Origin of the sequence: Chelativorans sp. YIM 93263, from assembly GCF_028767125.1 — a bacterium.
Lineage (GTDB): Bacteria > Pseudomonadota > Alphaproteobacteria > Rhizobiales > Rhizobiaceae > Chelativorans.
The window spans coordinates 225276-281824 of record NZ_JAKCWP010000001.1 but is presented as its reverse complement, the minus strand read 5'-3'; the positions used below and the strand labels follow the sequence as shown (position 1 = coordinate 281824).

Sequence of the window (56549 nt, the reverse complement as noted above, 5' to 3'; positions counted from 1 at the left end):
ACCGCCGCCGAAAATGCGCGTGAGGCCTTGTGTTTCCAGGGTGGTTTCGCTCATTGCGCGGCCTCCGGCGTTTCGGCCTTAAGCGGCTTGATGCAGCGCACCGCGCGGCCTTGTGCCTGCTCTTCAAGTGCGACATCCCCCTCCCGGCAGGCCGGTTCCACGTAAGCACAGCGATCGGCGAAGGCACAGCCCTGCGGCAGCCGGTTAACCGCCGGGGGGAGGCCGGAGATGGCGTCGAGCCGCCGTTCAGGCTCGCCCAGCACCGGCACGCAGTCAATCAGCTTGCGCGTGTAAGGATGAGCCGGCGAATTGAGCACCTCGTCCGTCGGCCCGGTCTCCACGATCCGGCCGCCATACATCACCGCCACGCGGTCGCAGATCTCCGACACCACGCCGAAATCATGGGTGATGAAGAGGAGGGCAGCGCCCTTGTCGTCCTGCAGTGCATCCATAAGCTTGAGGATCTGCGCCTGCACGGTCACGTCGAGCGCGGTGGTCGGCTCGTCGGCGATGAGGATTTCGGCGTCATTGGCGAGCGCCATGGCGATTGCGATGCGCTGGCGCATGCCGCCGGAAAGCTCATGCGGATAGGCATTCGCCCGCTCTGCCGCGTTGGGGATGCGCACCATTTCCAGAAGCTCAACCGCCCGCTTCCACGCGTCTCTATAGGAAAGCGGCTGGTGCGCGCGTATGGCTTCGGTCACCTGGTCGCCCACGGTGAAGAGTGGATGCAACGTAGAAAGCGGATCCTGGAAAATATAGGCGAAAGCACCGCCGCGCATTTTGCGCAAGTCGGCCTCGGAAGACTCCAGAAGATCGCGGTTTTGATAAAGTACGCGCCCACCGGCGATACGCCCCGGCGGCGTCGGCACAAGACCGAGCAGCGACATGGCTGTGACGGACTTGCCGGAACCCGATTCGCCCACCAGCCCCAGGCACTCACGCTCCCTGAGCTGGAACGAGACGCCGCTGACAGCCTTGTAGACATCGCTGCCGACGCGGAACTCCGTTCTCAGGTCCTGCACGTCGAGTGCCGCCTCCGAAGGGGCCACTGGCATTGGCGGTACATTGTCTCGCTTCACCGCTGTGGCGGCGGCCGGGCGGCTGAGCGCGCCCGATTTGAGCCGCGGGTCCAGCACGTCGCGAATGCCGTCGCCCACCAGATTGATGCTCATCACCAGAGCGAAGATCATCAGGCCGGGGATGATCGAGACATGCGGCGCCGTGAAGAGGAGCTTGCGTCCCTCGCCGAGCATGGAGCCGAGATCGGCCTGCGGCGGCTGGGCGCCGAGGCCGAGGAAGGAGAGCCCCGCCGTCTCCAGGATCATCCAGCCGACCGTGGTCGACATGGTGATCACGATGACCGGCAGCACGTTGGGCAGCACCTCGGTCAGAAGAATGCGTAGGTGCCCCTTGCCCGAAAGCCTTGCTGCATCGACGAACTCGCGATGGGCGAGTGACAGCGTCACGCCGCGGATATTGCGGGCGAAGAACGGGATGTTGACCACGGCGATGGCGTAGAGCGCGTTCATCAGGCCGGGGCCGAGCACGGCGACGATGGCGAGCGCCAGCAGGATGTAAGGGAAGGCCATGAGCATATCGATGCCGCGCATCATCACGTTGTCGGTGCGCCCGCCTGCATAACCGGCGACGAGCCCGATGGCCGAGCCGACAAAGGCCGCCACCAACGTGGCCGAGAGCCCCACAGCGATAGAAACGCGAGTGCCCCACATGAGCCGCGAGAAGAGATCGCGGCCAAGCTCGTCCGTCCCCAGAAGATGGCCATCGGTCAACGGGCGCAACAATCGGTTTGCCGGGTTGGTTATGTCGGGCGGCGCCAGCGGCAAGAACGGCGTAAGTAGCGCTGTCAATGCGAGCATTACCAGCACTGCGAGCCCGAACGCCGCCAGTCGGTTGGCGACGAGCAAGGTGAAAAAGCCAGGCCGGCCGCCCTTTTTCGCCCGCCCATCCGGTGCGGCTGTCTGCGTTGCCGTGGTCATGACTTCAGCCTCGGATCAAGCGCGTGCTGGGCCATGTCGGCCAGCAGGTTGAAGAGAACGTAGCTCGCCGCCACCACCAGCACGCCGCCCTGCACCAGAAGCAGGTCACGCGTGGAGATTGCCTGCACCAGCATCCGGCCGATGCCCGGCCACTGGAACACGGTCTCGATATAGACCGCCCCACCCAGCACGAAGCCGGCCTGGATGCCGATGACGGGAATAACGCCAACCAGCGCGGCCTTGAAGGCGTGGCGGTAGATCACCCGACGTTCGGAAAGCCCCTTGGCGCGTGCGGTCCGTATGTAATCCTGCCTGAGCACCTCCAGCATCGAGGCCCGTGTAAGGCGGGCAATCACGCCCGTGGCCACCACCGCGAGCGTGACCGCGGGCAGGAGGAGGTGGGTGAGAAGGTCGGCCAGGTCGCCACCACCATAGACGGCATACATGCCTGATGGCGGCAGCCACTGCAGGTTGACGGCGAAGACGAGGATCAGGAGCAGGCCCAGCCAGAAGGAGGGCATGGAGATGCCGATCAGCACGAAGAAGGTAACGATGCGGTCCGTCCAGCCGAACTGGCGCACGGCCGAGACGATGCCGGCGAGCAGTCCGAAAACCGTACACAGAAGAAGCGAGGCTCCGGCGAGAATCAACGTGGCGTTGAAGCGCTCCAGAACCTCGTTGAGAACCGGCCGGTTGAGCGAGTAGGAACGGCCGAAATCCCCCTGGAGCAGGTTGCCGAGCCAGATGAAATATTGCTCCGGCAGGGTCCGGTCGAGGCCGAGCTGCCGGTTCAACCGTTCCACGTTCTCCGGCGTGGCATACGAACCGAGAATAGCGGTGGCCGGATCGCCGGGGATCATCGCCATGATAAGAAAGACGATGACCGTCAGCCCCCATAGAACGGGCACTGCCAGCACGATTCGCTTGAGGAAGTAGGCGAGCATAACGCCTCCACTGCTTGGCCGCGGGCTGGCAAGAGCGCCCGCGGCCTTCGTGGTTACTGCTTGGCCACGTCTTTCAGGAGCAGGAAGAAGGACGGCTGGAGCTGAAAATTCTGCACCTCGGCCTTGGCCACCGCATTCTGCTTCCAGTTGGCAACGAAGGCCCAGGGCGCATCCTCGTGGACGATCTCCTGCATCTGGCGATAGAGCGCGGCACGCTCCTCCGGCTCGGTGGATTGCCGCGCCTGCTCGAGGATCGTGTCGACCTCGACATTGGAATAGTAGCCGGAATTGAAGCCGCCTTCGTCCGGCATGGCCTCCGTGCGCAGCGTGAGATAGGGCAGGGTGTCGGGATCATTGGTCATCCACGCCATCTCCGCCATATCAGCCTTGCCTTCCAGCCCCGGGTTCACCCGGTCGAGGAAGGTGTTCCACTCATAGGTCTCAATCGTCACGTCCATGCCGATGGCAGCGAGATCGGCCTGGATGGCGGTGCCCATGGCCACGGGATCGAGCATGCCCGAGCCGCCCTCCGTGACGTAGAAGACGATCTCCTCGCCATCATAGCCGGCTTCCTCAAGAAGCTCGCGCGCCCGGTCGGGATCATAGGGATAAGGCTCCAACTGCTCGTTATAGGCCCAGGCGAAGGCGGGCGGCGTTGGCCCGGCGGCGATCTCGGCCGTGCCCTGCAGCACGTTCTCCACGATCGCCTCCTTGTTAATTGCGTAGTTGACGGCTTGGCGCGCCGCCTTTTCCTGGAACGGCCCTTCCTTCATATTAAGGATCAGGAACCAAACATGAGGCCCCGCCTGCTCGTAGATCGTGAAGGCCGGATCCTCTGCGAATTGCGCCACGTTATCCGGCGGCACTTCCACCATTAGATCGATGCCGCCCGAAAGCATTTCGGCAATGCGCGTGTTGGCGTCGGTGATGGGGCGGAAGACCACGGCCTCAAGCGGCGGCGGGCCGTCCCAATAATCCGTGTTGCGCTCCACGACGACGCGCTGGTTGCTCACCCAGTCGGCAAACCGGAACGGTCCGGTGCCGGAGGGATTGCGGCCGAAATCCTCACCGTGCTCTTCGACCGCGGCCGGCGAGACGATCAGGCCGGTCGGATAGGCCAGATTGGACAGAAACGGCGCATAGGGCTCGTTGAGGGTAAAGGCGACCATGTGCTCGTCCTCCACCGTCACTTCCTCGACCGCGTCGAAATAGAAGGCGAGCGGGAAAGGACCGGTATCGTGATAGGGATTGTCTTCGTTCAGCATGCGATCGAAGTTGAACTTCACGGCGTCCGCATTGAAGGGCGAACCGTCGTGAAAGGTCACACCTTCACGCAGGGTGAAGGTGTACTCGGTCCCGTCATCGGAGACTTCCCAGCTTTCGGCCAGCGCCGGCTCCACCTCCAGCGTGCCGTCGCTATAGCGCACGAGGCCCTCATAGACGTTCATCAGGATGCGGAAATCGTTGACCGCGGTCACCGCATGCGGATCGAGCGACTTCGGTTCGGCGATCTGGCCGACGATCAACACGTTTGGCGGCGTTTGGGCGGCAGCGGGCTGCGCGCCCATCGTTGCCACTCCGACAACCGCGATTCCGGCGAGCGCACCTTTGAGCGCGCGCATGAACCCTCTCATGACGTCCTCCACTTTTTTGGCCATCTGCCCTGTCATCTATTGTGATCGTAATTTATCATGATAAATACGCAACCCTCTATTCCGCTTTTTTGTAGTCAAATTTCCGGCAGGCCGGCCATGACCCAGAACAATTCCGCCCCTCGGATCGATCTTCAACGCCTACGCCGCGACATGGAAGCACTGGGCGCGATCGGCCGCAACCCGGTGACCGGCGGCGTCGACCGCGTCAGCTTCTCCGACGCGGACATGGAGGGCCGCCGCTTCGTTGCCGGTCTGATGGAGGATGCGGGGCTGGCGGTTGCGATGGACGGTGCCGGCAATCTCTCCGGCCGCTGGGAGATCGGCGAAGGGGCGGCGGTCATGCTGGGCTCCCACCTCGACAGCGTGCCGGATGGCGGCATGTTCGACGGCGCATTGGGTGTGCTGGCCGCGCTCGAATGCGTGCGCGCCATGAGGGAGGCTGGGTGGGTCCCGGTCCGCCCGGTCGAGGTGATGGCGACGGCAGAAGAGGAAGGCCGCTTCGGCGGCATGTTCGGCGCCCAGGCGCTGGCCGGACAGGTCACGCGCGAATGGCTGGAGACGGCGCGCGACGACGGAGGCACGCGCCTCTTCGAGGCCATGCGCGCGCAGGGGCTGGAACCCTATAAGGCCCTTGAGGCGAAGCGGCCGGAAGGTTCGATCGCGGCTTTCCTGGAAATTCATGTGGAACAGGGGCCGGTGCTTGAGAGGGAGAAGAAGTCCGCCGGCATTGTCACCGGCATTTCGGGCGTCTTCAACTGGACGATCCGGCTCGAGGGGGAGGCCAACCACTCCGGCACCACGCCGATGGAGATGCGCCGCGACGCCTTCGCGGGACTCGCGGATTTCGCCCACGGAATCCCCGAACTCATAGCCGAAGATGGTAGCGAAACGAGCCGTGTGACCATCGGTAAAGTTTTGGTGGAGCCCGATTTTCCGCACACGGTGCCTGGGGCAGCCGAGTTCTCCCTCGTCGCGCGCGACATGGAAGAGGACGTAATGCGGCGCCTCGCGGCGGGCGCAAAGGCGCGCATAGCGGCGGCTGCAGAAAAGCATGGCCTCACAGTCTCGATCAATGAGACAAGCTGGCTTCCTCCCACTCCTTGCCACCCCGAAGTGATCGCCGTGTTCCAGCGGGCAGCAGAGCGCCTCGGCCTCGATGCGCCGCTGATGCCCAGTGGGGCCGGCCACGATGTACAGGTCATGGCCGGTATCACCCGCGCCGGCCTTATCTTCGTGCCCTCCGTCGGCGGCATCAGCCACGCGCCGCAGGAGAGGACGGAATGGGACGACATCGAGGCCGGCACCAACCTGCTGCTTTGCGCTGCGATGGAACTTTCCGGTGATGCTTCCCGTGAGTTATTGCGCTGAATCTGGCACGAGAGCGCTTCTGTCACGCGATCATGGAACCGAGTGCCACACGCGCTGGTTAGGGTGGCGAGAACTCAGGGGCTCTTCAGGAGATCGCCATGCATCATGGACGCCACCAAGACATACGTGAAGATGTGCAAGATCAGCTTGTGCGCCTCAGTCACGAAGTTGCTGGCTTGAAAAAGCAGATGGCAAGCCGTGGCCGAGCAGCCTATCGGGACACGCGCCATGTGGGCGAAGATTTCGCCGATGTGATGCGGGACTACATGCACAACATGCCGGACATGCGGCAGCAGGCTCACAGGTTGCAGAAATCCGCCCAGGCCCACCCGGCCACGACGGCAAGCATTGCAGCGGCGAGCGTCATCGTACTGGGACTTGCGGCCAGCCTTTTCATGCGTCGGTAGACCGAGGTTCGTCGACCTCAGCCGCGGGCGAGAGCAAGTTCGATCAGCGTGACGAATTTGCAGGAGTAATCACGCGCGTGAGTGCCGCACAAGCCGCGGAGCTTGAGCCCGTCCAGAATGCCGAACAGCATATCTGCCAGAAGCGGTGCCGAAAGGTTGCGGTCTTCCAGTTGAATGCCGCGCCTTCCGGCCTCCTCGGCGATTGCCTGGGTAAAGGCCTCTACTAGGTTTTCCCGCCATGCTGAAACGATATCGGCTGCGATCTGGTTTTCCACGTCAACGAGCTCGTCGCCGTGTGGTGAATCCTCGATGATATGAAAGAGTTGGAATAACCCGCGATCCAATGCCTTGATGAGCCGATTGCCGAGCGGCGCGTCCTCGCGCAGGGCTTCGAGCGCGCCGGCAAGTGACTCGTCCAGGAAGACTTGCCCCACAGCCCGGAATATATCCGCTTTATTGCGGAACTGAAGGTAAAGTGCAGGCCGGGAAATCTCAGTGGCACGTGCTATGTCGTCCATCGTCGTGCGTGAGTAACCGTAGGTCAAAAAGACCTGCTTCGCCCCTTCGAGAATACGCTCCCGTTTGGGGTCGCCTCGTGCTTTTTCCGTGGTTCTCAATATGCTCACGATTGTCACAATTCCGTTGTTGACAAAATGACGAATTTTGTCAATGTGTCGGCCGCCTGATCGCGCGTATTCTTTACGAATACACTCTGGGCTTTCTGCGCTTCATCAATGGTGACAGCCCGTTGTCAGGAGTGAGCGCAGCGTGGCTTTTTGCAGCGCAAAACGGCGATAGAAACAATCGGAGCACAAGCTCCCTTTGGCGAGATTGAATTCAACGCCCGCCGGTCCCATTTCGGCGGGGATTGTGCCGCCTGACGGCCGCCTTCAGCACATTGGGAATGTCATGGGAAAGCTTAAGTTCCATAAAGTTGCGGCCGTGTTTGTTCTCTTGGCGACAGCTGCGTGGATCGCCACAGGCGAGTTTTCATCCGTGGGCAGCGCGCGTCAGGAAGAGCCCGCAATGGCATCCGCGGCGACAACACCTGAGCCGGAAAGCGAACAGCCCGCTCTGAAAACCGTTCATGTTGCGGTGCCGCCGCGCCAGGAGCACGCGCGCAACATTCGCATTTCCGGCGCCATGGAAGCCGATAAGGATGCCATACTGGCCGCCCGGACAGATGGCATCGTCGAGGAGCTGCCTTTTGCTGAGGGCGATCAGGTGGAAGAAGGCGATGTTATTCTGCGGGTTGAGGCCGAAGGCAAGGAGGCGGCTGTCGAATCGGCGCGTCAGCAGCTTGCCCACCGCGAAGCCGAGGCTGCGGCTGCCGAACGGCTGGCCGAGAGCGGCAATATCTCGACTATCCAGCGGGAAGCCGCGCGTTCGGCCCTGGCCAGCGCGCGCTCCGCGCTTGAACAGGCGCAGGCGGAGCTTGACCGCATCACTGTCCGCGCGCCCTTTCCTGGCATCATTAACACCCTCGACGTGGAGCGGGGAAGCGCCATATCGGTGAACGGCCAGGTGGCGACGCTTTTGAAGCTCGATCCCATTATCGCCGTTGGCGAGGTGAGCGAGCGCTATCTCGACACGGTCGAAATCGGTGACGAGGCCGAAGTGCGCCTCGTCAACAATGACGTTCTGAAGGGCCGGATTCGATACATCAGCCGGCAGGCCTCGGCGCAGACGCGCACCTACCGTATCGAGGTCGCCATTGCCAACCCCGACAACAGTATCCCGGCCGGCATGACGGCCGAGATCGACATTCGTGCCCGTATGGTGGAGACCGCAGCGTTGCCGCGCTCGGTTGTAACGCTGAACAGCGAGGGGGAATTGGGCATCCGGGCGGTCGATGATGCCGACGTGGTGAACTTTTACCCCGTCGATATTGTCGACGATACGCCCGAAGCGCTTTTTCTGGCCGGGATTCCTGCCGACACCCGTGTGATTGTCGCCGGGCAAGACTTCGTCACTGAGGGAGAACGGGTCAACGTCGATACGATCGATCAAAGCACGTTGCGTGAGCTTGCTGCCGGAGCGGAATTCCCCACGGCGGAACCGCAAAGGTAGTAAGCCATGGATCTGGTCCAACTTGCCATCCGGAACGCACGGCTCACGCTGTCCATCCTTGTGTTCTTTGTGATCGCGGGGGCGCTGGCCTATATCAACATTCCCAAGGAAGCTGAACCCGACGTTCCCATTCCTTTTATCTACGTCAGTCTAAGCCTCCAGGGTATTTCACCGGAAGACTCGGAGCGCTTGCTCCTACGCCCGGTAGAAACGGAGCTGAAGGGGCTGGAAGGCGTCAAGGAAATGCGCTCGTCGGCATATGAGGGCGGCGGCTTCGTGCTGCTTGAGTTCCAGGCCGGCTATGATTTCTCCAACGCGATCGAGGACGCGCGCGCCAAGGTCGCCGATGCCGAGCGCCAGTTGCCCTCGAGCGCGGACGATCCCTCGGTGCACGAGGTCAATGTCTCGGAGTTTCCCATCCTCGTCGTGACGCTCTCCGGTAACCTGCCAGAGCGGATCCTTGCGAAAGCGGGGCGGGATCTACGCGACCGTATCGAGGAGATCCCCGGCGTTCTGGAAGGGGGGCTACAGGGTGCACGGGACGAACTTGCCGAGGTTATTATCGATCCGGTCAAGCTTTCCTCCTACGGGCTCGAGCTCGACCAACTCGCGGCAGCCGTGAATGCTTCGAACAGCCTGGTGGCGGCCGGTGCGCTGGAGGGATCAGAGGGGCGTTATTCCGTCAAGGTGCCCGCGCTGATCGAGACTCCCGAGGATATCGCCAACCTGCCGATTGTCGCCACGCCGGACGCCGTGGTGCGCGCGCAGGATATCGCCAGGGTGCGTTCCACCTTCACCGATGCCGAGACCATTACCCGCCTTGACGGCAAGAGCGCGATTGCCATCGAGGTGAAGAAGCGCGTCGGCGCCAACCTGGTTGACACGGTCGAAGCAGTCAAGGCCACCGCGGCCGCGTTCGTCGCCAACCTGCCCGAAGGCGTGACCGTCACCTACAGCCAGGACAAGTCGGTGATGATCCGCGATATGCTGAGCGACTTGCAGAACCACGTCCTGATCGCGGTCATCCTGGTCTTCATCGTCGTGCTTTACATGCTGTCGGGCCGCTCGTCGCTCCTGATCGGCCTGGCTATTCCCGCTTCCTTCCTGATGGGGATCTATTTCCTTTCGCTTGCTGGTTACACGGTCAATATGATCGTGCTGTTCAGCCTCATCCTGGCTGTCGGCATGCTTGTGGACGACGCCATCATCGTAACGGAGTTCGCCGAGCGCCGGATGACCGAAGGCATGCCCCGCGCCCAGGCCTTCGAGCTTGCCGCAAAACGCATGGCCGGCCCTGTCATCGCCGCCACCACGACACGCATTGCCGCCTTCTCGCCGCTGCTCTTCTGGCCAGGCATCGTCGGCGAGTTCATGAAATACCTGCCGATAACGCTCATCGTTACCCTCTCAGCATCGATGCTCTACGCGCTCATTTTCGTGCCCACGCTCGGAGCGATCTTCGCCAAGGCACATGTGCAGGAGGAGCCCGGACCCGACGGCTGGTATATCCGTTTCGTCCGGCGTGCGATCCACTATCCCAAAACCGTCCTTCTTCTGACGGTGGCGCTGCTTGTCGCGGTTCAGATGGCATATTCCAAATACGGAGCGGGGGTCGAGTTCTTCCCCGATGTCGAACCCGAATACGGGCTCATGTATGTCCACGCGCGCGGAAATCTTTCGCTCGACGAGATGGACCGGCTGGTCCGCCCGGCCGAGGAGAAGCTCCTCACCTGGCCGGGCATCGAGTCCGTCTATACCCGCGTCGGCCAGACGCGCGGCGGCGGCGAGGATATCGACGAAGACGTCGTCGGGGTTATCCAGTACGAATTCATTGATTGGCGCGAGCGCAAGTCGGCCAACGATATCCTGAACGATCTCCGCGCCGAGATGGCCGGTATGGCGGGCGTAGAGGTGGAAGTCCGCGTGCCTGATGCCGGCCCGCCCACGGGACAGGCGATCCAACTGCAGCTCTCGGCCATCGATCCGGCGCAACTGGAAAATCAGGCTCTGACGGTCGCCGAGCGGATCGGCCAGATCGAGGGCGTCATCGATATTTCGAATGGGCTGCCCCCGCCCGGCGTCGATTGGGCGATCCAGGTGGATCGCGCCAAGGCCGCCCAGTACGGGGTGAACCCGACCTCCGTGGGCACCGTGGTCCAACTCGTCACCAACGGGCTCAAACTATCGGAATACAGGCCGGCCGGCGTCGACGATCCTGTCGACATCCGTCTGCGCCTGCCCGAGGATCGGCGAACCTTGTCGACGCTGGATCAGCTCCGCGTGGAGACGAACCAGGGACCGGTGCCGATCTCGAATTTCGTCATTCGCACGCCGGAACGCAGCACGGGGGTCCTCAAGCGGATCGATGGCCGGCGCACGATTACCGTTACCGCCAATATCGCCAGTGACTATCAGGAAGCCGCGGTCCAGGCTGAGGTGAGTGAAGCCATGCAGGAACTGGATCTAGGCGCCACACGGTGGAAGCTCGCCGGTTCCAGCGAGGAGAGCGACGAAGCGGCGGCCTTCCTCATGAACGCCTTTGGCGCGGCGATCTTCCTCATCTTCGTCGTGCTGCTCGCGCAGTTCAATAAGTTCACAAGCGTCTTCCTCGTGCTGATGACGGTGGTGATGTCGACGATCGGTGTCTTCCTGGGCCTGCTTATCACGGGCCAGACCTTCGGCATCGTCATGTCCGGTATCGGGGTGATCGCGCTTGCCGGCGTGGTGGTGAACAACAACATCGTGCTCATCGACACCTATGACCGTCTTCGCGAAGAGGGCATGAACAAGTATGACGCCATTATCCAGACCTGCCGCGAACGCGCCCGGCCAGTGTTGCTGACGGCGATTTCGGCGGTTCTGGGCGTGCTGCCGATTGCCTTCGGCCTCGGCCTCGAACTCTTCCATCATGAGGTGACCATCGGCGCCCCGTCGACGCAGTGGTGGATGTCGCTGTCGAGCGCCATCGTCTACGGCCTCAGCTTCGCCACCGTCCTTACCTTGGTCGTCACCCCAGCGGCGCTTATGGTCTTCACGCGGGACAAGCGCCCAACCGGCGACAAGCGCAGCATTTTCTCCCGCCTGTTCCGTCGGCGCCGCGGCAGCGATTCCGGAGATGAGGGAGCGGACGCCCTTCCCACTCCCGCCGAATAGTCAGTGGCTCCGGGCGCGGCTACGGAACCTGCCGTGCCCTTGCATTGTTTAGCCGGAGCATCACGGAAAAGGACAATGCAATGTCACTGGGTACAATTCTCATTATTATCCTGATTCTGGTTCTTCTTGGCGCAATCCCCGCATGGCCCTATTCACGCGGTTGGGGGTATGGTCCCTCCGGTATCGTGGGCGTCATCCTGCTTGTCATCCTTATCCTGGCATTGATGGGGCGCATTTAGGTAAGCGCACCGTATGACCGAGTGAATTGCACCGGAGCAAGAACGTTGTCGCTTGCTCCGCCTTTACGGACTTCAACGCAAGTACCAAGGGAAGATAACCATTGACCGATCTGACGGAGAGGGCGATTGGGGCATCGTACAGGCAGCGCAACAAGTCCGGCGGCTAGGGCCTCTCGCGCTCCGCGTTGCGCCGCGCTTATGAGGCAAGGGTATTATGGCGCGTGATCCGCGCCTTGCCACGACACACGGTATCTCCGGGCAATCCGGTCATTAATACGTTGATATTAAATGCACGCGGCAGCGAGATAGTAACTTTTCGCTGCCATTGATGGGATCACTGCGGCACGAGGATATGAGTCATGCGTTTCGGAAATAAAGCACGTTTTCTGGCCGTCGCTCTTTTTGCCTTCGCGAGTCAGAGCGGAATCGCGGCGGCAGCGCAATGCGGAAACGACCCTGGTGGGTTCGAAAGTTGGAAATCGCAATTCATGCAGGAGGCACAGGCCCAGGGCGTGGGTTCTCCGGGGCTCGACGCGCTTTCGCGAACCAGCTATGCGCAAAGCACCATCGCCGCCGACCGCGGACAGAAGAGCTTCAAGCTCTCCCTCGAGGGCTTTATGAAAAAACGCGGTGCCGATACCATCATTAAGCGCGGTAAGCACATGAAGGACATTCACGGGGCCATGCTCGATGGGATCGAGCGCCAATACGGAGTCCCGCCCGGGCCCCTTCTGGCTATATGGGGCATGGAAACGGGGTTTGGCGGATATCTCGGCAACCAGAACATTCTCTCGGCCGTGGCCACTCTTGCCTATGATTGCCGCCGCTCCGAGTTTTTCACGAAACACCTCTATGCCGCGCTTAGTCTGGTAGATCGCGGCATGCTTAGTCCCTCCGCTATCGGCGCGGCGCATGGTGAAATCGGCCAGACGCAATTTCTGCCCGGCAACGTCGTGCGCTATGGTGTTGACGGTAATGGCGACGGGCGCGTCGATATGATCGGTTCCCCGGCGGATGCGCTGGCCTCGACCGCGAATTTCCTGCGGGCCCATGGCTGGCAGCCGGGTGCGGGATATCAGCCCGGCCAGCCAAATTTCGTCGCCATTCAGGGCTGGAACGCGGCAGGCGTCTACCAGCAGGCCATTGCCATTATGGGAGAAGCGATCGACGGCGGATAAGGTGCGTGCTCACGAGCATATGCATCTTGCACGTGCCGCCTGCTACCGCGCGTTGCTGACCGGGATGCTGTCATTGGGGAGAGCCCAAGTTCGGCAGGATGTCTGCAATCGGGCGGTGGGGGCGCAAACCGCCTGTCCCGGTTAGCCAGGGGCAAACGCTCCACAACTTCTTTGACGTACTTCACCGTAGCCTCGGATGCGCTCTAGCGGCGCTTTCGGAAGGCAAAGGTGGCAACGAGATTGTGGCAGGCCATGCCGCCAGAACGAACCCGCCATGAAGCCATTTAAGGCAACTTGACCGCCACAGACCTCGTGCCGTCTTGGAGCGCGTCAGCGGATCTCCGGAAGCGCGTCGCGGCAGGCATCCGCACAACGCATGCAGGCCTCGGCGCAAATCCTGCAATGCTCATGCTGGCTCCCGTGCTTCTGGCATTCGTCGCCGCAAGCGCGGCAAGCCTGCTCGCAGACCTGAACCATCGCCCGCAGAACGTCCACGTTGGTTCCCGTGCGGCGGGAGGCCATCGCCCCGGTTGCCGCGCATGTGTCGGCGCAATCGAGATTGAGCCGGATACACTGCCTGAGCTTGTCGGCTGACTGCTCCGCCAGGCATGCATCGGCACAGGCTGTGCAGGTCTGGGCGCAATTATAGCATTCCTCGATGCACTGCAGCAGCTTGTCAGCGGTGCTGCCCTGAACGTCCGGATGGGAACTGATCATCTCGCGTACTTGCATTTTTTCCTCTCGCACATGAATCCGCGATTCCCCGCAAAGCGTCGTCGCATGCGCAATGTTCCATCGATGTGCAAAAAGCGGCTGTTGATCGCGTCTGCGCCAAAATTAATCGAAGCCAGACGATTCTGTTAACCAGCTGTTAAGCTTTACGTGCGTTTACTGTGTTCATCCAGTTTTGTCTGGATTCTTACCGGATGGCTGGTGCCATTCTGTTTGACGCCTCCCTGTTTAACTCCTGAGAGCCGCAACCGCGGCTCTTTTTTTTGCCTGGATCGGTTGTTAACCGTTGATTCGCAGGGGTTGCCTTCGGCGCGAACGAAGCGCATTTTCCGGGCAGCCGAAACGGTATAATAACGAGCGGTGGCGTCGATTCTTCCGGCGTATCCAGAGTGTGGTGGGGCAAGTTTCACGTATGGTGACGCAAGAAGGCGAAAAGAACACGGTAAAACTGGCGGAGCGACGCGTTTTCTCTCAGTCCTTCAAACCGCTTTACGACGAGGGCATGGGGCTGGTGGAAGAAGCCGCGGAATACCTGGACGGAGACGGTCGGATTGCAGCCAAGCATCTTCCACAGGTTGCTGCCGGCCTTTACGCTGCGGAATCCATGCGTCTGACCACGCGTCTCATGCAGCTTGCGTCCTGGCTTCTCCTGCAGCGTTCGGCGAACACAGGAGAGATGACGCGCGAGCAGGTGGCGGCGGAAAAGGCGAAGGTGCGTTTGGACACCGTATCGGTTCCCGAGGATACGCCGGGATGGAAAGACCTGCCTGAAAAATTTCGCAGCATCGTCCAGCATTCATTGCGGCTGCAGGCTTTGGTGCGCCGCATGGATGACGAAATCTACGGCCTGGATACTGGCAGCAGCGCCGGCGGCCGGAACATTAATCCCGTTTCCGACCAGATCAATCTGCTGCAGACCGCCTTCGGACAGGGTTAACCTACTGTCTCGATCATTAGCCTCAAGATCTGCTCCGTCGCGGGAAGTGCGGTGATTGCTGCCGCAATGATGAGGGTAAATGTAATTCGGCGGTAGGTCCGCTCGCTGGCAAACCCATAGAGGAACCAGCCGGTCAGCAGCCCGGCGAGATACACCGGCGCCGAGGCGAGACCGAGAATAATGCGCGGCATCTCGAAAAGCCCCGCCGCCCAGAGATTGCCGAGTGACATGATTTCCCCCAGCAGAAAGAGCGTCAGGAGATTGGCGCGCATGATCATGGCCGGAAGTGCCGAAGCCAGCCAGTAAATGATCACCGGCGGTCCGGGAATGGAGGCGACCCCGCTAAGCACGCCGGCAACACTGCCCACCGAAAAGGACACAGGAATGGAGCGGGGGCCGCGATAGCGCCAGCCGCGCCACAGGGCGGACACGCAGAGGAGAATCGCAATGCAGATGATCCATCGCATTGGCGTCGGATCGGTGTTCTTCAGGATATAGACGCCGACCGGCAGGAACAGCGTGAGACCGGCGAAAATCGGAAGCACTTCGCGCCAGCGGGCATGTTTCAGTACGGGAATCGTAACGGGCAATATCGGGAGCGAGTCGATAATGGTGATCAGCACGACAGCCGTGATCGGATCGTAGAGGGCCGCCGCTATCGGAGCGGTGATCATGCCGGTTCCGAAACCGGACAGTCCACGCGCGATGCCGGCGACCAGCACCGTCGCGGCGAGAAACAGAAACTGCTGATCGGAAAGTAAGGCGTCCACGCTTTCCCGCCGTTTGTCGTCTATCCGCCAGAAAAATCCGTGACCTGCTGGTTGCGCATGCATCATGCGATGGCAATAGGCCTCGGCCGGGCTATGGTGAGGCCATGGACGAGGCGATTCGCATTATGGGCATCGATCCGGGGCTGAGGCGCACCGGCTGGGCCATTATCGAGACGCGGGGCAATTCGCTGCGCTTCGTGGGGGCTGGCACCGTGCGCTCGACCGATAAGGCGGATCTGGCCTCACGGCTCTGCCAGATTTACGAGGGGCTTTCGGCCATCTTGAAGCAATTCGCGCCGGAAGAGGCCGCCGTGGAGGCCACCTTCGTCAACAAGGATGCCACCGCGACCTTGAAACTTGGCCAGGCACGCGGCATTGCGATGCTGGTGCCGGCGCAGGCTGGCCTTCCGGTTGCCGAATATGCCCCGAATGCGGTGAAGAAGGCGGTGATCGGCGTTGGCCACGGCGACAAGAAGCAGATTCACATGATGGTGAAGGTTTTGATGCCCAAGGCCAGCTTCGACACGGACGATGCCGCCGATGCCATTGCGATTGCGATCTGCCACTCGCACAATCGGCACTCTGCCGCGTCGCGTCTTGCCGTGGAAATGCAGTCATGATTGGAAAGCTGAAGGGAATCATCGACGAGATCGGGGACGATCATTGTGTAATCGATGTCGGCGGTGTGGGTTATGTCGCTCACTGCTCGGCGCGTACACTTTCCGCGCTCGAGGGTCAGGGCGTGGCGATAACTCTTTACATCGAAACCTATGTCCGAGAGGACATGATCCGGCTTTACGGCTTTCAAAGCGTGCTCGAGCGCGAGTGGTTCCGCCTGTTGCAGAACAACGTGCAGGGTGTCGGTGCAAAGGTGGCGCTGGCGGTACTATCGACGCTTTCGCCCTCGGAACTGGCCAATGCCATCGCGCTCAAGGATGCCGCGATGGTCGCCCGCGCGCCCGGGGTGGGTAAGAAGGTTGCCGAACGCATCGTGACGGAACTGAAGAGCAAGGCGCCGGCCTATGCGGGGGGCGCCGAATCCATCGGGCTCAAAGAGGAGCTGGGCGAAGGCGCCGCTCCGGCCCCAATCTCCGACGCGGTCTCCGCACTGGCAAATCTCGGATATTCGCGGGATATGGCGTCAAACGCGGTCGCAGCGGCGCTCAAAACCGCTGGTGAAAACGCGGATGCGGGTACGCTTATTAGACTTGGGCTGAAGGAGCTCGCGCGTTAGAAGGTGAGAACACGCTGACCGTTCGCTGCGACTGGCAAACAGTACAGGGGGCGTGACATTCGACAGCGCAAGAAGCGCGTGAGCGCAGTGGAGTTGCCTTGATGAGTGAAGCCGACCGTCTGGTTTCGGCCGGTGAGCGCGGGGAAGACACGGACGCCACCATGCGTCCGCAGACACTCGACGCGTTTATCGGCCAGAAGGCCGCGCGTGCCAATCTCAAGGTTTTCGTGGAGGCCGCGCGCGGGCGTGGCGAAGCGCTGGATCATGTGCTCTTCGTCGGCCCGCCCGGTCTCGGCAAGACGACGCTTGCCCAGATCATGGCGCGCGAGCTCGGTGTCAGTTTCCGCTCCACTTCCGGTCCGGTGATTGCCAAGGCGGGCGACCTCGCCGCGCTTCTGACCAATCTGGAAGAGCGGGATGTGCTATTCATCGACGAGATCCATCGCCTCAGCCCCGCCGTGGAGGAAATCCTCTACCCCGCCATGGAGGACTATCAGCTCGACCTCATTATTGGCGAGGGGCCGTCCGCACGCTCCGTCAAGATCGACCTCTCCCGCTTTACGCTCGTGGCCGCGACGACACGGCTCGGGCTGCTTACGACGCCGCTGCGCGACCGTTTCGGTATTCCGGTGCGGCTCGAGTTCTATACGGTGGACGAGCTGCAAGCGATCGTCACGCGCGGGGCGCGCATTCTCGGTTTGGCATTGACGGATGACGGGGCCGAGGAGATCGCCAGGCGTGCGCGGGGGACCCCGCGCATCGCCAGCCGGCTTCTGCGCCGGGTACGGGATTTCGCGGCCGTGGCCGGTGCGCAAGAGGTCACGCGCGAGGTGGCAGACCAGGCGCTTTTGCGGCTCGATGTGGATACACTCGGGCTGGACCAGCTCGACCGGCGCTATCTTACCATGATCGTGGAGAACTTCGGCGGCGGCCCGGTCGGAATCGAAACGATCGCTGCCGCGCTTTCAGAACCGCGTGACGCCATCGAGGACATTATCGAGCCCTACCTCATCCAACAGGGTTTTATCCAGCGTACGCCACGCGGGCGTGTGCTGGCCGCCAAGGCGTGGCGGCATCTCGGCCTCGAAGCACCGCGCGAACTTGCCGAGGCGCAGATCAGCCTCTTTCAGCGGGGTCAGGAGGAGTAGGGCTGCGCCGCAGTGCGGTCAGCTATGAGACGCTGGGGCGGTCTGCGGCGTAATCTCGTCCGCAGGCCGCATGAGGTTCGACATCAAAAGCACCATCGCCAGAAGCACGGCAAAGCCGATGAAGATCGGCGCGAAGCCCGTCCGCTCCGCCACGAAGCCGACGATGGAGGGTGCCGCAAGCATACCGGAATAGCCGATGGTGGTGGCCACGCTCATGCCGGCGGCCGACGAGATACCGGGCTGATTGCCCGCTGCCGAGAAGGCGATCGGCACCATGTTGGCGATCCCCAACCCCGCCAAAGCAAAGGCAAGCGTGGCGATCGCCGGGGAGGGCGCAAGGCCCGCCCCCAGCATGCCGGTTGCCGCCACCACGCCCGACAGCCGCATGGTCATCACAGCACCCAGCCGATTGCGCAGGCTGTCACCAAGAAAACGCATCAGCGCCATGGCCCCGGAAAAGGCAGTGAAGGCAAGGCTGGCGGTCGCCAGGCCGGCGCCCATCTCCTGGCGCAGATAAAGGGCTGCCCAATCGAGAACGGCGCCTTCCGGCATCATTGAGAACAGGGCGACGATACCGGTCAGATAGATGAGTGGGCTGCGCGGGAAGCCGCTAATACCGCTGCTGCTCGTCGCCGTCGGCTTGCGCTCGACGACAAGCTTCGGCATGGCGGCAAGCACCAACGTGAGTGCGACGAACGTGACGGCGACGGCATGTCCCAGATGCCCCCATTGCTCGGCCAGAATGCCGCCCACGCCTGCGCCGAAGAAGCCACCGAGACTCCAAAAGCCATGCGAGGAGGACATGATGGCGCGCTGCAGCCGGCGCTCCACGACCACTGCATTGGAGTTCATGGCGACATCCATGCCGCCTAGGAAACCGCCGAAGAGGACAAGTGCGGGAATCAAGGTCGCCATGGCGGGCGCTGCGGCAACCAAGAGGAGCGAGCAGGCACAAAGAATGCCCGTTATCCGCAACACGGCGCGGGATCCATGGCGGCTGATCAGCCAGCCGCAGACCGGCATCGCCACCACCGCCCCAAGACCGAAGATGAGGATGAGCAAGCCGAGCATCGTTTCGCTAAGCGAAAAGCGCACGGCAAGCAGCGGTATCTGCGGTGCCCAACTGCCGACGATGAAACCGTTGACGAAGAAGCAGGTCGCAACAGCCCAGCGTCCGAAAAGGGCGTTTTCCTGTGGCATATCGAAGTCCCGCATCTGGTCGGTGGGCAACAACAACAGCGCCTTGTATTTCAATGAGGCCAGTTCTCAAACGTTACTAAATCGATTTAATAACACCTGTCAATGCGACGGCATCGGCCTTGCGCATCGCTGTTAGGATTCCAGCCATGAGTCAGGAACTGCTGATTATTGGGGCCACGCTGGGTCTCTATGCCGCTGTTGTCGTGAGCCCTGGCCCGAACTTTGCGCTTATCTCAAGTCTTGCCATTTCCGGCGAACGGTCTTCTGCTGTAGGCGCAACATTCGGCCTGGCGATTGCGGCGACCTTCTATGCGGTCCTGACGATGACCGGGCTGGCATTGGTTCTCACGCAGGTTGGATGGCTTGCGAGCCTCATACAGATTTTCGGAGGCTGTTATCTCGTCTACCTTGGGTTTATGACCTGGCTGACCGCCAAGCCTACCACTTCGGCACAACGAGCTGGTTCAGCTCCCGGTGGTGCCTTGCGCGGTCTGCGCATGGGGATCATCGTCAACCTCTCGAACCCCAAAGGGATCGCCTTCTTTATCGGTCTCTACGCTGTTGCCGTACCGCCAGAAACAGCGCTGTGGGCTAAGTTTACGATTCTCGTGGGTGGCTTTCTGCTGGAGATCGTCTGGTATGGTTTTGTGATCGGCCTGCTCTCAACGCGACCGGCCCGCGCAGCCTATGATCGCTTCGGCCCTTGGATAGAACGAGTCATCGGCACGGTGCTGGCGGCCTTTGGCCTGCGTCTGATTTCGGAGAAGCTATGAGAAAGGCAGACTCAGGAGGCATGAAGATCAATCAGGCGGTGAGGACCGACATTGCAAATTCTGTCCTATGCTGGCTGGCCACGGTGGACTCGGAGGGCATTCCCAATGTCACTCCAAAGGAGATTTTCACGAGTTACAGCGACGACAGGATCATTATCGCTGACATTGGCATCATCCAACAGCGTCCGAAACATTCGTGCTCGGTCAGCGGTCTGCGTGAGCTTTGTTGACGTCTTCCGCCAGAAAGGCTTCAAGATCACAGGCAAGGCGACGATCATCGCTCCAAACGCCAAAGATTTTCCTGTCGTTGGAGTTGAGTTGCTTCACTCGGCGGGAACGGATTTCCCGATCCGAAATATCATCTCGATCCAGATCGAACTCTCGCGGATCTGGGCTCCCAGCTACGCCCTGTTTCCAGACCGAGCAGAAAACGAGCGCATGCAGAGCGCCTACGATACTTACGGCGTACGTCCGGCGGGTTGAGTCCAGCCATCAGAACCGGCGTCACGCGAATGACCGCTTTCTGATGCCGGACTAGTGAAGCGGACCGTTTCGTCTCCACCCACAGCCAAAATCCAACCTGAGATGCGGCCTCAGCCGCTCTCCAGCACGACCAGCAGATCTTTGGCATCGATCTGGTCTCCGGCCTTGACCAGCACCTCGGCGACGGTGCCGTCCTGCTCGGCGTGGAGCGCGGTTTCCATCTTCATGGCCTCAATGGACAGGAGTACGTCGCCCGCCTTTACGGTTTGGCCGGAAAAGACAGCCACGGAAGATACGACACCCGGCATCGGGGCGCCGATATGCGCGTCATCAGCCGGGTTGGCCTTGCGCCGCGCGGCCGCCGCGGAAGCGCCGCGCAGCCGGTCTGGCACCCTGGCGCGGCGCGGCTGGCCGTTGAGCTCGAAGAAGATGGTCACCATGCCTTTTTCGTCGGTATCACCAATAGCCAGGCAGCGGATGACCAGCGTCTTGCCGCGCTCGATCTCTACGAAGACCTCGTCTTCCTGCTCCATGCCGTAGAAATAGACCGGCGTTGGCAGGACGCTGACGGGACCATAATTTTCCATGGCCGCTGCGAACTCCAGGAACACCTTCGGATACATGAGCCATGAGGCGAGTTCGAAATCGCTGACCTCGCGCCCGAGCTTCTCTTCCAGTTCCTTGCGGTCAGCCTCCAGGTCGGCCGGTGGCAGAAGCGAGCCCGGACGCACAGTGATCGGCTTTTCGCCCTTTAATGCCTTCTTCTGCAATGCCTTGGGCCACCCCCCAGGCGATTGCCCCAGATCGCCACGCAGCATGGAAACGACCGAATCGGGAAAGGCGATGTCCTTGTTGGGATCTTCGACATCCGCCACGCTCATATCCTGGCTGACCATCATCAGGGCCATGTCCCCCACGACCTTCGAGGATGGGGTAACCTTGATGATGTCGCCAAACATGTTGTTGGCGTCGTGATAGGTACGGGCCACGTCGTGCCAGCGTGTCTCCAGGCCAAGCGAGCGTGCCTGCTCCTTCAGGTTGGTGAACTGGCCGCCGGGCATCTCGTGCAGATAGACCTCCGAGGCGGGCCCTTTCAGATCGCTCTCGAAAGCGGCGTACTGGTTGCGCACCGCCTCCCAGTAAAATGAGATGCGCCGGACCCATTCGGCATTGAGGCCGGTGTCGCGCTCGGTGCCTTTCAATGCCTCGACAATCGAACCGAGACAAGGCTGCGAGGTGTTGCCCGAAAGCGCGTCCATCGCTGCATCGACCGCGTCCACGCCGCTTTCGGCGGCTGCCAGGACGGTCGCCGCCGAGATACCGGATGTATCGTGCGTATGGAAATGGATCGGCAGATCGGTTTCCTCGCGCAGCGCCTTGAAGAGCAGGCGGGCCGCGCCCGGCTTGAGAAGTCCCGCCATGTCCTTGATGGAGATGATGTGGGCCCCCGCTGCCTCCAGCTCCTTGGTCAGGTTGACGTAGTACTTCAGATCATACTTGGCGCGCTCGGGGCTGAGAATGTCGCCTGTATAGCAAATCGCCGCTTCGCAGAGCTTGTTCTCCTCGCGCACGGCATCCATCGCCACGCGCATGTTCTCCACCCAATTCAGGCAGTCGAACACGCGGAAAAGGTCGATTCCGCCGACCGCCGCCTGGCGCACGAAATACTGCACGACATTGTCGGGATAGTTCGTGTAGCCGACACCGTTCGCCCCACGCAGAAGCATTTGCAGCAAAATGTTCGGCGCGCCCTCGCGGATCTTGTGAAGCCGCTCCCACGGGTCTTCGGTAAGGAAGCGCATGGCGACGTCGAAGGTCGCTCCGCCCCAACACTCCAACGACAGGAGCTCGGGAAGGGCGCGGGCGTAAACACCGGCAATTCGCTCAATGTCGTGGGTGCGCATGCGCGTGGCAAGCAGGGACTGATGCCCGTCGCGCATGGTCGTGTCCGTCACCAGGACACGGTTTTCCCCACGCATCCATCTTGCGAAGCCTTCCGGCCCCAGCGCATCCAGGCGCTGCTTGGCGCCGTCGGGCACGGGCTCGTTCAAATAGGGGAGGATAGGCGAGGCCGCTTCCGCCTTGGGCCGAGGCCGGTCGCGCGCTTCCGGATGACCGTTGACCGTGACATCGGCCAGATAGTTCAAAAGTTTGGTTGCGCGGTCGCGGCGCTTGACGTGTGTGAAAAGCTCCGGCGTGTCATCGATGAAGCGCGTCGTGTAGGTCGCGCTGCGAAACTGTTCGTGGGTGATGATGGCTTCGAGGAAGGTGAGGTTTGTCGCCACGCCGCGAATGCGGAATTCGCGCAGCGCCCGGTCCATGCGCAGAATGGCTTCCTCGGGCGTCGGCGCCCAGGCGGTCACCTTTTCCAGAAGCGGATCGTAAAAGCGCGTGATCACCGCGCCGGAATAGGCCGTTCCGCCGTCGAGCCTTATGCCGAAGCCGGTTGCCCCGCGATAGGCGGTGATGCGGCCATAGTCAGGAATAAAATTCTGCTCCGGGTCTTCCGTGGTGATACGGCATTGAAGCGCATGACCGTTGAGCCCGATCTTGTCCTGCGTCGGCACGCCGGAAGCCGGATCGCCGATGCGCTCGCCTTCCAGAATGTGGATCTGGGCCTTGACGATATCGACGCCGGTCACCTCCTCGGTGACCGTGTGCTCGACCTGGATACGCGGATTGACCTCGATGAAGTAGAAGGCGCCCGTATCGGCGTCCATGAGGAACTCGACCGTGCCGGCGCCGACATAGTTCGTCGCTTCGGCGATTTTCAGCGCATAGCCGCAAAGCTCCTCGCGTTTCCCGGCATCGAGATAGGGGGCCGGGGCCCGTTCAACGACCTTCTGGTTGCGCCTCTGGATAGAGCAGTCCCGCTCGAAGAGATGAACCGCGTTGCCGTGCGTGTCACCCAGCACCTGCACCTCGACATGGCGCGCGCGCTCAACCAGCTTTTCCAGATAGACCTCATCCTTTCCGAAGGCGGCCTTGGCCTCGCGCTTGGCTTCGGTCACCTCGCGCGGCAGGTCGTCGGCGGAGCGGATGACGCGCATGCCGCGCCCGCCGCCGCCCCAGGAGGCCTTGAGCATGAGCGGAAAGCCGATCTCGTCGGCCATTTTTGCCACTTCGTCCATGTCGTCCGGCAGCGGCTCGGTGGCGGGCACCACCGGTACGCCCACCTCGACGGCCAGGTTTCGCGCAGCCACCTTGTTGCCCAGCCTGCGCATGGTTTCCGGCTTCGGGCCGACGAACGTAATGCCGTTTTCTGCGCACGCTTCGGCAAATTCCGGACTTTCGGAGAGAAGTCCATAGCCGGGGTGGATCGCGTCGGCGCCCGAGAGCTTGGCGACGCGGATTACCTCATCGATCGAGAGATAGCTTTCGATCGGGCCGAGATCCCGCTCCAGATGCGGGCCTCGCCCCACCTGGTAGGACTCGTCCGCCTTGAACCGGTGCAGTGAATATTTGTCCTCTTCCGCCCAGATCGCCACCGTTTTGATGCCCAGTTCGTTTGCGGCGCGAAAAACGCGAATAGCGATCTCGGAACGGTTTGCGACGAGGAGGGTCTTGATTTGCACTGGCATGCTCCGCTTACGAGGCTTTCAAAATATTCTGCCCGCGTCGGGCCACACGCGGCCCCGCAGGCGGCATAACGCCCTGGTGCGATGATTTAGCGCGGGTGCGGCTGCAGCGCAAACCCTCAAAGCCACGTCCCATGCAAAACGGCCCGGCGGAGTGCCGCCGGGCCGTTTCGAACCGGTTTGATTCTATGACGACTTACTGTTCGAGATAATCGTACTCGCCGTCCTGCCACTCGTAGAAGACATAGCCCGGCAGGGTAACGTCGCCCTTGTCGTCAAAGGAAAGCTCACCCAGAACCGTCTCGAAGTCGCCCTCGTCAAGTGCCGCTACGACGTCGTCGTAATCGACCGAACCGGCGGACTCTACTGCCTGCGCCCAAGCCTGGATCGCGGCATAGGTGTAGAGTGCGTAGCCTTCGGCCGTCTTGCCGGCGGATTCGAGCGCCTCGACAACGGGCTTCGCGATTTCGTTCTTTCGCGGATCAGGCGAGAAGGTCATCAGCGTGCCTTCACCGGCGTCGCCCGTAATGGCCCAGTATTCGTCAGTCACCAAGGCATCACCGGAGACGAGGATCGTGTCCATGCCCTGCTCGCGCATCTGGCGGGCCATCAAGCCGGCTTCGGTGTGATATCCGCCGACATAGAGGATATCGATGCCTTCCTGCTTCATCTTGGAGACGAGCGCGGTATAGTCCTTCTCACCGGCGGTGTAGGCCTCGTAGAGCGCCGGCGTGCCGCCCGCCTCTTCGTAGGCCGACATGGTCGCGTCCGCGAGTCCCTTGCCGTAGGCGGTCTTATCGTGGACGAAGGCAACCTTCGCGTCCGGATAGTTCTCCATCAGAAACTCGCCGGCGACATCGCCCTGCTGGTCGTCACGGCCGCAGACGCGGTAGACGCCCGGTCCGGGGCGGTCGTCCGTAAAGGAGGGGTTGGTGGATGCGGGCGAGATCTGGATGATGCCCTCGTCGGCATAGACGTTCGAGGCCGGTATCGAGGAGCCGGAGCAGAAGTGCCCGGCCACGAAAACCACGCCCTCGCCGGCGAACTGGTTGGCCACGGCGACGGCCTGTTTCGGATCGCAGGCATCATCACCGACTTCCAGCCGGAGTTCCTCGCCGTTCACGCCGCCGGCTTCATTGATGTCGGCCACGGCCTGCTCCGCGCCGGCCCTCATCTGCGCGCCGAAGGTCGCGTACTGGCCTGTCATCGGCCCGGCGGTGGCGATAACGATCTCGGACCAGGCCGACCCTGTCATTACGAGGCTGAGCGCTGCGCTCGCCAGTAGTGTCTTTTTCATGACTACTCCCTATTAGAACACCCTGCGTTCCCTCGGTTATTCCGGAAAGGGGTGTTCGGCTTTCCGGTCTTCCTCTTTCGCGGGACATCAGTCCCGCTTAACGTGCATGAAACCCCAATTTCGCGCGGAAATAAAGGCCTTCCGCTACACCTGTCGAATTTTATTGGCCATGTGCCTTCCAGCCGAGCGGACCTGTGCGCTCATACTGAAAGCTGTATTGCCTCGCCATCTGTCCGGCGCGGGTGATCCTCTTCCCGAGAAAGGCAATCATCATGAGCATGAGGAGATCCACCAGATAATAATGCAGCGACAGAAGCGTGCCCTGGAACAGGGAGAAATGGATGAAACGCGTTGCCGCCGCCAGAAGCACGATATAGACGGCGAGTTGCAGATCGGGCTGCCAGGCCCGCGCTATGGCGCGTCCGGTCAGATATGCGGCGCCGCCGGCCAGGAGTATCGTAACGAAGAAAAACTCCCAGAAGGTCACTTCCCAAAGCGGGGTGTTCTGATGTTCCATCTCAGTGCCTCCCACCTTCCAGATAGGCCGCGCGCACGTCCTCGCGTTTCAGCAGTTCCGCCCCGGTGCCGCTCATGGTGATGTTGCCGTTGACCATCACGTAGGCGCGATGCGCTAGTTTGAGGGCATGGAAAGCGTTCTGCTCGACGAGAAAGACGGTCAGGCCCTCGCTCTCGTTGAGCGCGCGGATCGCGTCGAAGATCTGCTTGACCACCAGTGGCGCAAGCCCGAGCGACGGCTCGTCGAGAAGCAGGAGCTTCGGTCTGCTCATCAGCGCGCGGCCGATAGCCAGCATCTGCTGCTCCCCGCCTGAAAGCGTGCCGCCGCGCTGATGCAACCTCTCCTTCAGCCGCGGAAACAGCGTGAACACGCGTTCCAGGTCCTGCTCGAAATATTGCGGGTCGACAAGCGAGGCGCCCATTTGCAAATTTTCCACCACCGACATGCGGGGAAAAATTCGCCGGCCCTCGGGCGATTGGGCGATCCCCAGCCGGATGATCTCGTGCGTCGGCATGGCCGTGATGTCCATGCCGTCATAGACGATGCTGCCAGTGCGTGCGTGCGGGTCGCCGCAAATGGTCATCATCAGCGTCGACTTGCCGGCGCCGTTGGCGCCGATCATCGAGACGATCTCACCCCGCTTGACTTCGACATCCACGCCCCGAAGCGCGACGATTTTGCCGTAATAGGTTTCAACGCCCTGCACCGAGAGCAAGGTTTCGCCACTGTTCATGACGCGCCTCCCTTTCCGGTGCCGCTCTTCGTCGTCTTGCGTGTTCGTGTGGGGGCGCCAGAAGTTTTTGCATTTGTCTTCGTCTTACCGGCCGTCTTGCTCTTGCTGCCTGATGCGGGTTTGGCCTCCTTGCTCGGAGACGATGCCGGCGTGGATTCGCCGACCTGCTCGGCGACATCCTCCCGCACTTCCGGAATGTCGATCTCGTCCTCCTCCTCGACGCCTAGATAGGCGGCGATAACCTTGGGATCGGATTTGACGTTCTCGGGATCTCCATCGGAAATCTTCACGCCGTAGTCGAGAACGACGATATGATCGGATATCTCCATCACCACGCCCATGTCGTGCTCAATCAGGAGCACGGAGGTGTCGTGCTCCTCGCAAATGAACTTGAGCAGCGCGTTAAGGTCGGTGGATTCGCGCGGATTCAATCCGGCTGCCGGCTCGTCCAGACACAGAAGCCGCGGTTCCGTGCACATGGCGCGCGCGACCTCGAGCCGCCGTTGCGCGCCATACGGCAGGTCGGCGGCCGGATCATCGGCCCGATCGATCAGATTGGTTCGCTCCAGCCAGTACGCAGCCTTGTCGATGGCTGCCTTCTCGGCCCTGCTATAACTCGGCAGGCCGAGAATGCCTCCGAACGAGAAACCGGATGCGACCACCAGCGGATTGTGCTGAGCGACCAGGAGATTTTCCAGCACCGTCATTCCACCGAAGAGCCGGATATTCTGGAAGGTACGCGCAACCCTTGCTTTGTGCGTGATCTCGTGGTCGGCCATGCGCTCCAGCAGGAAGACACCCTGATCCTCCTCGTGCTTGAAGCGCCGCCCGCTCGCGGTTACCTCCTGAACTGTATTGTCCTGCCGGCCGACGCCGTGGCGCATGACAATGCGGCCCTCGGTGGGCTTGTAGAAGCCGGTCACGCAATTGAACACGGTCGTCTTGCCCGCGCCGTTGGGGCCGATCAGTGCGGTGATATCGCCGCGGCCGACATCGAATGAGAGGTCGCCCACGGCCACCAGACCGCCGAAGCGCATGGTCAGATGCTCAACCGAGAGGACGGGGTCGTTTTCCCAGCGCCGCTCCGCCGCCGAACGCCCGGGTGTTTCCATTTCAGCCACGTCTGTCATCAGTGACCCTCACCCTGTGCAACCATGTCTGCTCCGATCTGCTTTTTCTCCTTGAGCACGACCGACGGCTCTCTGGTGGAAATCAAACCGCGCGGCTTCCAGACCATGATGAAGACCATGGCCAATCCGAAGATCAGCATGCGGTATTGCACCGGGTCGAAGCCCGAACCGAACACATTGCTGAGGAAGCCGAGATTGCGCAGCATCTCGATACCCCCGATCATCACGACGGAGGCGATCACGACTCCGATTTGCGAGCCAAGCCCGCCCAGCACCACGATCGCCAGGATGATCGCCGATTCCAGGAAGGTGAAGCTTTCCGGCGAAATGAAGCCCTGCCGCGTTGCGAAGAACGAGCCGGCAAAGCCGCCGAACATGGCACCGATGGCGAAGGCCGTCAGTTTGGTGTTGCGCGTATTGATGCCCAGCGAACGGCATGCGATCTCGTCCTCGCGCAATGCTTCCCAGGCGCGCCCGATCGGCAGGCGGCGCAGGCGCATCGTCACGAAATTCGTGATCAGGGCCAGCACGAGGATGATGTAGTAGAGATAGATGAAGCGGTGGATGGGCGAGTATTCGAGGCCGAAGAAGGCGGCAAAGCCATCATCCCCGCGACTGAGCTCCAGGCCGAAAAAAGTGGGTTTCGGAATCCCGGAAATGCCGTCGGGCCCACCTGTGAACTCATACCAGTTCAAAAGCACAATGCGGATGATCTCACCGAAGGCGAGCGTGACGATCGCCAGATAGTCTCCGCGGAGCCGCAGCACCGGGAACCCCAGGATAAGCCCCCAAAAGGCGGCGAGCATGCCGGCCAGCGGAAGCGCCATCCAGAAGCCGAGATCGAAAAATTGCGCCAGCAGCGCGAAGGAGTAAGCTCCGACCGCGTAGAAGGCCACATAGCCAAGGTCGAGCAGGCCGGCGAGGCCCACCACTATGTTCAGCCCCCAACCCAGCATGATGTAGGTCAAGATGAGAATGGCGAGGTCAATGAACTGACGATCGCGCCCAGGGACGAAAGTGGTGAAAAAGAACGGAAGAACAAGAGCAAAGACGAGGAGCGCCCGCGCCAGCCATTTGCCCAGTTGCGGGGTGGCTTCGCTGAGGCTTGAAATCTTCCCCCCGAGAGTTTCGGTGACCGGGTGATCGGCCCTGAACACCAGCAGGCTGAGCGCGAGGCGCCCGCCGAAAACGACCAGGATCGACACGATCCACGCCACCCAGCGCGTGGTTAGCGCAAGTCCGCCGGGCGCGATATCTGTTCGGATTCCGATCAGAAAGAAGCCCAGGACAGCCGCAAGGAACGCGGCCATCGCCGCATCGCGCAAAGAGTCGGCCAGCTTGTTACCGGTGCCGCCCGGGCCTGTGTTTCTTGGCGCCTCGGCGCGTTCTTCGCGCTTGATCTGCGCACCGACAGGCTTCTGAAGGGAGGTCGGCATGTTCGTATCTGATTCAGCCATTAGACCTTCTCCACTTCAGGCTTTCCGAGCAGGCCGGAAGGCAGGAAAATCAAAACGATGGCCAGAATGGAGAAGGCCGCGACGTCCTTATATTCGACGGTGAAGTATCCGGACCAGAATACCTCGATAAGGCCAATCAGAAGCCCGCCCAACATGGCGCCCGGCAGAGAGCCGATACCTCCGAGAACAGCTGCCGTGAACGCCTTAATCCCGGCAAGAAAGCCGATATAAAAATCGATCACACCGTAGAACAGCAGGAACATCAGCCCGGCCACCGCCGCGAGTGCGGCTCCCATCACGAAGGTCAGCGAGATGGTGCGGTCGACGTTGACGCCGAGCAGGGCAGCCATCTTGCGGTCCTGCTCGCAGGCGCGCTGGGCGCGGCCGAGAGAGGTGCGCGAGATCAGCAGGGAGAAGCCCGCCATCAGGACCACAGTGGTCACGATGATGATGATCTGCATGTAGGAAAGCCGCACGACGATATCGCCGGCGGCTGTCGATCCTTCCATGAGCGTGATCCCGCCCTGAATTTGCGGCGGAAGCGGCTTCACGCGCGCGCCCTGTGTGATCTGAACGAAGTTCTGCAAGGCGATCGACATGCCGATGGCGGTGATCAACGGCGCCAGGCGGAAGGAGCCTCGCAAAGGCCGGTAGGCCAGCCGCTCCACCGTCCATCCCCATGCTGAAGTGAACAGCATCGCGATTACGATGACGATGAGCAGAACGACCGGCAGAAAGGCGAAGCCGAGAACCGACGTCACCAGCAGGAATAGGGCCAGTGAAATGAATGCACCGATCATGAAAATATCGCCGTGGGCGAAATTGATCATGCCGATGATCCCGTAGACCATGGTGTAGCCGATGGCGATCAGGCCATAGATGGAGCCCAGCGTAAGCCCGTTGATAAGCTGCTGGAGGAAATAGTCCATGCTTACTACTCTCCCCTGGAACGTCGCTGTCCGAGCGCATTCCTTGTTGTTGTTTTCCCCTAACTGCGGACTGCAGCTTTTGCTTGTTCTTGGTCCGCAGCTTAACCTTTTGCTCGCATATCGGAGCAATAGCGTTGATGCAAGCTATCATCGGCATTGTGCAATGTCCTTGCTTTCAACGCTAGGTTTTTCTCATTTCTCCGCGATTTTCACAACATATATCTCCACAATTTGCGCCATGTTTGCGGGGATTCGCAGGGTCCGGTTCAGGACACAGTGAATCCGCGGGCGAACGGGTCACGATCGTCTATAAAGATCGTATTCAGGCCCGTCATGCGCGCCCAACCGGCGATTGAGGGAACGATGGCCGGTTTTCCGCCCACGGAGGCCTCTTTCTCCACACGTCCGTTGAAGAGCGAGCCGATGATGGATTCGTGGACGAAAGTATCTCCGATCGTCAGACGGCCCTGGGCGTGAAGTTGTGCCATGCGCGCCGAAGTGCCGGTTCCGCAGGGCGAACGATCGATGGCCTTTTCGCCATAGAAGACAGCGTTGCGCGCGTCGGCGCCGTCCATGGTCGGAGCGCCTGTCCAGAGAATGTGCGTAAGGCCGCGGATCTCGGGCGCGTCCGGATGCGCGAAGTCATGCGCGGCGTTCAGCCGCTCGCGCAGGACCGGGCTCCAGCGCACCAGGTCCGAGGCCGTGTGGTCGGCAAGGTCGCGGTAGTGCTCCTGCGGCTCGATGATGGCGTAAAAGTTGCCGCCATAGGCGACGTCGACCTTCAGCGGCCCGAGATCGGGGCACTCCACCTCCAGGTTCGTCGCGTGCAGGAAAGCCGGCACATTCGTGATGCGCACCTCCTCCACGTGCTCTCCCTGCTGCCGGTATTCGGCCGTGACCATTCCCGCCGGCGTGTCCAGGCGCAACAGGCCGGGCGTTTTCGGCCGCACAAGCCCGTGTTCGATGGCAAAGGTGACTGTGCCGATCGTGCCATGTCCGCACATGGGCAGGCAGCCGCTCGTCTCGATGTAGAGCACTGCCACGTCGCAATCCTCGCGCGTGGGCGGATACAGGATCGAGCCGGACATCATGTCGTGGCCGCGCGGCTCGAACATCAGCCCGGTGCGGATCCAATCGTAGTCCGCCTGAAAGTGCGCGCGGCGCTCCAACATTGAGCGGCCTTCGAGAAACGGACCGCCGCCGGCCACCAAGCGCACCGGATTGCCGCATGTATGCCCGTCTATGCAGAAGAAGGAGTGTCTCGCCATGGCATTCTCCCTAAAACCGACGGGCTCGGAACGGACGCAGGTCGATCGGCGGCGTCCGATCCAGAACGAGATCACGGATGAGCCGTCCAGTGGCTGCTGCTTGAGTGAGGCCCAGATGGCCGTGGCCGAAGGCGTAGAAGACACGCGGTTGGTCGCGCGAGCGCCCGATGACGGGCAGCGAATCGGGCAGAGACGGGCGGTAGCCCATCCATTGCCGCCCGCCTGCCGTCTTCAGGCCCGGCAGAAAACGACTCGCCTTGTCCAGCATGGCACGGGAGCGGGCGTAGTTGGGAGAGCGCTTCAGCCCGCCGAGTTCGACCGCGCCGCCCACGCGTAGTCCCGTTTCGAGCGGTGTGATGACAAAGCCGTGGCGCGGGAAAATAAGCTGACGCTTCACATCGAATGCGTCGCTCGGCAACGTCGTGTTGTAACCGCGCTCTGTCTCGAGCGGTACCGCATCTCCGAAAACCGCAGCGAAGGAGCGGGACCAGGCGCCCGCCGCGATCACCAGCTTTTCGCAAGTCAGCCGCTCTCCGCCGGCCAGGTTGATGACGATGCGGCCGCCTTCCTCGCCGAGCGCAGCGACAGTCGCGGGCATGAAATGTGCACCATGCTGCTCGGCATGCGCCCAGATCGCTTGTCCGAGACGCTGCGGATCGGTCACCGTCTTCCATCCCGGCACGAAGGTGGCACGTTCGAAGAGGTCCGAAAGGCCCGGCTGATAATCGGCGATCTCCTCTTTCCTCAGGTGGCGGAAGCGGAAATGAAAACGACGCCTCAGCCGCCAGTCGTCCTCCCTCGCGCGGAACTCGGCTTCGCTCTCGTACAGTTCAAGACAGCCGTCCTCGCGCTCGAATTCCTGTGTTGCCGATCGCGCCATCAGCGCGCTCCATTCGCGCTCGGCAAGCATCATCATGGAGGCCTGGGCCGAAACGGCTGCCTCGAACCGGGCAGGCCGCCCGGCTTTCAGAAAGCGCCATAGCCAGGGCAAAAGTTTTGGGAGATAGGTCGGCGGAATGGACAGTGGCCCAAGCGGGTCGGCCAGCCAGCGCGGCACCTGCGAGAGCATGTCCTTGTGTGCCATCGGAAGAATGTCCGAGAAGGCGAAGGCACCGGCATTACCGGCGCTCGTCTCCTCGCAGATGCCGGAGCGGTCGAGTACCAGCACATCGTGGCCCGCTTCCGCCAGGTAAGCGGCGGTTGCCACGCCGATGATGCCGCCGCCCAGAATGGCGACCTGCGCATGCCCTCCGGCCATTTGCTACACCTGGAATCCTTCACAGCCCGTTTGGGAGCGCGGGCCGGTCCGCAATTGCCTCTTTGATGATCCGTTCGACCCGTTCTCGCCGTTCGCCCGAGAGTGGCTGACGCGGCATGCGCACCCGTTCGTTGGAGCCGATCTCGATCGCCTCCGCCAGCTTGATGTTCTGCACCAGATAGGTGGAGACGTCCAGATCAAGAAGGGGGCGGAACCAGCGATAAAGGGCGAGCGCCTCTTGCTGCCGGCCGGCCTTCATCAGCCGGTAAATGGCGACCGTCTCGCGCGGGAAGGCCGTCACCAAGCCGGCAACCCAGCCGACCGCACCCGCGGCCAGGGCCTCGTAGGCAAGGTTGTCGACCCCGGTAAAGACGTCGAAGCGGTCGCCGAACGCGTTGACGATTTCGGTCGTGCGGCGGATATCGTCGCTGGATTCCTTCACGGCGACGAAGAGATCGTCAGCGGCGAGCTTATCCATTGCCGCAACGGTCACATCCACGCGGTAGGCAACACGGTTCGAGTAGATCATCACCGGAAGTCCGCCGGCCGCGGCGATCGCCTTGAGGGTGGCGACCGTCTCTTCCTCGTCGGTGTGATAGATCGGGCTCGGCACGATCATCAGCCCGTCCGCGCCGGCGGCCGCGGCGCGGCGCGCAAGCTCGGCGCCATCTCGGGTTGCCGCCTCGTTGATCGTCAGGAGCACTGGTTTGCCTTGGGCCACGCCCCGCGCGGTTTTCAAGAGCGAAAGCTTTTCGTCGTGGGTGAGCATCGGTCCTTCGCCCAGCGACCCGGCGACGATCAGGCCGTCGCACCCCGCCTCCATCAGAAGCCCGAAGCAGCGCTCCATCTCGAGGTGATCGAGCGAGTCATCCGGCGTGAACTTCGTCGTTACCGCCGGCAGGATGCCTTGCCACATGGTCGTCTCCGCTGATATATCAGTGATATATTACGAGCACTTTAGATGCTGGTCAAGCGTGGCGCTCGTCTGATATATTTGAAATATATCACAGGAAGGGACGGATGACATTCCCGGCACAGGCAGCTCGATCCGGCCAGCCCGCTTCGGCTCAGGCCTACCATCTTCTGGAGCGGATGATCGTCACGCTCGAACTCCCACCGGGCGAGGTGACGACGGAGAGCGCCCTTATCGAGATGCTGGGCCTCGGCCGCACGCCTGTGCGGGAGGCGATTCAACGGTTGGCCTGGGAGGGATTGATCGAGATCCGTCCGCGAGCCGGGCTCGCGATCACGCCGATTCACGCGGGGGACTGGGTGAAGGTCATCGATGCGCGCACCGGGGTGGAGGTGCTTCTGGCGGGAGATGCCGCTCGTCACCTACACCCCTCGCTTGGAGCTCGTTTTCAGGAAGCCGGCAAGCATATGCAGAAGGCGACCGCCCACAACGACCCCCAAAGCTTTCTCGATGCGGACAAGGAGATGGACGAGGCTGTTGCGGCTGCCGCGGAAAATCCCTATGCCGCCCGGCTCGTCGCGCCGCTGCGCACGCACAGCCGCCGCTTCTGGTTCCGGTACCGCGCGGATTCGAGCTTCGCGAGCGCTGCGCGGCAGCACGTCGGCGTCATCCGCGCCATACTGAACCGCGATCCGAAAACTGCCGAGCGCGAGGCGGAAGCCCTGATGCGCCTTCTCAGGGAATACGCGAAAGGTGCCGCCCGCTCATAGGCCGCCTCGGAGCGTGGCTGAAAGTCGCCTGGGCGTATTGCAAGATGGCGATTCTCCGTGCTTCCGGTGCCTCGCTCCGGTTTCGAAATCCCCATCTTCGCCATGTCCAACCGGCTTCAGGTTCAGGCCCTCAAACCCCTTGACCCACCTGGGTCGTGAAGGTATCGTCCCAACCTTCACCGGCGGCGATGATGCAGCTTGTTCCGTCGGTGTCCGTGCTCAGAATGGTCCAGCTTCCTTGGTCGGACGCGTAGACCTCCATTACTGCCTGCTCGCCAAGCAGGCCAACGGCCTTCTGTCTCTCGGCAAACTGGGCGTCGAGTTGAGCGACCAGATCCTCGCGCGGGGCGCAAACGTTGTTTTCACTGGTTGCCTGTTGCGCACCGATAAAAAGAACACCTGCCGCGAGTGCCGCCAAGCCGGCACCGCCCATCATGGTCTTTCTCATTTTCGTCTCCTACTGCCAAAGGCACTGGTGTGCTTTCTGGCGCCGCTATCATTGTTGCGCTGTCGCGCTTTTGTTGGTCCTGATAACGGCTGAGGAGGTGCGCCGTTCCATCGCACTCGCGAGAACGTGAACGCTCCGCCGGCATAAGTCGGCGGAGCGTTCGTGTCCTAACGCATCGTCGGAATGGCGAATTCCGCGCCATCCTTGATGCCGGACGGCCAGCGCGAGGTGACCGTCTTGGTCTTAGTGTAGAAGCGGAATGCGTCCGCGCCGTGCTGGTTCAGATCGCCGAAATGGGAGGCCTTCCAGCCGCCGAAGGTGTAGTAGGCGATCGGCACGGGGATTGGCACGTTGACGCCTACCATGCCGACATCGACACGGGCGGCGAAGTCACGCGCGGCATCGCCGTCACGCGTGAAAATGGCGACGCCATTGCCGTATTCGTGGTCGTTCGGCAGTGCAAGCGCTTCATCATAAGTATCGGCGCGCACGACGGAGAGAACCGGCCCGAAGATCTCTTCCTTGTAGATACGCATGTCAGGGGTCACTTCATCGAAGAGGCAACCACCCATGTAATAGCCGTTCTCATACCCCTGCATCTTGAAGCCGCGGCCGTCGACGCGGAGTTTCGCGCCTTCCTCAACGCCAAGGTCGACATAGTTCTTCACGCGCTCCAGGGCCTCTTTCGTCACCAGAGGGCCGAAATCGGCGGAAGCATCGGTCGACGGGCCTACCTTCAGACTTTCCACGCGCGGAATCAGCTTTTCCACCAGCCGGTCCGCCGTCTCCTGGCCGACGGGAACGGCCACGGACACGGCCATGCAGCGCTCGCCAGCCGAGCCGTAGCCGGCGCCGATCAGGGCGTCCACCGTCTGGTCCATGTCTGCGTCGGGCATCACAATGAGGTGGTTCTTCGCCCCGCCGAAACACTGGGCGCGCTTACCGTTCGCCGTGGCGCGGCCATAGATATATTGCGCGATGGGCGTGGAGCCGACAAAGCCGACGGCCTGGATATCCGGATCGTCCAGAAGGGCGTCGACGGCCTCCTTATCGCCATTGACCACGTTGAGAATGCCTTCGGGCAGCCCCGCCTCGATGAAGAGTTCTGCAATGCGCATGGGCACGCCGGGATCGCGCTCCGAAGGCTTGAGCACGAAGGCGTTGCCGCTGGCGATCGCCGGGGCGATCTTCCAGAGCGGGATCATGGCCGGGAAGTTGAACGGCGTGATCCCCGCGACAACGCCTAGCGGCTGGCGCATGGAATAGACGTCGATGCCCGGCCCGGCGCCTTCGGTGTACTCGCCCTTCATCATGTGCGGGGCGCCGATGCACACTTCCACGACCTCCAGACCGCGCTGGATATCGCCCTTCGCGTCGGGGATCGTCTTGCCGTGCTCGCGCGCCAGAAGTTCGGCGAGCTCGTCATATTCCTTGTGCACCAGCTCGAGGAATTTCATGAGCACGCGGACACGCCGCTGCGGGTTTGTGGCCGCCCATTTCGGCTGGGCGTTCTTGGCGTTCTCCACTGCCTGGCGCACCTCCTGCGCGGAGGCGAGCGCGACTTTGCCCCGGACCGAGCCGTCCATGGGCTGCAAAACGTCTTGCGCGCGGCCGCTCGTGCCCGCCACGCGCTTGCCGCCGATAAAGTGACCGATATCTTCCATGAGGTCGTCTCCCCTGTTTTTCTGCCCCGATTGTCTCGCTTTGGCGCGGGGAATGCAACGCGATGAAAATCGCAGCCGTTGTGCATCATTTAAAGGCCTGTTAAAAATGGCCGTGCATAGATGCGCAAGGGGCGAACATGAACTGGGACGACGTGCGCATTTTCCTGGCCGTGGCGCGGGCGGGCCAGATCCTTGGCGCCGCGCGACGGCTTGGCCTCAACCATGCCACCGTTTCCCGCCGCGTCGCGGCGCTGGAGGAGGCCGTCGGCGCGAAGCTTTTCCGCCGGCAGCCCACCGGAAGCGAGTTGACGCCGGCTGGTGAGCGCCTGCTCAATTCCGCCGAGCGGATGGAAGCGGACATGATTTCGGTGCGTGCGGAAGTCGGCGGTGAGGGGGAAAAGATCTCCGGGACCGTGCGCATCGGTGCGCCGGACGGGTTTGGCGTTTCCTTCCTGGCGCCGAGGCTCGGTGCGCTTACGGTCCGCTATCCGGAGCTCTCCATCCAGCTCGTGCCCGTTCCGCGCTCCTTTTCGCTTTCCAAGCGCGAGGCCGATATAGCCATCACCGTCGACCGGCCCACGGAAGGGCGGTTGATCGCGGCCAAACTGATCGATTACTCGCTGGCGCTTTACGCGTCTCGTGCATATGCGGCGGAACACGGCCTGCCGCAAAGTGCGGAGGAACTGAGCAAGCACCGGCTGGTGGGCTATGTGCCTGACCTCGTCATCAGCCCGACACTGGATTACGCGGCTGAAATCTCAGACACGTGGAGCGCGTCCTTCGCCGTCTCTTCGGCCATGGGACAGGTGGAAGCCGTGCGGTCCGGTGCCGGCATTGGCATACTGCACAGCTTCATCGCACATCGCCACGAAGACCTGGTGCGCATCCCTTTCGCGGAACCGATCCGCCGTAATTACTGGCTGGTCTATCACGAATCCATGCGCCCCACCCGCCGCATACAGGCTGTCGGCGCCTTTATCGGCGAGATCGTCGAACAGGAGCGCAGGCTGTTCGTCTAGAGGCTGCTGTAAACCGGTATCAAGACGCTCAGCGCCCCTCCTCACATCGAAAACGTATCTCTTTGGCTATCGCGTGCTCGCCTGTTCACGCAGCCGAAATTTCTGGATCTTACCGGTCGAAGTCTTCGGAATTTCAGCAAAGACAATCTCCCGCGGACACTTGAAAGCAGCCAGAAGCGCGCGGCAATGCGCGATGATCTCCTCTGCATCCGCCGCGGCGCCCGGTTTGAGCTCGACAAAAGCGACGGGCGTTTCTCCCCATTTCTCATGCGGCTTAGCGACCACTCCGCAGGCCGCGATGGCCGGGTGCTTATAGAGCGCGTCTTCCACCTCGATGGAGGATATGTTCTCGCCGCCGGAGATGATGATATCCTTGGAGCGGTCCTTGAGCTGGATGTAGCCGTCCGGATGAAGAACGCCGAGATCGCCGGAGTGGAACCAGCCGCCGGCGAAAGCCTTCTCCGTGGCGTCCTTGTTTTTCAGATAGCCCTTCATGACGATATTGCCGCGGAACATTACCTCGCCCAACGTCTCGCCGTCGGCGGGTACAGGCTCCATCGTTTCCGGGTCGAGCACGGTGAGGTCTTCGAGGACGGCATAGCGTACGCCCTGCCGCGCCTTGCGCGTCGCCTGGGCGGGACCGTCGAGTTCGTCCCATTCCTGCTTCCACTCGTTGACGACCGCCGGTCCGTAGGTCTCGGTCAATCCGTAGAGATGAGTGACCGCGAAGCCCGCCTCCGCCATCGCCGAAAGCACCGACTCCGGCGGCGGGGCGGCGGCGGTGTTGAACGTCACGGTCTGCGGAAAATCGCGCTTTTCGCTTTCCGATGCGTTGAGCAGCGCCGACATGACGACCGGCGCGCCGCACAGATGCGTCACGCCGTGATCGGCAATGGCGTCATACATGGATTTGGCCCGCACCCAGCGCAGGCAGACGTGCGTTCCCGCCTGAAGGGCGAGCGTCCAGGGGAAGCACCATCCATTGCAGTGGAACATCGGCAGCGTCCACAGATAGACGGGATGCCGGCCCATGCCCGCGTGAACGGTGTTGGAATAGGCCATCAGCGTCGCCCCGCGATGGTGGTAGACGACGCCCTTGGGATTGCCGGTCGTGCCCGAGGTGTAGTTGAGCGCGATCGCATCCCATTCGTCGTCCGGCATCCGCCAGGCAAATTCCGGATCGCCTGAGGCGACGAATTCCTCGTAATCGACCGTGCCGATGCGCTCGCCCTTCGGATAGGGCGCATCTTCGGGATATTCGGGATCATCGAAATCGATGACCAACGGCTTTGCCTCGGCTCGCGCCAGTGCTTCCTTCATCACGCCGGAAAACTCCCGATCGACAATGACGACCTTGCTTTCGGCATGGTCAAGCTGGAAAGCCACCGTCGCCGCATCGAGCCTGGTGTTGATGGAATGCAGCACAGCGCCTGTCATGGGCACCCCGTGATGCGCTTCGAGCATGGGCGGCGTGTTGGAAAGCATGGCCGTTACGGTGTCGCCCTGTTCGATGCCGTGGCGCGCGAGCGCCGAAGCGAGCTTAACGGAGCGCTGCCAGAATGTGCGGTAATTCTGGCGCAGAGAGCCGTGGATGATGGCAGTCTGATCGGGAAACACCTTCGCCGCACGCTCCAGCAGCGCAAGCGGTGTCAGCGGCTGATGGTTCGCGGCATTCCTGCCAAGATCCTGCTCGTAAGGATTATTCGTCATCTGCACCTCCCGGAGTTCCCGCACATTCTTAACCACAAGGACGGCGCGTCCTCCAGTCCTACAGTCCGCCTAAGCCGTCGTGGATCAGCTTGAGTGATATGAAAAAGATCATGATGTACATCATCGGATAGAATATATCGGCCCGCATACGGCGTACCACCCAGGCCCCGGCCAGCGTGGCAAGCGGCGCCAGCGGAACGAGAATGAGCGAGGCGGTAAGGTTGGTCGCGTCGAACTGGCCCAGCGCAAAATACGGAACCAGTTTCACCGTGTTGACCACGGCGAAGAAAATAACGCTCGTCCCAACAAAGAGCTTCGGATCGTGCCGGAGCGGCAATGCATAGACCTGGTAGGGCGGTCCGCCGGCATGGGCCACGAAGCTCGTGAAGCCGGAAATCGAACCCCAGAATGTACCCTTCAGCCAATTGTGTTCCGCCACGCGTTCGTCGCGGCGTACTTTGTCTAGGAGCCACCGCAGAAAGAAGAGCAGGGTAATGACGCCGACGATGAGCCGTACATGCGCTTCCGTCACGAAGGCGGCGGTGAGCCAGCCCACCAGGATGCCGATCATCGCGCCGGGCAGCATGACGGCAAGCAGGCGCCGATCGAAAATTCCCCACCAAGCCCAGAGCGAAACGATATCCATGACGATCAGAATCGGTAAAAGTATAGCTGCCGCCTGGACGGGCGGAACCACGAGCGCCATCAGCGGAACGCCGACCAGCGCCATCGCACCACCGAGACCGCCCTTTGCCAGACCGATGAGGATGACGGCGGGGATGGCGGCCAAGTAGAAGGTGGGATCGTAAAGAATTGGTGTCATACTGGCGGTAGTGGCTTTTGCGCGTGGCATAAACCTGTTGTCTGTATTTGACGAGGGGGCAGGGAATGATTTCTTGCTTGTGGCCCGGCAACGGCTTCTCTATGCCCGATTGAGACCAAAATACGCACGCAAGTAAGCCCGGAACGAATGGCAGAGCGAATGAGCGAACAGACCGCACCCCCGAACCGCTGCCGAATCGTGCTGATCGCGCCGGAGCCCGGCGCGGATGATGCAGCACGTCTCGAAGCTGCCCTTTCCGGTGGCGATGTCGCTTCGCTCATCATCCCCGCTTACGAAGAGGACGAGGATGCCTTTCAGATGCGGGCCGCACGACTGACGCCAATTGCGCAGAACCAGGGTGTCGCGGTTGTCCTAGCCGGTGAGCCGCGCATTGCCGCGCGTGTTCAGGCTGACGGCATTCATTTCGAGGGCCGGAAATCGGAGCTGGCAGAAATCATCGCCAAGCATCATTCCCGCATGATGGTCGGCTGCGGCGGCGCGAAGAGCCGGGATCACGCGCTTGAACTCGGAGAAACACAGCCCGACTACATCTTCTTCGGCCGTTTCGGCTATGATTCGAAAGCGGAGCCGCACCCGCGGAATCTGGCGCTCGCTGGCTGGTGGTCGGAGATGATCGAGGTTCCGTGCATTGTCCTGGCCGGTGCCGACGTTAATTCGGTTTCCGCCGTGGCCGAGACCGACGCGGAATTCGTCGCGCTCGGACGCGCCGTTTTCGCGCCCGATATCGATCCCGCCCAGGCAATCGCAACGGCCAATGAACTGCTTGACCGGCATGCGCCTGCTCTCGACGCTGTGATCAAATGAAACGATTTCTCGTCATCCTCCTTCCCCTCGTGTTTTTCGCCGGCTCTCCGCTCGCCTGGGGGCAGGGGGAGACCGACGAGAAGGCGAGCCGCCCGGGATCAGAGGATTCTCAAGCCGGTGAGAGCGTTGGCGAAACGGACAACCAGAGTCCCGTCGATCCCGCGCGCTTCGGCAAAACACTGGACAAGGCCTTCGGTGCCTATCAGCGCGGGCACTATCTCACCGCACTCGAACATGCCCGACCGCGCGCGGAGGCGGGCGACCCCGCCGCACAGGCATTGATCGCGGAAATCTATGCCCGCGGCCTTGGCGTGCCGCGCAGCGCCGAGAAGGCCGCCGAATGGTACGCCAAGGCGGCGGAACAAGGCGTGCCGGAAGCTCAGATGCAATATGCCCTGATTCTGGCCGACGGTGAGCTGGTCGAACGAGATCGGGACAAAGCTTTCTCCCTGATGCGCAGCGCAGCACGGGCTGGCGAGACAATGGCTCAGTTCAACTTGGCGCAGATGCTGCTGGAAAGCGGCGCGGAAGACGAAGCCGTGGAATGGTACGAACGGGCCGCCGAGGCCGGCCTGGCGGACGCACAATACTCCCTGGCGCAGATCAGTGTGCATGGCGCCGGCAACAGAAAGCCCGACGAGGCGGAGGCGCGGCGCTGGCTTTTGCGCGCCGCGCGCCAGAACTACGACACGGCCCAGCTCGATCTTGGCACCTGGCTGGTCGAGGGGCGCGGCGGCGATGCGGATCCGGAGCAAGGTTTCGCTTGGCTGAAACGCGCGGCCGAGGGCGGGAACGTCGCCGCGCAGAACCGTCTCGCCAAACTCTATCGCGCAGGCATCGGCACGGAGCCCGACGCGATCCTCGCCGCCGCCTGGTATATGCTGGCCCGCCGCGCCGGGCTCGAGGATTTCCTCATGGAGGATTTTCTGCATGGGCTGACGGAAGAACAGCTCGAACAAGCAGCCACACGCGCCGACAGTTTGCGCTGAAAATCCGCTCCCGCCCACGCCCCATCTTGCCTATCCGCCCGAATTATGGTCTTGGGGGCGCGGTCACGCTGCGCAGAATTCAGGACAGATCGGTAATGAAAATCAACGGCAACGAAATCCGCCCCGGGAACGTTATCGAGCACAATGGCGGCCTTTGGGTCGCGGTCAAGACAAATCACGTGAAGCCCGGCAAGGGCGGCGCCTACAACCAGGTCGAACTCAAGAACCTGATCGACAGCACCAAGCTCAATGAGCGCTTCCGCGCCGCCGAGACCGTGGAAAAGGTGCGCCTGGAGCAGAAGGAGTTTACCTATCTGTACGAACAGGGCGAAGCGCTGGTTTTCATGGACGCCGAAACCTACGAGCAGCTTGAGCTGCAAAAGGATTTCGTGGGCGATCGTGCCGCCTTCCTGCAGGACGGCATGACGGTGACAGTGGAACTTTACGAGGAAAAGCCCATTGGCATCTCCCTGCCCGACCAGGTGACGCTCGTAGTCGTCGAGGCCGATCCGGTCGTTAAAGGGCAGACCGCGACCGCCTCGTATAAGCCTGCAGTGATGGAAAACGGGGTGCGCGTCATGGTGCCGCCCTTTGTGACCTCCGGCGAGAAAATCGTGGTCGATACAAGCGAAATCACCTATGTGCGCCGGGCCGACTGACGACGGTACCTGAAAAACAGACAACCACCGAGGAAGCCCACTCATGCCGCGTTCGGCGATCATCAACGTCATGGTGCAGTCGGCCATGAAGGCCGGCCGTTCGCTCGCGCGCGACTTCGGCGAGGTGCAGAACCTGCAGGTCTCGCTCAAGGGGCCGGGAGACTATGTCAGCCAGGCCGATCGCCGGGCGGAGGAAATTCTGTACACCGAACTTTCGCGCGCCCGTCCGGGATATTCCTTCCTGATGGAGGAGCGGGGCGTTGTCGATGGCGTTGACGCGCAGCACCGCTGGCTGGTCGACCCGCTGGATGGCACGACGAATTTCCTGCATGGCATTCCCCTTTTCTCTATTTCGATCGCGCTCGAGAGGCAGGGGCAATTGGTCGCCGGCCTCATCTACAATCCGATCATGGATGAGCTTTATACGGCTGAACGCGGCGGCGGCGCCTTTCTGAACGACCGGCGCATGCGGGTAGCGGCCCGCAGACAGCTTTCCGATGCGGTGATGGGCACCGGCATTCCCCATCTCGGCCGCGGCCACCACGGAAAGGCCCTGATGGACCTGCGCAAGGTTATGGGAGAGGTCGCCGGTATCCGCCGCCTGGGATCGGTGGCGCTCGATCTTGCTTACGTGGCGGCGGGCCGCATGGACGGGTTCTGGGAGGAAGCGCTAGCGCCCTGGGATCTTGCAGCAGGCATTCTTATGGTGCGCGAGGCCGGCGGTTTCATTACCGATATGTCGGGCAGCCAGAACATGCTCGAGAAAGGTTCCGTTGTCGCCGGGAACGAGGTTATCCATCGCGCCCTGCTCAAGACATTGCAGAGCCCGGTTCCCGAGCAGCGCGGCTGATGCTGGAAAAGCGGGGCGCCCAATGGATCCGGCGCGAAAGCAGATGCCGCGCCACACTTCCACTTTCAATTTCGTCACAATTCCGTTTAGAGTCTCGGCGACTTTCGGGCTGAAACGAAATTTGAGGAACAGATGGCCTTGCTGAAATCGCTGGGGACGAACGGGACTTCGGACGAGGGCTATGATCCGCGCAGTCTCTCAAGCCCCCATGTCTTTTTATATTCCATGCTGGTCTTCCTCGCCATTTCCGGGTTTGTCGCGGCTATTCTCTATCGTCAGATTTCGGCCGCTTTTCAAAGCAATCCCGGTCTGAACGGCCTTATTATCGGCGTTCTGGCAATCGGGATTCTGCTTGCGTTTGCGCAGGTCGTCCGGCTTTTTCGGGAGGTGCGCTGGGTCAACTCCTTTCTCGCGGGAACGGAAGCGACACACCCGGTATTGCTCGCCCCGATGAAAGCGCTTCTGAGCCGGTCCTCCGCCATGGCGCTCTCTACGAGCTCCATGCGTTCGATCCTCGACTCTATCGCGACCCGTCTGGATGAAAGCCGCGACATATCGCGCTATCTCATCGGCCTGCTTGTCTTCCTGGGCCTGCTCGGCACCTTCTGGGGCCTCTTGCAGACCATCGGCTCCATCGGCGATACGATCCAGTCCCTCGACCCCGGCACAGGGGATGCGAATGACATCCTCGATACGCTGAAAGCCGGGCTTACGGCTCCGCTGGCCGGCATGGGAACGGCCTTCTCCTCTTCCCTTTTCGGCCTGTCGGGATCGCTCATCCTCGGTTTCCTCGATCTGCAGGCCGGGCGCGCGCAGAATCGCTTCTATACGGAGCTGGAAAACTGGCTTTCCACTGTCACCGATCTCGGTTCGGAGATGGCGGAAGTGGACAAGAGCGGTGGCTCTCAGGAATTGCGCGAACTCTCCGAGAAGCTGCAAACCATGCAGGAGTCGGGGCAAAGCAATCCACGCACCGCCGCCGCAATGGCCTCTCTCGCCGACGGGATTTCCGGGCTGGTGAAGAACATGCGTCAGGAGCAGCAGATGATGCGCGACTGGGTGGAATCCCAGGCCAGCGATCAGAAGGAATTGCGCGAGACGCTGGAGAAGATCGCTGAATCACTGAAGAAGCGGGAAAATAGCTGATGGCGCTGGCACGCGCTCGCCGCAGAGAAAGGACTGTCGACTATTGGCCGGGCTTCGTCGATGCCATGGCGACGCTTTTGCTCGCCATCATGTTTCTGTTGTCCGTTTTCGTGCTGGCGCAGTTTCTCCTCAGCCAGGAAATCACGGGCAAAGATGCGGTTCTGGACCGTTTGAACGCCCAGGTAAACGAGTTGACCCAGCTCCTGGCGCTCGAGCGGGCCAATTCACAGGATGCAGAGGACGCTTTGGCAAGTCTCCGCGCCTCGCTGGCCGAGGCCGAGGCCGAGCAGTCGCGTCTTCAACAACTGCTGGAAGATGACAGCGGACAAAGCGCCGCGGCGAGCGCGCAGATCGATTCTCTGACCGAGCGGCTCGAAGAGGAACGGCAGAGCAGCCAGCGCGCGGAGTCTCAGGTGGAACTTCTGAGCCAGCAGATTGCCGCGCTGCGCCAGCAGATCGGGGCTCTGGAAGCCGCTCTCGACGCCTCCGAAGCGCGTGATCATGAGGCGAGGGCGAAGATAGCGGATCTTGGCCGGCGCCTGAATGTCGCCCTGGCGCAGCGCGTCCAGGAGCTGAACCGTTACCGCTCGGATTTCTTTGGCCGCCTGCGGGAGATCCTTTCGGATCGGGAGAACATCCGCATTGTGGGCGACCGCTTCGTCTTCCAGTCGGAAGTGCTGTTCCCCTCCGGCTCGACGGTGATCAACCCCTCGGGCCAAGAGGAGATGCAAAAACTGGCGGATGCCATTCTCGATCTGCAGGATGAAATTCCGCCGGAGATCAATTGGGTGCTGCGGGTCGATGGGCATACGGATGACGTGCCGCTGTCCGGCACGGGCCGCTACCGCAACAACTGGGAGCTCTCCACAGCCCGTGCGACCGCTGTGGTCAGCTATCTTATCGACCAGGGTGTACCGGCCAACCGGTTGGCCGCGGCCGGCTTCGGCGAGCATCAGCCGCTTGATCCTTCCGACACGCCGGAAGCGCGCGCCCAGAATCGACGAATCGAGCTGAAATTGACTGAGCGGTAGCACGGTACGCACCGCCTAGGGCCACCGGTCGTCCCTACTCGGCTGCACCTTTGAACACATCCGCCCCCGCTTCGAATTGAAGGCTGGCGAGGCGCGCATAAACACCACCGCGTGCAACCAGGGCGGCGTGCGTTCCCTCTTCGACGATCCGGCCGGCCTCCATCACCAGAATGCGGTCGGCCTTGAGAATCGTCGCAAGACGATGGGCAATGACGAGCGTTGTCCGCCCCTCCATCAAACGCTCCAGCGCGGTCTGCACCAAGGTCTCACTTTCGGCATCGAGCGCCGAGGTTGCCTCGTCGAGAAGAAGCACCGGCGCATCACGCAGAATGGCGCGTGCAATGGCAATCCTCTGGCGCTGTCCGCCCGATAGCGTAACCCCACGTTCTCCAAGCGGAGTGTCGTAGCCGTCCGCAAGGTCGGAAATGAACTCATGAGCGAGCGCTGAACGTGCCGCCTCCTCGACCTCGTCGCGCGTGGCTTCCGGCCGGCCATAGGCGATGTTCTCCGCAGCGCTGGCGGCGAAGATCGTGACATCCTGCGGCACGATGGCAATACGGCTGCGCACGGCCTGGGGGGCGGCCTGCCGGATATCTACGCCGTCCATGGCCACTTGGCCTCGGGCGGGGTCGTAGTAGCGCAGAAGCAGCGAGAAGACCGTGCTCTTGCCTGCCCCGGACGGGCCGACGATGGCCACTGTCTCACCGGGAGCCACATCGAAGGAGAGATCGTGAAGCGCTGCCTGGTCCGGCCGCACGGGGTAGGAGAAGCCGACTTTCCGGAACGAGACCGCGCCTGAGGCCGGAACGGGCAGGGCGGCAGGTTTCTCGGGCGCGGCGATTGTCGGCTCCTCGGCCAGAAGCTCGCTCATCCGCTCCGCCGCGCCTGCCGCCTGGGCAAGTTCGCCCCAGACTTCCGAAAGCGCGCCAAGCGCACCGGCCGCCAGCACCGCGTAAAGCAGGAACTGCCCCAGCGTACCGGCGGTCATGGAGCCGGCCAGTACATCGTGGGAGCCGACCCACAGCACCGCGACCACCGAGGTGAAGGTCGTGAAAATGGCAAAGAAGGTCAGGAGCGAGCGCGCGAAAACCGATTTGCGCGCGGCCTGAAACGCACTTTCCACCGCTCCTGAGAAGCGCCGCGACACGCCCTCTTCGCTGGTGAACGCCTGGAGCAGGCGAACCGCGCCGATTTGCTCACCCGCGAAGGCCGTGGCCTCTGCCAGCGTATCCTGCGCAAGGCGCGCCCGCCGGCGCACCGATCGCCCGAAAGCGACGAGGGGAAGGACAATAACCGGAATGGCTGCGACAACGAGCGTCGAAAGGCGCGGGCTCGTCACAACCATCATGGCCACCGCACCCACGCCCATGATGATGTTGCGCAATGCGACCGAAACCGTGGCGCCCACGGCCGCCTTGATCTGCGTGGCGTCGGCCGTCAGGCGCGAAACGATCTCACCCGATTGCGCCCTGTCGAAGAAAGCGGGGGAAAGGCGCGTCACATGAGCGAAGACATCGCGCCTAAGGTCGGCGACGACCCGTTCGCCCAGCGTCACGACAAAATAGTACCGGCAGGCCGAAGCCACCGCCAGCACCGCGGCGACGGCGATCAGCATGGAGAAATAGTTGGCGATGAATGCGCTGTCGGCCTCCGAGAAGCCATGGTCGATCATGCGCCGCACGGCAAGCGGCAGTGTCAGTGTCGCCAGCGCGGCAAGAAGCAGCGACAGGGCAGCGCCGAACGCTGTCTTGCGGTAGCGCCCCACATAGGGCAAAAGCTTGCGAAGCGGCTTCAGCGAACGCCGTGCCTTCTCATCCGGCGCCGTGCGTCTATCTGCCATGGCCTCGTCCATCCGGTACTCCGAAATTCCCGTTCCATCGGCCTTGTATCACCTGGAAGCCTGATGTATAGGCACGCGAACCTTAAGCCGTAGCCGCCATAGGCGATGGCTGCAAGATTTCGGTATGGGCGACATTGCCGCAGCGGATATTGGCCGCGCCCGGAACAGAGAAAATCAGGACAGACCGATGAAAGCCGATATTCATCCCGACTACCACACGATCAAGGTCGTCATGACCGACGGCACCGAATACGAGACACGTTCGACCTGGGGGCAGGAAGGCGACACCTTGCACCTGGACATCGATCCCACCACGCACCCCGCCTGGACCGGCGGATCGCAGACGCTGCTGGATCGCGGTGGTCGCGTCTCCCGCTTCAAGAAGCGCTACGAGGGACTGGGCATCTAAGCCTTTCCCCTCCCGATGCGGCAGCCTGCTCGCGGGCTGCCTGCAAGGCAAGGACCGCTCTCGCGGTCCTTTTTCGCGCTGGCTTGAAGCGTGCAAATGGCTGTGCGGAGCTCGATGTGCCGAGTCTGCGGAACCGCAGCGCCTGACTTGTCGTTTCGAACGGCATGGAAGCACTTTTTCATGAATTTACGCCCGAGACCGCGCTGCCCTGGCAGGTAATCGCGGTCCGTCTGGTATTCTCGATCCTGTTCGGCGGCATCCTGGGGTTCGAGCGTGAGCTCGCCGAGCGGCCGGCCGGGCTGAGAACGCACATGCTCGTCTGTCTCGCCTCGGCCACCTTCGCCATTGTCGCGGTCGAGATTGTCTCGATGCGCGCGTTCTCCGATGACCGTGTTCAGGCAGACCCGGTCCGCCTCGTCGAGGCGATCACATCAGGCGTGGCATTCCTGGCGGCCGGTTTCATCATCTTCAAGCGCGGCCATGTGCGTGGGCTGACGACCGGCGCCGGCATGTGGCTCGCGGCCGCGTCGGGCCTTGCAGCCGGCCTCGGGCTTTGGCTTATAGCCGCCATGTCTTGCCTCTTGGGAACGATCGTGCTGGCCGTCCTTCGCCGGGTCGAGTACCAGTTTGAGCTCAAGCAACCCGGGGCACGGGATGTGGAGTGACGGTTTTCGCCAAACCGATGGTCTTGACCGCCTCCAGTAGAATGGCTGCGACCGCATAGCAATTGCCGCCGACGGAAAACACTGGTATGACCGGGGTATGGAAAGATCGCAGCAGAAAAATTTTGTGCTTCAGGATGTGAAGCGCCTGCCGGGCCGCTTTTTTGCGCGCATCTCCGGTGCTCTCCTGTGCCGACTTTCCTAGCGGACAAGACCCGTAATCAACCTATTCTTTTCCGCTATCGAGGATCACCATGACAAAACCCCGCACGCTTTACGACAAGGTTTTCGACGACCATCTGGTCGACCAGCAGGAAGACGGCACCAGCCTGATCTATATTGACCGGCATCTGGTGCATGAGGTGACGAGCCCGCAGGCCTTCGAGGGTTTACGTATGGCCTCCCGCATGGTGCGCCATCCGGAGAAAACCCTCGCCGTGGTCGATCACAACGTGCCGACCTCGCCGGACCGTAAATTCGGCATCAAGAACGAGGAAAGCCGCATTCAAGTCGAGGCGCTGGCGAAGAATGCCGCCGAATTCGACATCGAGTACTATAACGAGTCCGATAGCCGGCAGGGCATCGTCCACATTGTCGGCCCCGAGCAGGGCTTCACCCTGCCTGGCATGACGATCGTCTGCGGCGACAGTCACACCTCCACCCACGGTGCCTTTGGCGCGCTGGCGCACGGCATCGGCACCTCCGAGGTCGAGCATGTGCTGGCCACACAGACGCTGATCCAGCGCAAAGCCAAGAACATGCTGGTGCAGGTGGACGGCAAGCTGCCGGAAGGCGTCACCGCGAAGGACATCATCCTCGCCATCATCGGCGAGATCGGCACGGCTGGCGGCACAGGCCACGTCATCGAATATGCGGGCGAGGCGATCCGCGCACTTTCCATGGAAGGCCGCATGACGGTCTGCAACATGTCCATCGAGGGCGGCGCACGTGCTGGCATGATCGCGCCGGACGAAACGACCTTCGAGTACATCAAGGATCGTCCGCGCGCACCCAAGGGCAAGGCCTGGGATATGGCCCGCGCCTATTGGGAGACGCTGCGCTCGGACGAGGGCGCCCATTTCGACCGTGTCGTGAAGCTCGACGCGGCCAACCTGCCGCCCATCGTCACCTGGGGCTCCTCGCCCGAGGATGTCGTTTCGGTCACGGGAACAGTCCCCGATCCCGCTGAGATTGCGGATGAGAACAAGCGTAAATCGAAGCAACGTGCGCTGGAGTATATGGGGCTGACGCCGGGCACGAAGATAATCGATATCCCGCTCGACCGCGTGTTCATCGGCTCGTGCACCAATGGCCGGATCGAGGATCTTCGTGCGGTGGCAAAGGTGGCGCAGGGCCGGAAGGTGCATGAGAACGTCAACGCCATGATCGTGCCGGGCTCGGGCCTCGTGAAGGCGCAAGCTGAGGCCGAGGGGCTGGACAAGGTGCTCATCGAGGCCGGCTTTGAGTGGCGCGAACCGGGATGCTCCATGTGTCTGGCCATGAACGAGGACCGACTGAAGCCGCAGGAGCGCTGCGCCTCGACCTCGAACCGAAACTTCGAGGGACGCCAGGGCTTCAAGGGCCGCACGCATCTGGTCTCGCCCGCCATGGCGGCTGCGGCGGCAATCGCCGGCCATTTCGTCGATATTCGCGAGTGGGAGTAGCTGCGGATATTTGCATTTCGCCCTTCGCGGGTCCTGCTGCGCTCCGCGCGTCAGGATGAAAGCGGGCAGCCCTCGGCTGCGACGGTCCCGGCCTCTGGCGTACCCCCTCCGCCTCACGGCGCTCGGCACCTCCCCCGTCGAGGGGAGGTGGGGGCGTATCATCACCCCCGCTCGTGCCTGTCTTCATCGCACCCTCCGAGGCTCCGCACCTCAGCATGAGGTGAAGGCATACCTATTCGTTCCCGCGCGGTGGTCCGCCGGGGCTTGTCAAAGATCGGGAAACGGGGCGCGTGGTCCGTGCCTCTCTATTAATTTAAGTGGCGCGTTCCACGCGCCCCGTCGGCCGCTGTCCCGCGGTTGGCCGGTCACTCGGGCCTCCCCTCCTTCCCGGCTGCACCCAATTAGGGGGTGGTCTTGGCCGGGCCGAAGAAGAAGCCCTAGCGGCTTCTCCGCGGCTGCCCGACACCGTCTCTCACCCGGTGCCCGGTTTTTCCGGCGATGCTGTCTGTCACCCAGCACCCCGGCGCCGCCGGCCTGTTGCGGGCCCTCACATGCCTCCAGGTACCGGATCCCTGGAGGGGGAGGCTGCCGCCGCCCTCCCGAACACCCGGTGCGCATCCGGTTCCCGCGAGGGCGATGGGTTGGATGATAAGTGCGGCTGGGCGTTGTAGGATGAAAACAGCCGAAAAAAGTTCGAACTTTCTTCTGATATCGAGCAAAAACAACTGCTTATCTGCTGAAAAATGTTTGAGGCGCCAATTTTTTATCCCCGCGCGAGGATGAAAAAATTCGGAGAGTGGTTGGCGCGCTACGCTGCAGCCGGCGAGCCCCTCTCTTGCGATTTCCAACACTTAGCTTCTGCTGCGCTCCAACTAAGATGTTGAATCGCTTTATCGCCCCACGAGGGAGGGATAACGCCGGCATCGGCCTCGCAGCTAATCGCTTACGTAGGCGATTAGCGGGGCGTTCGCTGTTCAACGAATGACAGAACAGAACCGGTCTCGCCCTCAGGCTTCCTCAGGGTGCCAGGTGGCGGAATGTGGCCAGCACCGCTTCATAGACCGGCCGCTTGAAAGGCACGATCAGCTTCGGCAATTCATCCATGGGCTTCCACGCCCAGGCGTCGAATTCCGGCTCGTGCCCACCGGGCGGCGGATTGATCGCGATCTCGCTGTCATCGCCCTCAAAGCGAAAGGCGAACCATTTCTGTTTCTGGCCGCAATAGCGTCCGTGGAGCGCGATTCCGACCAGATGCTCCGGGAGGTCGTAGGTGATCCAATCCGGCGCCTCGGCGAGCAAAGACGCGCTGTGAATGCCGGTTTCCTCATAGAGTTCGCGCCGCGCCGCTTCGAGCGGCTCCTCGCCCTCGTCGATTCCGCCTTGCGGCATTTGCCACAGCATGGTGGCGCCCTCCATCTCGCCGTTGGGCACCATGATGCGCCGACCCGCCCAGACGCGGCCCTCCCCGTTGAGCACCATGACGCCCACGCAGGGCCGATAGGGTAGATCTTGTATTGTTTCCATAGCTTCAGTCCCGTTCCGGATCGAATGCGACAGCGGAGATCGGCACGAGTTCGATTCCGCGTTTACGCGCTTCCCGGGCCCAATCCGCCACGGTGTTCACGGTGGTATCGAGCGCGGAGCCGACCCCCACCGCAAAGCCTCGCGCGCGGGCCACACGTTCAAGTGAATCCAGTGCTTCGAGGATAGGGCCGCGCTGGGGCCGGGCATCTATGACATCGTCGCTTTCGGCGAAAGGCACGCCGCTCCTCGCCGCGACCGTCTCGGTCAGGCTGCGCGCTGAGGTGCCGTCGTCCAGAAAGAGCAGGCCACGGTCACCGAGTTCCTGCATGAGCGCCTCGGTTGCCGCTTCGTCCGCCGTAAAGCGCGCGCCCTGGTAGTTCATCACACCCGTATAGTTGGTGATGCGGGCCAAAACCCGGTGCAGTTCTTCCCGGTTCTCCCGCGCGGAGGCGTTCACCAGGAGCATATGGCGCGTGTGGTTGTCTCCACTGTAGTCGAACGGCTCCAGAGGCACCTGCAGGATGATTTCGTGGCCCTCCTGCCGGGCGGTGCGCATCCAGCGATCGAGGCTGTTGCCTTGCGGTGCGAATGCCAGCGTAATCTCTTCCGGCAGCTTCTCGATCGCCGCTTGAGTGCCGGTCTGGGAAATGCCGAGCCCTCCAACGACGATGGCGATGCGCGCACCGCGCGCTCCGGACCATGGTCGAGCATAGGCATCGAAAGGCCGCAAACCTTCCGCGCTTCGGATGGGCAGCGGCCCGAAATCCGTTTCCTCGATCAGAGAGCGATCCGGCAGGTGAGCCAATCGGGGGTCGTGATTGAGCGCTGCCGGATCGCGGATGACAATGTCATTGCTGTGCGGCAAAGCTTCCCGGTCCACCTGAATGACGGCCGGCCCGGACCCGGTCCGGCTGCTCCCGACCGAACTGCCGGCGGTCTGTCCCGCACTCACCTCGGCCTCGGGTGCTTGCGCGTCAGCATCCGCGATTTCAGGCGGCTGCTGAAAGGACCGGTCCCTGAGAGCGATGGCGCTCGAACCGGCGAAGATCACCAAAACACATAAAGCGAAAACAATGCTGCCGGCCCGCGGCCGGCGCCATACTCCGCTCGATCGGCAATGGCGGCCGAGCGGCTGATCGATGTCGTCGGGATCTGGTTCCATGCGCCGCTATCCGCCCGCCCACGGTCGGCGAAAGGCGCACCCCGCCGAAGCGGAGTGCGCTCGCTTGTTACTGGTTCATTACGGCCTTGTCGGGGCTCGGCGGAAAGGCGGCGTTGGTCGTCTCGCCACGCAGGAGTTCAAGCGCATATTTGAGCTGAACGTCCTCTTCCGGATCCTGCGGAACATAGGCAATGGAGCCGGAACCTTCCTCGCTTTCACCCTCACCCCGGATATGGCCGGGCAGGTCGGACTCGCCGCGCGAGAGATCAGCGCTCTGCATGTCCTCGGGCAACGGCTGCTCGATCTCGATATCCGGCACGATGCCGGTGCCCTGGATCGATACGCCCGACGGCGTGTAGTAAAGTGCCGTCGTCAGCCTGAGCGCTCCGTTCTCGCCAAGAGGAATGATCGTCTGGACCGAACCCTTGCCGAAGGACTTCGTGCCGAGAATGGTGGCACGGCGATGGTCCTGCAGGGCGCCGGCCACGATCTCGGAGGCACTGGCCGAACCGCCATTTATCAGCACCACCAGCGGCTTGCCGTCGGTCAGATCCCCAGGCTTCGAGCCGAAGCGGGCGATATCACCGGCCTCGCGGCCCCGCGTCGATACAATTTCGCCCTGATCCAGGAACGCGTCCGACACATTCACGGCCTGATCGAGAAGTCCGCCGGGATTGAGCCGAAGATCGAGCACATAGCCCTTCAGATCGTCCTCACCCACTTCCTCGCGAATTTCTTCGATCGCCTTGCGCAGATCCGCGCCCGTCTTTTCCGTGAAGGAAGTGACCCGAAGGTATCCGACATCCTCTTCGACCCGGTGCTTGACCGCAACCACCTCGATGATATCGCGGATTATGGTGATCTCCAGCGGCTCATCGTTGCCTTCGCGGAGCACCGTGAGATCGATCGGCGTGTTGACCAGACCGCGCATCTTGTCCACGGCATCGCTCAACGTCATGCCGCGCACTTCCTCACCGTCGATCTTCTCGATCATATCTCCCGCGAGAATGCCGGCCCGTGCCGCCGGCGTATCGTCGATGGGCGCAACAACCTTGACCAATTCGTCTTCCATCGTGACCTCAATGCCGAGACCACCGAATTCACCCTTCGTCTGGACGCGCATATCCTGCGCGGCATCGGGCGTGAGGTAGGAAGAATGCGGATCCAGGGAACCGAGCATCCCGTTAATGGCGCTCTCCACCAGCTCCTTTTCGTCAGGCGGCGTGACATACTGCGCACGCACCCGCTCGAAAATGTCACCGAAAATGGCGAGCTGACGATAGGTGTCCGTATCCGCAGCGCTCGCTGCCGGACCGACCGAGCCGTAAACCAGGCCCATCGCCGATGCTCCCATGAGCGCGCCGGCGAAAAGCAGCGACAACTTACGTATCATTTCCCGTCCTTCCAGATAGCTCCCGAGACCACCAGCGCCTCGGATCGACCGGTTTCCCGTCTTTCCTGAACTCAATATATAGTTCCGGTGTGGCGTTTCCCAAACCCGAATCCGCGATGCTTGCCAATCGTGCTTCGCCCATCATCCCAACCGGTTCTCCCAACAGCACTGGCTGGCCCAACGAAACATTCAACCGGTCCATACCCGCCATCACAATATGATAACCGTCGCCGGGGTTCAGTATCAATAGCTGACCATAAGAACGGAACGGACCCGCATAGACAACCGTCCCGCTCGCTGGTGCTGTGACGATCGCTCCCGATTGTGTCCTTAAAATGTCTCCGTTCAGTGGTCTGCCGGCCCCGTCTTCCTCGCCGAACTGCCGGGCGAACTGGCCTGAAACGGGCAGCGGCAGAAGGCCCGCGCGCTGTGCGAAGGGCAAAGCCTCGGCGAGCTGGTTTTCGCCTTTGCCTTCCGTGGTGCTTTGCTCCAGCGCCTCGCGCAAGCTCTCGATCTCCGTTTCCAGCGAAGCGATCAGGCTCTCAAGCCCGCTCGCCCGCTCGGCGAGCTTCTCGGCCTGCTGGCGCTCTTCTTCGATGCGCTCTTCGGCCTCTGCCTGCAACCGCCGCTTTTCCGCCAGGAGCAGTGTCAGGCGTTCTTTCTCTTCAGCCTGCTGTGTTCTCTTCTCCTCAAGCCGCGCATGCTCCCTCCCGATCGAGGTCATGACGCGGTTGAGATCCTTCAGATCGCGTGCGAGCATTTCCGTTTCCGAACGCAGTTCCGGCACCACCGCGCCGAGCAGAATGGCGCTGCGCACAGAAGAAAGCGCGTCTTCCGGCCGCACGAGAATAGCTGGCGGTGGGTTGAGCCCCATGCGCTGCAGTCCGGCCAGCACTTCAGCCAGCACGCCCCGTCGGCTTACCAGGGATTGTCTCAGTTCCCCTTCCTCGCGGCCGAGGGTCTCGAGCCGGGCCAGGATGTCTCCGATGTCCTCGCCGAGCTTGCGTTCGGTCTTCACCGTCTGGATGAGCGCGGCTGTCAGCGCCGCGCTATCGCCCTTGATGGCGGCGATCTCGGCTTCCAATTCCTCCTGGTGCTGCTCGGAAAGTGCGATCTCCCGGTTGAGGCGCTCATACTCCTCCACCGTCTCGCTCTGGCGCATTTCCAGGTTGTCCACGGTCTGGGCGCGCAGATGGCCCGGCGTTGCCAAAAGCAACACCGCCGCAAACAGCACCACTGCTGTGCCCGGGCTTCCTTGCACCGTTACCTCGTCGCCGGCTCTTTCACGCACCTTAACGCAGCATCGTTAAGGAAACATCAACCATCCCCCGGGGGTTCTTCCACAGGGCCATATCAACTCACGGCCTCACGAACTCGTGATCAGGCGATTCGTGCCATCACTTAAACGTGCCATCACTTAATGGTGAAGGTCAGTCCCGGTGATAGGGATGTCCGGCCAGGATCGTGGCGGCCCGATAAAGCTGTTCGGCGAGCATGACACGCACGAGCTGGTGCGGCCAGGTCTGCGCACCGAAGGCCATGCAGAGATCGGCCTTTTCTCGCATGTCAGGGTCGTGGCCATCCGGCCCGCCGATCGCAACCGTCAGGCGCTGTATGCCGCTGTCGCGAAAGGAAGCGATCTTCCGGCTGAGTTGGCGTGAAGTGAGATCGCGGCCGCGCTCATCAAGCAGGATGAGGGCGCCGCCCTCGCTTGCTTCGGCCAGTTTGCGCGACTCGTCGCGCTTGCGCTCGGTTTCGGTCTTCGCACGGCTTTCAGCCGTTTCCGTTACCCCGGCGAGGGAGAGACCGACTGCGGGACCGGCTTTGGCCAGCCGGTCGAGGTAGCGTTCCGCGAGTTCCTTCTCGGGGCCTGCCTTCATCCGGCCGACGGCGTGAATGACGATGCGGATGTCGACCCTCTTGAACCTTAAACAAGCAAAAGCCCCCAGGGGCAGCGGGCCTCTCGACCATGCCCCGTCATATCAGGGCCGTGATGCCGGCGGCGCTAGTGCACCGTCTCGTCCTCCAAGTCCGGTGCCTGCCACATCTTCTCGATGTTGTAGAACTCCCGGACTTCCGGGCGAAACACGTGCACGACGATGTCGCCCGCGTCGATCAACACCCAGTCCGCACCGGACAGCCCCTCCACGCGGGCGGAGCCCAGGCCGGTCTCCTTGAATGCGCGGATGAGATGATCGGCCACCGCCGAAACATGGCGATGCGACCGGCCGGAGGCGACGATCATGTAGTCCGCCAGCGGAGACTTGCCCTGAATGTCGATGGAAACGATGTTTTCCGCCTTGGAGTCTTCAAGACTCGTCAGCGCGGTTTGAACGGCACGAGACAGGCTGTCCTCGCTTGTCCCTGCCGGTGAAGGCACGATATTCGCCTTCTTCTGCAGTGCTGTTCTCAGTGTCTTCCCTTTCCAATAAGAACAACGGTATCACGTGGGTCCCACGCAATACATAAAAGATAGGCAGACATGGTTGTCAGTTTCAAGACAACACGTGTTCCCAACCCGGTAAATTTTATTCACGAGACGCTGGATTGCCGTCACCACGGCGAAGCGCGGTGGAGGAAAGCGAAGAGC

54 protein-coding genes (2 of these 54 cut by a window edge) are annotated in these 56549 nt (G+C 62.0%); 24 read left to right on the top strand and 30 right to left on the bottom strand.

The features are described 5' to 3' along the window. The 4 genes in view from LY631_RS01350 to LY631_RS01335 are tightly spaced (at most 53 nt apart) and all read right to left on the bottom strand, a layout consistent with a single transcriptional unit that may run on beyond the window. Positions 1-54: the start of an ABC transporter ATP-binding protein gene (locus LY631_RS01350; protein ID WP_274423310.1), read on the bottom strand. Its footprint begins 939 nt before the window's first position; 54 of the gene's 993 nt are visible here — the first part of the coding sequence; the start codon lies at positions 52-54; the stop codon falls past the left edge of the window. Next, positions 51-2000, bottom strand: coding sequence for a dipeptide/oligopeptide/nickel ABC transporter permease/ATP-binding protein (locus tag LY631_RS01345; protein WP_274423309.1), 1950 nt, complete (start codon positions 1998-2000; stop codon positions 51-53). Before LY631_RS01345 ends, LY631_RS01350 begins: the two co-directional genes overlap by 4 nt. Beyond that, a complete protein-coding gene (locus LY631_RS01340) occupies positions 1997-2944 on the bottom strand; it encodes an ABC transporter permease (protein WP_274423308.1) in 948 nt (315 codons plus the stop codon). The genes LY631_RS01345 and LY631_RS01340 overlap by 4 nt, the downstream gene beginning before the upstream one ends. Before the next feature lie 53 nt (positions 2945-2997). Further along, a complete protein-coding gene (locus LY631_RS01335) occupies positions 2998-4578 on the bottom strand; it encodes an ABC transporter substrate-binding protein (RefSeq protein ID WP_274423307.1) in 1581 nt (526 codons plus the stop codon). 117 nt (positions 4579-4695) lie between these two features. On the opposite strand from LY631_RS01335, the gene LY631_RS01330 reads away from it, so the two are divergent. Together LY631_RS01330 and LY631_RS01325 are read left to right on the top strand one after the other, a co-directional pair. Beyond that, a complete protein-coding gene (locus tag LY631_RS01330; protein ID WP_274423306.1) occupies positions 4696-5967 on the top strand; it encodes a Zn-dependent hydrolase in 1272 nt (423 codons plus the stop codon). A 98-nt stretch (positions 5968-6065) separates the two neighbouring features. Further along, positions 6066-6374, top strand: coding sequence for a hypothetical protein (locus tag LY631_RS01325; protein WP_274423305.1), 309 nt, complete (start codon positions 6066-6068; stop codon positions 6372-6374). Positions 6375-6391: 17 nt separating this feature from the next. On the opposite strand, the gene LY631_RS01320 is transcribed toward LY631_RS01325, so the two are convergent. Beyond that, entirely contained in the window at positions 6392-7000 is a 609-nt protein-coding gene (locus LY631_RS01320) for a TetR/AcrR family transcriptional regulator (protein ID WP_274423304.1), read from the bottom strand. 283 nt (positions 7001-7283) lie between these two features. Between LY631_RS01320 and LY631_RS01315 the strand changes: the two genes are divergently transcribed. The 4 genes from LY631_RS01315 to LY631_RS01300 all read left to right on the top strand — a co-directional run bounded on the left by LY631_RS01315 (position 7284) and on the right by LY631_RS01300 (position 13014). Further along, positions 7284-8444 carry an efflux RND transporter periplasmic adaptor subunit gene (locus LY631_RS01315; protein ID WP_274423303.1) on the top strand — a complete coding sequence of 387 codons (1161 nt, stop codon included), beginning with the start codon at positions 7284-7286 and terminating at the stop codon, positions 8442-8444. A 6-nt stretch (positions 8445-8450) separates the two neighbouring features. Beyond that, a complete protein-coding gene (locus LY631_RS01310) occupies positions 8451-11597 on the top strand; it encodes an efflux RND transporter permease subunit (RefSeq protein WP_274423302.1) in 3147 nt (1048 codons plus the stop codon). Positions 11598-11677: 80 nt separating this feature from the next. Continuing rightward, the gene (locus LY631_RS01305) at positions 11678-11836 is read left to right on the top strand and encodes a DUF3309 family protein (protein WP_274423301.1); all 159 of its coding nucleotides are present in this window, start codon (positions 11678-11680) and stop codon (positions 11834-11836) included. Between the two features lie 359 nt (positions 11837-12195). Beyond that, positions 12196-13014: a lytic murein transglycosylase gene (locus LY631_RS01300; protein ID WP_274423300.1), complete on the top strand. Its 819-nt coding sequence runs from the start codon at positions 12196-12198 to the stop codon at positions 13012-13014. A gap of 330 nt (positions 13015-13344) precedes the next feature. Here the strand turns inward: LY631_RS01300 and LY631_RS01295 are convergent, their stop codons facing one another. Beyond that, entirely contained in the window at positions 13345-13746 is a 402-nt protein-coding gene (locus LY631_RS01295) for a four-helix bundle copper-binding protein (RefSeq protein ID WP_274423299.1), read from the bottom strand. A 412-nt stretch (positions 13747-14158) separates the two neighbouring features. On the opposite strand from LY631_RS01295, the gene rcdA reads away from it, so the two are divergent. After that, positions 14159-14683 carry a protease adaptor protein RcdA gene (rcdA, locus tag LY631_RS01290; RefSeq protein WP_274423298.1) on the top strand — a complete coding sequence of 175 codons (525 nt, stop codon included), beginning with the start codon at positions 14159-14161 and terminating at the stop codon, positions 14681-14683. Here the strand turns inward: rcdA and LY631_RS01285 are convergent. After that, on the bottom strand, positions 14680-15453 hold the full coding sequence (locus tag LY631_RS01285; RefSeq protein ID WP_274423297.1) for a sulfite exporter TauE/SafE family protein: 774 nt from the start codon (positions 15451-15453) through the stop codon (positions 14680-14682). The two genes, rcdA and LY631_RS01285, sit on opposite strands and share 4 nt — an antisense overlap. Before the next feature lie 104 nt (positions 15454-15557). Between LY631_RS01285 and ruvC the strand changes: the two genes are divergently transcribed. The 3 genes from ruvC (at position 15558) to ruvB (ending at position 17835) form a co-directional block, all read left to right on the top strand. Then, the gene (ruvC, locus tag LY631_RS01280) at positions 15558-16073 is read left to right on the top strand and encodes a crossover junction endodeoxyribonuclease RuvC (protein WP_274423296.1); all 516 of its coding nucleotides are present in this window, start codon (positions 15558-15560) and stop codon (positions 16071-16073) included. Next, complete coding sequence (ruvA, locus tag LY631_RS01275) at positions 16070-16687, top strand: Holliday junction branch migration protein RuvA (RefSeq protein WP_274423295.1); 618 nt, start codon at positions 16070-16072, stop codon at positions 16685-16687. Before ruvC ends, ruvA begins: the two co-directional genes overlap by 4 nt. Before the next feature lie 101 nt (positions 16688-16788). Further along, the gene (gene ruvB, locus LY631_RS01270) at positions 16789-17835 is read left to right on the top strand and encodes a Holliday junction branch migration DNA helicase RuvB (RefSeq protein ID WP_274423294.1); all 1047 of its coding nucleotides are present in this window, start codon (positions 16789-16791) and stop codon (positions 17833-17835) included. Positions 17836-17853: 18 nt separating this feature from the next. On the opposite strand, the gene LY631_RS01265 is transcribed toward ruvB, so the two are convergent. Next, positions 17854-19035 carry an MFS transporter gene (locus LY631_RS01265; RefSeq protein WP_274423293.1) on the bottom strand — a complete coding sequence of 394 codons (1182 nt, stop codon included), beginning with the start codon at positions 19033-19035 and terminating at the stop codon, positions 17854-17856. Positions 19036-19181: 146 nt separating this feature from the next. Between LY631_RS01265 and LY631_RS01260 the strand changes: the two genes are divergently transcribed. From LY631_RS01260 to LY631_RS01250, 3 genes are read left to right on the top strand one after another with little or no spacing between them, the layout of a single operon-like run. Then, positions 19182-19808 (top strand): LysE family translocator, encoded by a 627-nt coding sequence (locus LY631_RS01260; RefSeq protein WP_274423292.1) that lies wholly within the window; start codon positions 19182-19184, stop codon positions 19806-19808. Then, positions 19805-20038: a pyridoxamine 5'-phosphate oxidase family protein gene (locus LY631_RS01255; protein WP_274423291.1), complete on the top strand. Its 234-nt coding sequence runs from the start codon at positions 19805-19807 to the stop codon at positions 20036-20038. The genes LY631_RS01260 and LY631_RS01255 overlap by 4 nt, the downstream gene beginning before the upstream one ends. After that, positions 20025-20291 carry a hypothetical protein gene (locus LY631_RS01250; protein WP_274423290.1) on the top strand — a complete coding sequence of 89 codons (267 nt, stop codon included), beginning with the start codon at positions 20025-20027 and terminating at the stop codon, positions 20289-20291. Before LY631_RS01255 ends, LY631_RS01250 begins: the two co-directional genes overlap by 14 nt. A 110-nt stretch (positions 20292-20401) precedes the next feature. Here the strand turns inward: LY631_RS01250 and pyc are convergent, their stop codons facing one another. The 10 genes from pyc to LY631_RS01200 form a co-directional block, all read right to left on the bottom strand. Continuing rightward, positions 20402-23866 (bottom strand): pyruvate carboxylase, encoded by a 3465-nt coding sequence (gene pyc, locus LY631_RS01245; protein ID WP_274423289.1) that lies wholly within the window; start codon positions 23864-23866, stop codon positions 20402-20404. A gap of 199 nt (positions 23867-24065) precedes the next feature. After that, on the bottom strand, positions 24066-25166 hold the full coding sequence (locus LY631_RS01240; protein WP_274423288.1) for a branched-chain amino acid ABC transporter substrate-binding protein: 1101 nt from the start codon (positions 25164-25166) through the stop codon (positions 24066-24068). Positions 25167-25326: 160 nt separating this feature from the next. Continuing rightward, positions 25327-25683 carry a DUF6867 family protein gene (locus LY631_RS01235; protein WP_274423287.1) on the bottom strand — a complete coding sequence of 119 codons (357 nt, stop codon included), beginning with the start codon at positions 25681-25683 and terminating at the stop codon, positions 25327-25329. 1 nt (position 25684) lies between these two features. Beyond that, complete coding sequence (locus LY631_RS01230; RefSeq protein WP_274423286.1) at positions 25685-26416, bottom strand: ABC transporter ATP-binding protein; 732 nt, start codon at positions 26414-26416, stop codon at positions 25685-25687. Beyond that, positions 26413-27546 carry an ABC transporter ATP-binding protein gene (locus LY631_RS01225; RefSeq protein WP_445082819.1) on the bottom strand — a complete coding sequence of 378 codons (1134 nt, stop codon included), beginning with the start codon at positions 27544-27546 and terminating at the stop codon, positions 26413-26415. Before LY631_RS01225 ends, LY631_RS01230 begins: the two co-directional genes overlap by 4 nt. After that, positions 27546-29003, bottom strand: coding sequence for a high-affinity branched-chain amino acid ABC transporter permease LivM (gene livM / locus LY631_RS01220; RefSeq protein ID WP_274423285.1), 1458 nt, complete (start codon positions 29001-29003; stop codon positions 27546-27548). The genes LY631_RS01225 and livM overlap by 1 nt, the downstream gene beginning before the upstream one ends. Then, complete coding sequence (locus LY631_RS01215) at positions 29003-29932, bottom strand: ABC transporter permease subunit (protein WP_274423284.1); 930 nt, start codon at positions 29930-29932, stop codon at positions 29003-29005. Before LY631_RS01215 ends, livM begins: the two co-directional genes overlap by 1 nt. 266 nt (positions 29933-30198) lie before the next feature. Continuing rightward, entirely contained in the window at positions 30199-31200 is a 1002-nt protein-coding gene (locus LY631_RS01210; protein WP_274423283.1) for a 4-hydroxyproline epimerase, read from the bottom strand. Between the two features lie 10 nt (positions 31201-31210). Continuing rightward, complete coding sequence (locus tag LY631_RS01205) at positions 31211-32458, bottom strand: NAD(P)/FAD-dependent oxidoreductase (RefSeq protein WP_274423282.1); 1248 nt, start codon at positions 32456-32458, stop codon at positions 31211-31213. Positions 32459-32477: 19 nt separating this feature from the next. Next, on the bottom strand, positions 32478-33374 hold the full coding sequence (locus LY631_RS01200) for a dihydrodipicolinate synthase family protein (RefSeq protein ID WP_274423281.1): 897 nt from the start codon (positions 33372-33374) through the stop codon (positions 32478-32480). A 104-nt stretch (positions 33375-33478) separates the two neighbouring features. On the opposite strand from LY631_RS01200, the gene LY631_RS01195 reads away from it, so the two are divergent. Further along, positions 33479-34141 (top strand): GntR family transcriptional regulator, encoded by a 663-nt coding sequence (locus LY631_RS01195; protein ID WP_274423280.1) that lies wholly within the window; start codon positions 33479-33481, stop codon positions 34139-34141. A gap of 130 nt (positions 34142-34271) precedes the next feature. On the opposite strand, the gene LY631_RS01190 is transcribed toward LY631_RS01195, so the two are convergent. Together LY631_RS01190 and LY631_RS01185 are read right to left on the bottom strand one after the other, a co-directional pair. Beyond that, positions 34272-34589, bottom strand: a complete 318-nt coding sequence (locus LY631_RS01190) for a hypothetical protein (RefSeq protein WP_274423279.1) — start codon at positions 34587-34589, stop codon at positions 34272-34274. Positions 34590-34756: 167 nt separating this feature from the next. Beyond that, positions 34757-36253, bottom strand: a complete 1497-nt coding sequence (locus tag LY631_RS01185) for a CoA-acylating methylmalonate-semialdehyde dehydrogenase (RefSeq protein ID WP_274423278.1) — start codon at positions 36251-36253, stop codon at positions 34757-34759. A gap of 137 nt (positions 36254-36390) precedes the next feature. Here LY631_RS01185 and LY631_RS01180 point away from each other — a divergent pair, with 137 nt between their 5' ends. Next, the gene (locus LY631_RS01180) at positions 36391-37272 is read left to right on the top strand and encodes a LysR family transcriptional regulator (protein WP_274423277.1); all 882 of its coding nucleotides are present in this window, start codon (positions 36391-36393) and stop codon (positions 37270-37272) included. A gap of 66 nt (positions 37273-37338) precedes the next feature. On the opposite strand, the gene LY631_RS01175 is transcribed toward LY631_RS01180, so the two are convergent. After that, positions 37339-38982, bottom strand: coding sequence for an acyl-CoA synthetase (locus tag LY631_RS01175; RefSeq protein WP_274423276.1), 1644 nt, complete (start codon positions 38980-38982; stop codon positions 37339-37341). Between the two features lie 58 nt (positions 38983-39040). Then, positions 39041-39805 carry a sulfite exporter TauE/SafE family protein gene (locus tag LY631_RS01170; protein WP_274423275.1) on the bottom strand — a complete coding sequence of 255 codons (765 nt, stop codon included), beginning with the start codon at positions 39803-39805 and terminating at the stop codon, positions 39041-39043. Between the two features lie 159 nt (positions 39806-39964). Between LY631_RS01170 and LY631_RS01165 the strand changes: the two genes are divergently transcribed. From LY631_RS01165 to LY631_RS01140, 6 genes are all read left to right on the top strand, one after another. Further along, complete coding sequence (locus LY631_RS01165) at positions 39965-40630, top strand: thiamine phosphate synthase (RefSeq protein WP_274423274.1); 666 nt, start codon at positions 39965-39967, stop codon at positions 40628-40630. Further along, positions 40627-41619 (top strand): tetratricopeptide repeat protein, encoded by a 993-nt coding sequence (locus LY631_RS01160; RefSeq protein ID WP_274423273.1) that lies wholly within the window; start codon positions 40627-40629, stop codon positions 41617-41619. Before LY631_RS01165 ends, LY631_RS01160 begins: the two co-directional genes overlap by 4 nt. 95 nt (positions 41620-41714) lie before the next feature. Then, entirely contained in the window at positions 41715-42278 is a 564-nt protein-coding gene (gene efp, locus LY631_RS01155) for an elongation factor P (RefSeq protein ID WP_274423272.1), read from the top strand. Between the two features lie 43 nt (positions 42279-42321). Beyond that, the gene (locus LY631_RS01150; protein ID WP_274423271.1) at positions 42322-43128 is read left to right on the top strand and encodes an inositol monophosphatase family protein; all 807 of its coding nucleotides are present in this window, start codon (positions 42322-42324) and stop codon (positions 43126-43128) included. A gap of 132 nt (positions 43129-43260) precedes the next feature. Beyond that, positions 43261-44274 carry a MotA/TolQ/ExbB proton channel family protein gene (locus LY631_RS01145; RefSeq protein ID WP_274423270.1) on the top strand — a complete coding sequence of 338 codons (1014 nt, stop codon included), beginning with the start codon at positions 43261-43263 and terminating at the stop codon, positions 44272-44274. Then, positions 44274-45305: a peptidoglycan -binding protein gene (locus tag LY631_RS01140; RefSeq protein WP_274423269.1), complete on the top strand. Its 1032-nt coding sequence runs from the start codon at positions 44274-44276 to the stop codon at positions 45303-45305. Before LY631_RS01145 ends, LY631_RS01140 begins: the two co-directional genes overlap by 1 nt. Before the next feature lie 34 nt (positions 45306-45339). Here LY631_RS01140 and LY631_RS01135 read toward each other — a convergent pair whose 3' ends face one another. Then, positions 45340-47145, bottom strand: coding sequence for an ABC transporter transmembrane domain-containing protein (locus LY631_RS01135; RefSeq protein ID WP_274423268.1), 1806 nt, complete (start codon positions 47143-47145; stop codon positions 45340-45342). Between the two features lie 187 nt (positions 47146-47332). Between LY631_RS01135 and rpmE the strand changes: the two genes are divergently transcribed. The 3 genes from rpmE to leuC all read left to right on the top strand — a co-directional run bounded on the left by rpmE (position 47333) and on the right by leuC (position 49880). Further along, positions 47333-47554 carry a 50S ribosomal protein L31 gene (rpmE, locus tag LY631_RS01130; RefSeq protein ID WP_274423266.1) on the top strand — a complete coding sequence of 74 codons (222 nt, stop codon included), beginning with the start codon at positions 47333-47335 and terminating at the stop codon, positions 47552-47554. 164 nt (positions 47555-47718) lie between these two features. Next, on the top strand, positions 47719-48219 hold the full coding sequence (locus LY631_RS01125; RefSeq protein ID WP_274423265.1) for an MgtC/SapB family protein: 501 nt from the start codon (positions 47719-47721) through the stop codon (positions 48217-48219). A gap of 251 nt (positions 48220-48470) precedes the next feature. Then, positions 48471-49880, top strand: coding sequence for a 3-isopropylmalate dehydratase large subunit (leuC, locus tag LY631_RS01120; RefSeq protein WP_274423264.1), 1410 nt, complete (start codon positions 48471-48473; stop codon positions 49878-49880). Positions 49881-50897: 1017 nt separating this feature from the next. Here leuC and LY631_RS01115 read toward each other — a convergent pair. The 7 genes from LY631_RS01115 to LY631_RS01085 all read right to left on the bottom strand — a co-directional run. After that, positions 50898-51404 carry an RNA pyrophosphohydrolase gene (locus tag LY631_RS01115; protein ID WP_274423263.1) on the bottom strand — a complete coding sequence of 169 codons (507 nt, stop codon included), beginning with the start codon at positions 51402-51404 and terminating at the stop codon, positions 50898-50900. A gap of 4 nt (positions 51405-51408) precedes the next feature. Continuing rightward, a complete protein-coding gene (locus tag LY631_RS01110) occupies positions 51409-52566 on the bottom strand; it encodes a divergent polysaccharide deacetylase family protein (RefSeq protein WP_274423262.1) in 1158 nt (385 codons plus the stop codon). Positions 52567-52633: 67 nt separating this feature from the next. Beyond that, entirely contained in the window at positions 52634-53959 is a 1326-nt protein-coding gene (locus LY631_RS01105; RefSeq protein WP_274423261.1) for a S41 family peptidase, read from the bottom strand. Beyond that, a complete protein-coding gene (locus tag LY631_RS01100; RefSeq protein ID WP_274423260.1) occupies positions 53949-55220 on the bottom strand; it encodes a murein hydrolase activator EnvC family protein in 1272 nt (423 codons plus the stop codon). Before LY631_RS01100 ends, LY631_RS01105 begins: the two co-directional genes overlap by 11 nt. 169 nt (positions 55221-55389) lie before the next feature. Next, the gene (gene rlmH, locus LY631_RS01095) at positions 55390-55869 is read right to left on the bottom strand and encodes a 23S rRNA (pseudouridine(1915)-N(3))-methyltransferase RlmH (RefSeq protein ID WP_274423869.1); all 480 of its coding nucleotides are present in this window, start codon (positions 55867-55869) and stop codon (positions 55390-55392) included. Positions 55870-55964: 95 nt separating this feature from the next. Then, the gene (gene rsfS / locus LY631_RS01090) at positions 55965-56339 is read right to left on the bottom strand and encodes a ribosome silencing factor (RefSeq protein WP_274423259.1); all 375 of its coding nucleotides are present in this window, start codon (positions 56337-56339) and stop codon (positions 55965-55967) included. Between the two features lie 148 nt (positions 56340-56487). Next, positions 56488-56549, bottom strand: the end of a protein-coding gene (locus LY631_RS01085; RefSeq protein WP_274423258.1) for a nicotinate-nucleotide adenylyltransferase. The gene runs 583 nt beyond the window's last position; the window shows 62 of its 645 coding nt (coding positions 584-645); its start codon lies beyond the right edge, outside the window; its stop codon occupies positions 56488-56490.

Bases quoted from the DNA above. Each gene is read 5' to 3' on its own strand.
- LY631_RS01150 (WP_274423271.1), top strand. From the start codon at position 42,322: ATGCCGCGTTCGGCGATCATCAACGTCATGGTGCAGTCGGCCATGAAG.
- LY631_RS01340 (WP_274423308.1), bottom strand. From the start codon at position 2,944: ATGCTCGCCTACTTCCTCAAGCGAATCGTGCTGGCAGTGCCCGTTCTA.
- LY631_RS01205 (WP_274423282.1), bottom strand. From the start codon at position 32,458: ATGGCCGGAGGGCATGCGCAGGTCGCCATTCTGGGCGGCGGCATCATC.
- rpmE (WP_274423266.1), top strand. From the start codon at position 47,333: ATGAAAGCCGATATTCATCCCGACTACCACACGATCAAGGTCGTCATG.
- LY631_RS01185 (WP_274423278.1), bottom strand. From the start codon at position 36,253: ATGGAAGATATCGGTCACTTTATCGGCGGCAAGCGCGTGGCGGGCACG.
- leuC (WP_274423264.1), top strand. From the start codon at position 48,471: ATGACAAAACCCCGCACGCTTTACGACAAGGTTTTCGACGACCATCTG.
- LY631_RS01165 (WP_274423274.1), top strand. From the start codon at position 39,965: ATGAGCGAACAGACCGCACCCCCGAACCGCTGCCGAATCGTGCTGATC.
- LY631_RS01110 (WP_274423262.1), bottom strand. From the start codon at position 52,566: ATGGAACCAGATCCCGACGACATCGATCAGCCGCTCGGCCGCCATTGC.
- LY631_RS01145 (WP_274423270.1), top strand. From the start codon at position 43,261: ATGGCCTTGCTGAAATCGCTGGGGACGAACGGGACTTCGGACGAGGGC.
- LY631_RS01115 (WP_274423263.1), bottom strand. From the start codon at position 51,404: ATGGAAACAATACAAGATCTACCCTATCGGCCCTGCGTGGGCGTCATG.
- LY631_RS01295 (WP_274423299.1), bottom strand. From the start codon at position 13,746: ATGCAAGTACGCGAGATGATCAGTTCCCATCCGGACGTTCAGGGCAGC.
- LY631_RS01105 (WP_274423261.1), bottom strand. From the start codon at position 53,959: ATGATACGTAAGTTGTCGCTGCTTTTCGCCGGCGCGCTCATGGGAGCA.
- LY631_RS01190 (WP_274423279.1), bottom strand. From the start codon at position 34,589: ATGAGAAAGACCATGATGGGCGGTGCCGGCTTGGCGGCACTCGCGGCA.
- efp (WP_274423272.1), top strand. From the start codon at position 41,715: ATGAAAATCAACGGCAACGAAATCCGCCCCGGGAACGTTATCGAGCAC.
- rcdA (WP_274423298.1), top strand. From the start codon at position 14,159: ATGGTGACGCAAGAAGGCGAAAAGAACACGGTAAAACTGGCGGAGCGA.
- LY631_RS01135 (WP_274423268.1), bottom strand. From the start codon at position 47,145: ATGGCAGATAGACGCACGGCGCCGGATGAGAAGGCACGGCGTTCGCTG.
- LY631_RS01300 (WP_274423300.1), top strand. From the start codon at position 12,196: ATGCGTTTCGGAAATAAAGCACGTTTTCTGGCCGTCGCTCTTTTTGCC.
- livM (WP_274423285.1), bottom strand. From the start codon at position 29,003: ATGGCTGAATCAGATACGAACATGCCGACCTCCCTTCAGAAGCCTGTC.
- LY631_RS01210 (WP_274423283.1), bottom strand. From the start codon at position 31,200: ATGGCGAGACACTCCTTCTTCTGCATAGACGGGCATACATGCGGCAAT.
- ruvA (WP_274423295.1), top strand. From the start codon at position 16,070: ATGATTGGAAAGCTGAAGGGAATCATCGACGAGATCGGGGACGATCAT.
- ruvB (WP_274423294.1), top strand. From the start codon at position 16,789: ATGAGTGAAGCCGACCGTCTGGTTTCGGCCGGTGAGCGCGGGGAAGAC.
- LY631_RS01140 (WP_274423269.1), top strand. From the start codon at position 44,274: ATGGCGCTGGCACGCGCTCGCCGCAGAGAAAGGACTGTCGACTATTGG.
- ruvC (WP_274423296.1), top strand. From the start codon at position 15,558: ATGGACGAGGCGATTCGCATTATGGGCATCGATCCGGGGCTGAGGCGC.
- LY631_RS01175 (WP_274423276.1), bottom strand. From the start codon at position 38,982: ATGACGAATAATCCTTACGAGCAGGATCTTGGCAGGAATGCCGCGAAC.
- LY631_RS01255 (WP_274423291.1), top strand. From the start codon at position 19,805: ATGAGAAAGGCAGACTCAGGAGGCATGAAGATCAATCAGGCGGTGAGG.
- LY631_RS01315 (WP_274423303.1), top strand. From the start codon at position 7,284: ATGGGAAAGCTTAAGTTCCATAAAGTTGCGGCCGTGTTTGTTCTCTTG.
- LY631_RS01170 (WP_274423275.1), bottom strand. From the start codon at position 39,805: ATGACACCAATTCTTTACGATCCCACCTTCTACTTGGCCGCCATCCCC.
- LY631_RS01265 (WP_274423293.1), bottom strand. From the start codon at position 19,035: ATGCCACAGGAAAACGCCCTTTTCGGACGCTGGGCTGTTGCGACCTGC.
- LY631_RS01335 (WP_274423307.1), bottom strand. From the start codon at position 4,578: ATGAGAGGGTTCATGCGCGCGCTCAAAGGTGCGCTCGCCGGAATCGCG.
- LY631_RS01230 (WP_274423286.1), bottom strand. From the start codon at position 26,416: ATGAACAGTGGCGAAACCTTGCTCTCGGTGCAGGGCGTTGAAACCTAT.
- LY631_RS01330 (WP_274423306.1), top strand. From the start codon at position 4,696: ATGACCCAGAACAATTCCGCCCCTCGGATCGATCTTCAACGCCTACGC.
- LY631_RS01215 (WP_274423284.1), bottom strand. From the start codon at position 29,932: ATGGACTATTTCCTCCAGCAGCTTATCAACGGGCTTACGCTGGGCTCC.
- LY631_RS01225 (WP_445082819.1), bottom strand. From the start codon at position 27,546: ATGACAGACGTGGCTGAAATGGAAACACCCGGGCGTTCGGCGGCGGAG.
- LY631_RS01160 (WP_274423273.1), top strand. From the start codon at position 40,627: ATGAAACGATTTCTCGTCATCCTCCTTCCCCTCGTGTTTTTCGCCGGC.
- LY631_RS01195 (WP_274423280.1), top strand. From the start codon at position 33,479: ATGACATTCCCGGCACAGGCAGCTCGATCCGGCCAGCCCGCTTCGGCT.
- LY631_RS01345 (WP_274423309.1), bottom strand. From the start codon at position 2,000: ATGACCACGGCAACGCAGACAGCCGCACCGGATGGGCGGGCGAAAAAG.
- LY631_RS01305 (WP_274423301.1), top strand. From the start codon at position 11,678: ATGTCACTGGGTACAATTCTCATTATTATCCTGATTCTGGTTCTTCTT.
- LY631_RS01180 (WP_274423277.1), top strand. From the start codon at position 36,391: ATGAACTGGGACGACGTGCGCATTTTCCTGGCCGTGGCGCGGGCGGGC.
- LY631_RS01310 (WP_274423302.1), top strand. From the start codon at position 8,451: ATGGATCTGGTCCAACTTGCCATCCGGAACGCACGGCTCACGCTGTCC.
- LY631_RS01240 (WP_274423288.1), bottom strand. From the start codon at position 25,166: ATGAAAAAGACACTACTGGCGAGCGCAGCGCTCAGCCTCGTAATGACA.
- LY631_RS01235 (WP_274423287.1), bottom strand. From the start codon at position 25,683: ATGGAACATCAGAACACCCCGCTTTGGGAAGTGACCTTCTGGGAGTTT.
- LY631_RS01325 (WP_274423305.1), top strand. From the start codon at position 6,066: ATGCATCATGGACGCCACCAAGACATACGTGAAGATGTGCAAGATCAG.
- LY631_RS01260 (WP_274423292.1), top strand. From the start codon at position 19,182: ATGAGTCAGGAACTGCTGATTATTGGGGCCACGCTGGGTCTCTATGCC.
- LY631_RS01200 (WP_274423281.1), bottom strand. From the start codon at position 33,374: ATGTGGCAAGGCATCCTGCCGGCGGTAACGACGAAGTTCACGCCGGAT.
- LY631_RS01125 (WP_274423265.1), top strand. From the start codon at position 47,719: ATGGAAGCACTTTTTCATGAATTTACGCCCGAGACCGCGCTGCCCTGG.